The organism is Acinetobacter sp. BWR-L5 (assembly GCF_039655985.1).
Classification (GTDB): Bacteria; Pseudomonadota; Gammaproteobacteria; order Pseudomonadales; family Moraxellaceae; genus Acinetobacter; species Acinetobacter johnsonii.
This window is the reverse complement of the sequence record NZ_JAGFEV010000001.1, coordinates 347,474-405,144: the sequence shown is the minus strand read 5'-3', so window position 1 is coordinate 405,144 and position 57,671 is coordinate 347,474. Positions and strand designations below refer to the sequence as shown.

Genomic DNA, 57,671 nt, shown 5'->3' with positions numbered 1-57,671 from the left:
TTTAAGATATTAGTATTAAAATCATATGCTTGCATTTATTTTGTGATTGAGATTTATTATTGATTAAATAAATGGTAGTCATTTGAATTTTACATAACAAAACTGTTAAGTGTTGAATATTTGGACAAAAATAGAGCAATTACTTCAAATTTAGGTGCAAAATGTCAGAACAACTCAAACCTTTATCACTTATTTATAATAAAAAATCAGGTTTTCATGCTGCAAATAAAGATGAAGTGTATGAACAGTTGGTAGCAGATTTGAGTACTGCGGGTTTTGAAATACAGTCATTTGAGTTAAGTGAGTGCATGAACTTTGATCAGATGATGCAAGATATTTTACTACGTCATCGTCAAGCGGAGAATGTAGGGGTCGTGGTTGCTGCAGGTGGTGATGGAACTTTAAATGCAGTTGCATCTAAATTGATGGGAACGGATATTCCTATGGGGATCTTGCCTCTAGGTACATTTAACTATGTTGCACGAGTGTTGAATATTCCGCTGGATTTATTAGACGCGGCCAAAGCCATTGGTGAAGGGCAGCCACGTTCTGTACATGTGGCACAGCTCAATCAACATATCTATCTGAACAATGCCAGTTTAGGGCTGTATCCTTTATTTATTCAAAAAAGAGAACAGTTTAATAAGCATTTTGGGCGCTTTCCATTGCATGCGTATACCTCAGCATTGGATGTTCTCATCCGCGACCGTAAAGAGTTAAAACTTGAAGTAGAAGTCGATGGACAACGCTATCCAGTGAAAACGCCATTGATTTTCTTTGGCAATAACCAACTTCAACTGGCTGAAATGAAACTACGTATTGCCGAGGCGGCGGAAGCAGGCAAAGTGGCTGGCGTGGTAGTAGCAAAAAGTGATAAGCGGACTTTGTTCAAGACCTTATGGCAGCTGATTAAAGGCAATTTGGATCAGGCTTCCGATGTCTATAGCTTTGCAGCAGATGAAGTGATTGTTCATTCAAAGCGCAATAAGCTCACGGTTGCGGTAGATGGAGAAATTGTCACGATGACACCACCGCTGAAAATTACAGTACGTAAGCATGCGCTGAATGTCATGGTTCCCGCATGATTTTACATTTGTCGGATTTACATTTTGGAACCGAACGCGAAGTCTGTTTGCAGGCCATTCGTCAGTTATGTGAGGAACATCCTTTTGAAGCCGTAGTGGTCAGTGGGGACTTGACCCAACGTGCGCGGTTTATTCAGTTTTATGCTTGTCGGCAGTTTTTAGACAGTTTGAAGCTGCCGTATTTGGTGGTGCCAGGGAATCATGATATTCCGCTGTACCATGTGTGGAATCGTTTTTTTAGCCCCTTTGCACGTTATCAACTGTTTTTTGGGGGGATGGAAAACACGTTGGAAACTGAACACTTTTATGTCATTGGGGTGAATAGTATTCGTCGGCGCTACCATACACGAGGGCATATTTCACTGAGCCAAATTCAAGAGATTGACCTGAAATTACAGCAAGCACCAGCGCACAAAATTAAACTGATCGCCGCGCATCAGCCTTTTTATACTCCGCCAGACCATAGTCATGGTGTGAAAGACTGCCCAATGCTTGGTCGTATTGCGTTGGAGCAATGGAGCCAACATGGTTTAAATGGACTGTTACATGGGCATTTACACCACGCTGCCGTTTATGATTTAAATCAGATTTATCAACTTGGGGTATCGCATCCGGTGCTGGATATTCATGCAGGAACGGCAACGTCTTACCGTTTACATGCGGGCCTGCCCAATAGCTTGAATATTATTTTGCCGAATGCTGATGTACAACATTTGAGCTTTAACGCTGCAACCAATCGCTTCGAGTTGATGCAGCAAAATACCTCAGATTGAATCGAGTGTCTAAACTTTGATGAGGTTTGCTTAAAAAGAGCGCAAAAATATAAAAATATTTTGTGTTTGCCCTTGAAGCGTTTTATTCCATCCCCACAAAAGTGTCATATCAAAATTTTGTTGATGACCTAGGAATAAGAAGTCATCTTCACATCGTAAACAACGGCATTTTGAAAATGTCTATGGAGCAAGAAATGAGCAAAATTCGTCCTTTACATGACAACGTTGTGATTCGCCGCGTAGAAAAGGAAACTAAAACAGCAGGTGGTTTAATTTTGAGTACTTCTGCTGCTGAACAGCCAGCTCAAGGTGAAATTATTGCAGTAGGTAATGGCAAAATTACAGACAATGGCGTTCGTGCTTTAGACGTAAAAGTGGGCGACAATGTACTGTTTGGTGCATATGCAGGCACTAAAGTTAAAGTTGAAGGCGAAGAACTTCTTGTGATGAAAGAGTCTGATATTTTAGCAGTTCTTGAAGGTTAATTTAGAACGCTCATTTGCTGTTTAAGCAATACAATTGATTAAAATTTAAGAATATTTGGAGTTTAGCATGTCAGCTAAAGACGTAAAATTCGGTGATTCAGCTCGCTCAAAAATGATTGCAGGCGTAAACGTACTTGCAGATGCTGTAAAAGTAACTTTAGGCCCTAAAGGTCGTAACGTTGTGATCGACCGTTCTTTCGGTGCTCCGCACATCACAAAAGATGGTGTAACTGTTGCGAAAGAAATTTCTCTAAAAGACAAATTTGAGAACATGGGCGCTCAATTGGTTCGTGAAGTATCTTCTAAAACTAATGACATCGCTGGTGACGGTACAACAACAGCGACTGTACTTGCTCAAGCAATTTTAAATGAAGGCATCAAGTCTGTAACTGCGGGCATGAACCCAATGGACTTGAAACGTGGTATTGACCTTGCTGTTAAAGCATTGGTTGCTGAAATCAAAGCAACTGCTAAACCGGCATCAGATACTAAAGCGATTGAACAAGTGGGTTCAATCTCTGCAAACTCTGACGAAACTGTAGGTAAACTCATTGCACAAGCAATGGAACGCGTAGGTAAAGAAGGCGTGATTACCGTTGAAGAAGGTTCAGGCTTTGAAGATGCTTTGGACGTTGTTGAAGGTATGCAGTTTGACCGTGGTTATATCAGCCCGTATTTTGCAAACAAACAAGATACATTAACGGCTGAACTTGAAAATCCGTTTATCTTGCTTGTTGACAAAAAAATCAGCAACATCCGTGAATTGATCACTGTTTTAGAAGCTGTTGCTAAAACTGGCAAACCACTTCTTATCATTGCTGAAGATGTTGAAGGTGAAGCGTTAGCGACACTTGTTGTGAACAACATGCGCGGCATTATTAAAGTATGTGCGGTTAAAGCGCCAGGTTTTGGTGACCGTCGTAAAGCAATGCTTCAAGATATCGCAATCTTGACGGGCGCGACTGTGATTTCTGAAGAAGTCGGCATGACTTTAGAGCAAGCTTCTCTTCAAGACTTAGGTACTGCGCACAAAATTACTGTATCTAAAGAAAACACGGTGATTGTTGACGGTGCTGGTGATGCAGCTCAAATTGCTGAACGTGTGACTCAAATCCGCGCGCAAATTGAAGAATCATCTTCAGAATACGACAAAGAAAAACTTCAAGAACGTGTTGCTAAACTGGCAGGCGGTGTAGCTGTAATTAAAATTGGTGCAGCGACTGAAGTTGAAATGAAAGAGAAGAAAGACCGTGTAGACGATGCGCTTCATGCAACACGTGCTGCGGTTGAAGAAGGTGTGGTTGCTGGTGGTGGTGTTGCACTGGTACGTGCTGCAGCTGCACTTGACGGCGTAAACGGTGCGAATGACGATCAAAACGTAGGTATCAACATTTTACGTCGTGCAATTGAAGCACCACTTCGTCAAATCGTTGCGAATGCGGGTGATGAACCTTCAGTTGTGATTAACGCTGTGAAAAATGGCGAAGGTAACTTTGGTTATAACGCTGCAACTTCTGAGTATGGCGATATGCTAGAAATGGGTATCCTTGACCCAGCGAAAGTAACGCGTTCTGCACTTGAGCATGCTGCATCTGTAGCTGGTTTAATGTTGACAACTGAATGTATGATTACTGACATTCCAGAAGACAAGCCTGCAATGCCTGATATGGGCGGCATGGGTGGTATGGGCGGAATGATGTAATCTGCACCATATTATTTTAGATGTAAAAAGGCCGCTTAAATGCGGCCTTTTTATTATTTGTAAATGTTGGATTGATTTGATGCATAATGCTTAAAGTGGTTTAGTTAGGCTGTTTAATTAAAGTAATTGATTTTTTAGCTATTTTAGTCTGAATAGACTTTGTTGCACAAATCTATTCTTAAGGGCTTCTTCATCAATATAATTTCTAAATGAAGAAGGCTGCACCTAAAATTTATCGCACAACTAATTGGCCCTTGTATAACCGAGCACTAATAAATAGAGGAAACATCTTCATTTGGTTTGGCCCAACGACTCAATGGTATGCTCAACCACAAGGCAAGCAGGGTCGAAATCAAACTTATGCCGATGCCGAGATTCAGTGCTGTTTAATAATCAAATCGCTATTTCTACTCTCTTTACGCATAGTCACAGGATTTGTTCAGAGCCTCATTAAACTTAGTGGATTAGATTGGACAGCACCAGATTATTCCAAGCTGTGTAGAAGACAGAAGCATATTGATATTGCAATTCGCTATCAAAAAAGTAGTAATGGACTTCACTTGCCCGTGGACTCTACTGGCTTAAAGTTTTTAGGTGAAGGTGAATGGAAAAGGAAGAAACATCAGCCTGAATATCGTCGCCAATGGCGTAAGCTTCACATTGTTATAGATGCTGGAACGCTGCAAATACTTGCAGTTCAGCTCACAACGAACAATATCAGTGATTCCAGGTACTCGGTGATTTACTTGGTTAAATACCACTTGATGAGCGAATAGATTCTGTCTATACCGATGGAGCCTATGACACTAAATGCTGCAGACGAGTGATCTCAGATCGTCAAGCACATGCAGTGATTCTGCCAAGAAAAAATGCAAAACCATGGAAAGACAAAAAATTAGAATCTTTAGAAAGAAATGAATTATTGAAAATAGTTAAACGCCTAGGAAAACTGATTTGGAAAAATGGTCAGGCTATCATCGTCGTAGTTTGGTCGAAACCAAGATGCATTGCATCAAATTACTAGGCGATAAACTCAGTGCTAGGAACCTTCAAAGCTAGGTCAACGAGGTACATGCCCGTATAGCCATTTTAAGACCGATCTCATACCCAAGTTGTCACTTAAATTTGAGTTGCTTAGGGGTATTTTTTTAAATCTTTGTGCAACAAAATCCTTTTTCAGCAAAAATTCCAGACGACGATAGGTCTGTATTCGCAAGTATAGGAAAAGGCATTTTTTCAAATACACACTAAAGAATAATAAGTTTTAGAACATGATCTGAATCCGAAGAATGCTTTAATAAAAAGAGAGCATAAAAATGCAATTACCATTCTTTTGAGTGGTTTTTCTATTTTCAAAGTTTGATAACGTGCTCTACCAAGCGATGCAACTATGTGAGATGGGTCAGTATTTTTCAGTATGCCAAAATTGGAATTGGCTGTTGATTTTTACTCTTACACAGTAGCTTTGCTGATGAAAATTAAGCTTAGGGACAAGAAGAGAATGAATTATAAAACATTGGAATTATCAAAATATCCGCAAGGTCATCTTATAGCAGCCTTCCTGTTGCATGTGTAGCGGCAACAGTCACTTGGGTTAATCCATTCAAAATACCAAAGGCTTGGGTCTTTAGCAGACTACATGCAGTGAATGGAATGAAACTCGCTAATATCTTTTCACAGAATGACTTGTGCACATGGTTTTGTACAGTTGCGAATTAGTGCCTGAACGCTGAAAAAATGAGGACTCTAAAAAATGCGAATGATACCTATACAAGCTGAATCGCCGCCTTTAAAAAGCCTGCAAGTGCAGGGACAAACATATCGCTATCACGTGATGGTCAAGCCCTCTGGCGCACAGTGTAACTTGGACTGTAGTTATTGCTTCTATTTGCATAAGCAAGATATGTTGCATCAACCGAAAACTCCGCGCATGACGGAGTCAATGCTAGAGCTTCATATTAAGCAATATATTGAAGCACAAACTGGGGATGAAATTGTCTTTAGTTGGCAGGGCGGTGAGCCGACCTTGATGGGGTTGGATTTTTTCAAACGCGTGACGGCACTACAACATAAATATAAGAAACCCAATCAACGCATTGAAAATGACTTACAAACCAACGGTATTTTACTCGATGAACACTGGTGTGCCTTTTTAAAAAAGCATGATTATCTTGTTGGCTTATCCATTGATGGTCCAGCCGATTTGCACGACATCCATCGTTATAACAAAGGTGGTAAACCTACCCATGCCAAAGTGATGCATGCTGCGCAACTACTGCATCAATACCAAATACGCTTTAACGCATTATGTGTGGTCAATCGCGATAACAGCAAACGACCGCTCGATGTGTACCGCTTCCTGCGTGATCAGGTTAAACCTTACATGATTCAGTTTATTCCAGGCATGGAAAGTGCGCAGTTCCAACAAACAGCGCCAGGACACTGGAATCCAGCCGATTTACCGAAACTAGGCAGTACAGCAGCACAACCCGGAACTACTGATTCCGTAGTAACCGACTGGTCGATTGCAGCGGATGATTGGGGGAGCTTCTTATCTACTGTATGGAAGGAGTGGTTTGCTCAAGACTTTGGACAAGTGTTTATCGATCAATTTGAGAATGTGATTTCGATGATGTTTGGATATGGCGCACAAAAATGTGTATCTGGCCAGATTTGCGGGAAGTCACTCGCAGTGGAGCACAATGGTGATTTATTTTCCTGTGATCACTTTGTCTATCCAGAATATAAGCTCGGCAATATTCATGACATTCATCAAGGGGATTTAGTTTTTTCAGAACGACAGAAAAAATTCGCCTACGCCAAATCCAGCACTCTCCCCGAATATTGCAAGCAATGTCCTTATCTTCAATTGTGTTGGGGAGATTGTCCGAAAGATCGCTTTTTAAAGACGCCAGATGGAGAGGTGGGCTTGCATTATCTTTGCTCAGGGTTAAAGAAATTTTTTCATACCGCAACTTCATCCAAGCATGAAATCGCGAGACGTTTACAACCACATTAAAAGAATTGTTGTAATGCCGGGCAGGATTGACCCGCAAATAATGAATAATCAAACAGTTGCTTAAATGTGGCTGTTTGCAGATAGGTTTTAAGTTTCAATAATCTGTTAAGGAAAACACATGCGTAAAAAAACTATTTCACGTTCTATCGCGTTGGCTGCTGGAGCGTTACTATCAACGGCTGTTATGGCAAAGCCTCCAAATATCTTGGTGATTATGTCTGATGATGTTGGGTGGGAAAACGTGAGTGCTTACAGTCATGGCACGATGGGCTATAACACCCCAAATATTGATCGAATTGCCAAAGAAGGCATTATGTTTACCGATCATTATGCACAGCCAAGTTCAACTGCAGGCCGTGCAGCCTTTATTACAGGACAATATCCAATTCGTTCAGGTCTCACCACGGTAGGGCGTCCTGGTTCACCTTTAGGTATTCAAGCTGCAACACCAACGCTTGCTGAGGTTCTTAAGCCTTTAGGTTATATGAATGGTCAGTTTGGTAAAAACCACTTGGGTGACCGTAACGAACATTTACCGACAGTGCATGGCTTTGATGAGTTCTACGGTAATTTATATCACCTCAATACTGAAGATACTTTTGAACAAGTAGATTATCCAAAAGACCCTGAATTCCGTAAAAAATTTGGTACACGTGGTGTTCTGCATTGTTATGCAACAAGCACAGAGGATGAAACCACAGATCCACGGTTTGGGAAAATGGGTAAGCAAAAATGTGAAGATACTGGGGCACTTTCCAGTAAGCGAATGGAAACGGTGGATGATGAGTTCATCGCAGCCAGTACTGACTTTATGAAGCGCAGTAAAAATGCCGATAAACCATTTTTCGTGTGGTTAAATCCAAGCCGTATGCACATGTATACACGCTTACGAGAGTCGCATCGTTATCTAGCAGCTAAGGCAACTTCAGAAGAAGATATGTATGGTAGCGGCATGATTGAACATGACATGCAAGTAGGTAAGCTATTAGATGATATGAAAAAGATGGGTGTATTAGATAACACCATCATTATTTATACTTCTGATAATGGGCCTGAGCACAGTGCCAAAAATCATGGTGGAACCACGCCGTTCCGTGGTGAGAAAATGACCACCTATGAGGGTGGTGTTCGTGTGCCAACAATGATCCGTTGGCCGGGGCATATACCTGCTGGGCAAGTGAAAACTGGTATTCAAGCCAATATGGATCTTTTCACTACTTTGGCGACCATTGCGGGTGATCCAAATGTTGTAGAGGAAATGAAAAATGACCGTAAACAATATATTGATGGGATTAATAACCTAGATTACTGGACTGGAAAATCAGCAGAAAGTAAGCGTAATAATTTCCTGTATTACCATGAGTCAACACTACGTGCCGTTCGAATGAACCAATGGAAGTTGCATTTTGAAACCAGCGAAAACTATTATGACACTTATAAAAAGTTAAAATTTCCTATCATTTTTAACCTTCGTCAAGATCCGTTTGAATCGTTTGATAGCACAACAGATCGCTCTGACATTATGCAAAAGAAACTCTGGTTGGGTGAGCCTTTAGAGGCACTACTGGCAGAACATATTAAGTCATTGATGGACTATCCACCGGTGCAAAAAGCCACAACGCTTGATTTTAGTAAATTGATTGAAAACTTACAGTCGAAAAAGCAGTAAATGGTGTTTAAAAGTAGCCGAGGAAATTCGGCTACTTTTTTGATGTTTGGGTAATTCATACACTGACACACAAATACGTAATTTAAATCATGCTTGATGTTAGGTGTACTCTCATTCTAAGGATTTGGTGAGTTTAAAGTTGAACTCGGGTTGATCTAGCACTTGACCTTTATCGCCACGCATTTCCATAAATTGCGCACCAATATAATAAATACGGCTATCACCTGATGAGTCGAGCTGTATCAGTTGATCAGAGCCATTCAAAAATTGAAATGAACCTTTCACTTCATTGACATAATTATTATTCGATTTGCCTAAAAATTTTTGTTTCAGCACAAAATGATGATCTAAGGTCAGTTCAAGTTCAGTGTCGATCCCAGAACAATCGTGACAGGGCAAAACCCCTTGATATGTGCCTACCCAATCTAAGGCATTTGCTGTGTCTGGTGTATCCATCACGGTTGCGCTAGCACTGTCGTCCAGAGATGCGGTGACATTGTGATCTGGTGGAGGATTGTTTTCATTTGGCTTTGAGCATGCAGTTAACATGGTGAAAGATAGGCATAGTGCTAAAACAGTCTTTTGCATATACAGCACCCGATATTATTCAGTGTTTAGTTCTACCTTACAGGAGTGCTGGAAATGAATCTGTGAAGATCTGTGAGTGCCTCTGTATCGTCAATAAAGAATACTATTCACGTATTTTTGCCTTTAATCTCAAAGACCCTGTTTTTTCTTGAAATATTTGGAATTAAATAAAATATACGTTTATAGATTAATTGTTGTTTTATTGAGCGTCTCGCCGTGTATTTGATCAGCAGCATTGCTAGAATCGGCGCGGATTTTCACTAATGTGGTATTTTTTTGTGTTCGAAAAGCTTGCAGAACAAAGTTTGGCCTTAATGGGGTGGCAGATTGATAATCATTGGGATTTGAATATCGATCAATGTGTAATGATTGCAGCGCCACATACCAGCAACTGGGATGCGTTGTACGCCCGTTTGGCATTAAAAGCCTTAGGTGTGCATGTCCGTATCACTATTAAAGACAGCTATATGAAACTACCATTTGGGCCATTTGTTCGTGCAATGGGTGGGATAGGTATTGACCGTCGTCCAAAGCATGAAGGTGAACCACGTCCAAGTATGGTGCAACTCATGAGTGATCTTTTTAAAGAACACCCTAAGTTGGTCATGTTGGTCACCCCTGAAGGGACACGTGCCAAGCAGGAACAATGGAAAACAGGTTTTTACCATGTTGCAGTTAGTGCAGGTGTTCCAATTGCGTTGGCCTATATGGACTATGCGAAGAAAAAAACTGGAGTGGGTAAAATTATTTATCCTACTGGTGACTATGAAAAAGATATGGCTGAAATTATGGCATTTTATGCGCAAATTTCTGCTAAATTTCCTCAAGATTTCAGTGTCGATACTCGCTATCACAACGACTCAACTGTGTCTTAACTTCAAATTTAAGTCATATGGAATTAAAAAAGATAGCTTTCGAGCTGTCTTTTTTATTGCTAACTGTATTCAAGGGTTTTGCTGGGGATTGGGTAAAACCCCACCTAGTGACTGGCATGCGGCCGTATAACTTTGTAGCTGTGTTTCAATCACTTCGGGCAGGGGAAGGTCAAAAATTTGATCACCGTGTTGATAGCTTTCTACATAGGATTGGGCTTTTTGTTTGCTGCTGGCCAGCACTTGTTCATGATAACTGGTCATGCTGCTGTGGTCTGCCTGATCGCGCTCTATATTTTGACAGTCAAAAGATTGGAGAAGTTTTTCGGCTTGTTTTATTTCTTTGGATGAGCTTATGGAGCAAGCACTGATAAAGCAAATACTCAGTAGTGCAAGAGGCAGTTTCATATATGGTGAGCGGTGGGTTTAAAGGTGCGCTTATTGTATAAAGATTTGTGAAGTTGGAGAAAGCCCAGTAGAGCTAAGTTGTTTAAAGATGAGCCTATTTTGACACAAAATACACAATTGCTGACCCAAGCCATTGCAAAGTTCAGAGTCAGGTTCTATAGCACTACAGAAAGCGGTAGCTGATACATAGAAAACAACCTGAGCTAAACAATAAACCCAGTACAGTATGTTTGAACTGCCGCTCGGAAATTTTATAAAACAACTGCGCGCCGAGCATGGCCGGTAGACTCACACTCAAAAGTAAGATGCCCATATAGGGCAAGTGTTGCAAGTTTAAATTTCCGCGGAGCAGATAGGTGAGTAGGGTGAATAGCTGAATGGCGAAATTAAAATGCCTCAAAATTGAGCGCTGTTGCTCTTTAGGAAGGTTTTTTAACATGACCCAAGCTGAAGGCAGTGAGCCACAAAAGCCTCCCAACCCGCCCAATACACCCCCAAGAAAACCAATACTACTATCGGCGTATTTTCCAGAGTTTTGAATGAAGTGAATCTGGGGATTAAATAGCATCAATGGACACCAAAGAATCAAAAAAATTCCTAGAACCAGTTTAAAGGTCTGTGCTTGAATGATGTCTAGCAGATAGGTTCCCAATGGAACGCCAATCAGACCTGCAAGGATATAAGGTGCAACGAGATTTTTATCAAGTTGAAAGGCTGATTCTGACTTTAAGGAAATCAGGTGACTCCAGACTGAGGCGAACACCACCAAGGGCGCTGCGAGCTGAGGTGTCAAGATCCAGACCCAAAATGACATGGCGATTAAGGCAAATGCAAAGCCCGTGAGCCCCTGTACAAAACCCGCCACCATTGCACCTAAGATAAAGATCAACCAAGTCATATGCGATATATTTAAAATTTTAGCGAGTGTACGGTTTTTTGATCGGTCTACATAGTTTTAGACATGAAAAATGACTGAAACCTTAGCTTGATTTTGAATATGTATATTTATCTTCATACATAGCATAGTTCAGAACCACACTAATATGTGCTAAGGCAGCCTGATAAAGTCAATCAAAAGGGCGTAAAGTCTTAATTATGGACAAACCGCCACTTTCTTTTGATATAAGCCCGCGCGAACAGTCCCAGCTTTAGTGTTCTTGATTTGCACCCACGACGTTGGAAGTTTTAATAGATTCAAATCCCGATCGGCTTCTACATAAATATAGCCATTATTTTGAATTATCGGATCCGCCAAGAGAGCTAATTGTTCCCATAGCTCTAGGCTATACGGCGGGTCTAAAAAGACCAAATCAAATTGCTCTTTTAAGGTGGGTAATGTTTGCTGTGCAGTCGCTACTTTTAACTGGGCACGAGACTTAGTTACTTTAAGGAGTTCCAAGTTTTGTGTTAAAAACTGTGCTTGACTGCGGTCAGGTTCAATCATCAATACTTTTGATGCACCACGTGATAAGGCTTCAAATGCCAATGCACCTGAACCTGCACAAATATCCAAAACATTGGTATTTTGTACATCCCACATGAGCCAATTAAACAAAGTCTCACGTACGCGATCAGGCGTAGGGCGTAAACCTTCAATATTGGCAAAAGGCAGTTGACGACGTTTCCAGTCCCCTCCAATGATGCGGAGTTGGTTTTTCATAATTAGTCTGACTCCACAGGTGCAGAAGGTGGTGTAGCTGAACGGCTTGTATTTGCCGTTGTTGAAGCGGGTGCTGTATTGGAAGTACTGGTTGGCGTAGCTGCACTTGTCCCAGTTGTGGTCGCTGGTGGAGTGCTACCACTTGGTAATTCACCCGGTTTAATCCCCGCCGTCATCAAGCCGCCACTAATTTGATGGTTTTGTGGACGAATTGGGTTTTTATGACGTGTGAGCAGCCAGTAGTCTAAGATCGGACGAGCCAGCTGTGCCGCAGAACCACCATGACGACCATTTTCCCACACTACTGCAATCGCAATTTCAGGGTTTTCCGCAGGTGCAAAGCCTACGAATAAACCGTGATCTAACTGACGTTCAGTCAATAGGGCTTCATTATAGCGTTTACCTTGAGCAATACTTTTGACCTGTGCAGTACCGGTTTTACCTGCAATTTTATACATTGGCGTGCGAATGCCACGTCCAGTCCCTGTTTCAATGACATCGACCATGGCATCACGCATTTGTATCCAGTCTTGATCGGTGCCATTGAACTGGATTCTGCCATCAGGTGCATTTAAGTCTTTATGTGGTTTTGCGCCTTTACTGGTTTGTAAAACATGCGGAATCACATGTGAACCATGGTTGGCGGTAATGGCTGTTGCCATGGCCAATTGCAGCGGTGTTGCTGTAAAAGCACCTTGTCCAATACTTACTGAAATGGTTTCCCCTTTGAGCCACTTGGCATCTCGGGTACGCATTTTCCATTCGGGGTTTGGGTAAAGGCCTGTACTTTCACTTGGTAAATCCACACCAGTTTTTTCACCAAAGCCAAACTGGTGCATCCATGTGTTCATTTTTTCAATGCCCATACGGAACGACAGAATGTAGAAGAAGGTATCGCAAGAGACCACTTGCGATTTATGCAAGTTGACTACGCCGTGTCCTGACTTTTTCCAGTCGCGGAATTTATGCGAATCGCCCGGAAGTGTGAAATAGCCATGATCGGAAATGGCCGTGCCCCAATCAATTAAGCCATAATGAATACCACCTAAACCAAACATCGGTTTAATGGTCGAGCCAGGTGGATAAGCGCCTTGCACAGCACGATTATATAGCGGTTGATCGAGGTTATCACGTAAACCACTATAGTCGGTATGACTAATGCCTGTGACAAACAGGTTAGGGTTAAAACTTGGACTTGAGACCAAGGCCAGGATTTCACCTGTACGTGGATCCATCGCCACGATTGCACCACGACGACCTGCAAGCTGCTCTGAGGCAACCGTCTGCAAACCATAATCGAGTGAAAGATATAAGTCATTACCACGAACGGGTTCTTTGCGGCCTAAATGGCGCAGCACGTTACCATGTGCATCGGCTTCGACAGACTCATTTCCTGGTACACCATGTAACAAATCTTCATAGGACTTTTCTACCCCAATTTTACCAATCAGGTTAGTGCCCGCATACAAATCTTTATTGATGCTTTTTAATTCTTTATCGTTAATTCGACCCACATAACCAATCACATGGGCAAACAGCTCACCATGTGGATAGTAGCGCGTCATCTGAGTTTCGATATTAACCCCAGGGAATTGATATTTAACTTCGCTAAAGCGAGCAATATCGTTTTCATTGAGATTAAGTTTAATGGAAACGCGTTCAGTTTTACGTGAGGCTTTAATACGACTGTTAAAGCGCTCAATATCATCAGTGGTGAGTTCTAAGATTGGCGTTAAACGTTCAATCGTAGCATCAATATCCGTCACATCGGCTCGACTCATCGTCGCGGTAAAGACAGGATAGTTGTCTGCCAACAGCACACCATTGCGGTCATAAATATAACCACGTGCAGGGGCTAAAGGTTGTAGACGGATACGGTTTTGATCGGATGCAGTTGAAAACTCGTCAAATTGAACCAGCTGCAAATAGGCATAGCGAGTGACTAAAATCAGCAAGAAGAAAACCACAATACCCATGGAGATAAAGGTACGATTTCGAAAAATGCGCTTTTCTTGTTGGACATTTTTTAAAGGAAAGTGCTGTTTCATACCAAATCGACTTAAACACATGGATAAAGAGGAAAATACCTGCGCGCTATTCTAACGCATGTCACACTGTTTTGATATTTGTTATCGCTGCTTCTGCTTTTCATTTTTGCCTAAATTTTGACTTTATAGACATCAAAAATATAAATTGCTGTATATAAGTGTTTTATAAATTCTGCTACAGTCAAAATCCTGTAAAAAGGGACCAATTACTAAAATAACATTACGGATAATGGTGACAATAATGACAAGAATTTATCCAGTGTTGGCACTTGTTGCCTGTGCAAACGTAGCCTACGCTCAAGATAATTCCTTTTTGCCAGATGCAAAAATTCCTGCTGGCAGTGCTCAAACGTGGAATGTAGGGGTTGGTGTAACGCAGAAATTACTGCACACCAATCTAGAATGGGTGAATCCTTATGGCATTGCATATGCAAAAGCTGGGGTATTTATCAATGATGATTACCCTGTAGGTGGTCAGCTGGGTTTTAGATTTCCAGTTCATTTTACTGGTAAAGATAAAAATGGCTATTATCTCGGTGTTTACGCAGGGCATATTGACAGCAAGAAAGTAGATGGCGAGTACGAATCTCGCCTTGGTGGTGGTGTAGATCTTGCTTATGTGTTACTGAGTCCTGAACGAATCAGCACTTTCAGTGTAGGGATTGGTGCAGGGGAAAAACTCGAAGCCAAATCGGGCTATGTGGTTGCAGAAACTGAACCGAGACTACAATTTTCCTATACTCTAAGTTTCGGTTTATAGACACAATATCTTTTTTAAAACGCTATATAATTCAGTTAATAAAATTAAATATGGAAGTTATGCATGCTTGAGTACGTCAATCAGTTGTGGCAAACCTTTTTGAATCGACCCGATTTTTGGGCTGTACTCAGCATTATTCCTGTGACTGCTTTTGTGACTTGGGCGCACGTTTGGATGGCCCTGAAAATGGTCTTTTACCCGATTACATTTTGGGGCTTTCATATTGGACCTTTGCCTGTGGGTTGGCAGGGCATTGTGCCTAGAAAAGCGGGACGTATTTCAGGCATCATCACGGATAATACCTTATCTAAGCTTGGTTCTTTGCGTGAATTTTTAGATGCCATGGATCCTGAGGATATGGCACGGATCATTGGTGAGCAAGTTGGTTTTGAACTTGAGCACCTGATTGATGAAGTCATGATTGACCGTAATGCCGTACTTTGGGAAAACTTACCTTATTCGATTAAGCGTCGAATTTATGCGCAGGCACACAAACAGCTTCCGGCTGTGCTCAGAGAATTAGTGACCGAACTGACCATGAACGTCGAGTCACTTGTAGATATGCGCGATATGGTGGTCAGCCAAATGGAAGGTGACCGCAGACTAATGGTGCGTATGTTCTTGAAAGTGGGTCAGAAAGAAATCAACTTTATTTGGCATATTAGTGCACTCATCGGGATGTTCTTTGGTATCTTCCAAATGATTGTTTGGTTTGTGGTGCCATGGCATTGGACGGTCCCATTTTGGGCGGCAGTATGGGGCTTCTTAACCAACTGGATTGCGATTTGGATGGTGTTTAATCCAATTGAGCCACACTATGTTCGATACTTGCAACTGACTGAATTAACAAAAGATCGTAAGTTTCCATGGATTAAACCTGTGATTCCGCGCATTGGGACTTATAATGTACAAGGCGCTTTCATGAAGCGCCAAGAAGAAGTGTCTGATGTGTTTGCAAGTGTAGTCACAGAAGACCTGATTACGTTAAAATCTATCATGACTGAAATGATGTATGGCAATAAAAAAGACAAGACCCGTCGTATTGTCAAGCGTCATATTAATGAAATCATGGAAACACCATTAGTGAGAACATCTTTGCAGCTGTCTTTGGGGCCACGTGAATACGCAAAACTCAAGACGGACTTGATTGATCGTTCAATTGAAATTACGATGGTGCCTGTATGCGACCCAGCGTTCAATGCGAGCCGTGCACAGAAAATCTATCAAATGTTTAGAGACCGTATTCGGGAGCTAACGCCGAAAGAATTTCAAAACTTATTACGTCCTGCATTTCAGGAAGACGAATGGATTTTGATTTTATTGGGTGGGGTAACTGGCTTCATTGCGGGTACCATACATTTGTTTGTAGCTTTCTTATAATTAGATGCTAAAAATATGTCGAATTTTTCGACATGTACAAAGTGTCAAATACATTGTTTAAATGAGGATGTTTTTTTATGCGCATTATCTTACTCGGACCACCTGGAGCAGGTAAAGGTACACAAGCTCAGTTGATCTGTAAGCGCTACAATGTCCCACAAATTTCAACCGGTGATATGCTCCGTGCTGCAATTCGTGAAGGAACTGAACTCGGTCTACAAGCTAAAAGCGTGATGGACAATGGTGGTCTTGTATCTGATGAACTGATCATTGGTTTAGTGAAAGAACGTATTGCGCAACCTGACTGTGTAAATGGCTGTATCTTTGATGGTTTCCCACGTACCATTCCTCAAGCAGAAGCGCTTGAAAATGAAGGCATCAACATTGATCACGTGATTGAAATTGATGTTCCTGACGAAGAAATCGTACAACGTCTTTCTGGTCGCCGTCAGCACCCTGCATCAGGCCGTGTTTATCACATCGTTTACAACCCACCTAAAGTGGAAGGTAAGGACGATGAAACTGGTGAAGAACTGGTACAACGTCCAGATGACCAAGAAGCAACGATTCGTAAGCGTTTAGGTTCATACCACACTGAAACTGAACAGTTGGTTGGTTTCTACCAAGGTCGCGCAGCGTCTGGTGAAAATGCACCAACCTACGACAAGCTGAATGGCTTACGTCCAATTGACGAAGTACAAGCAGATTTGTTCGCGATTCTTGATCAAGACAAATAATTGCATGTTTTAAACATGGCAATGTTTTGACATTGAAAGAGCTCTAAGTCATATTAGGGCTCTTTTTCTTGATCCTGTTAAAATGGAGTCGCGTGTGGCACAATTTGGAATCATTGTTTTAATTATTGTTGCTGCGGTGGTATTAGTAGGTTTGTTTTACATTAGCGTGAAAATGCTACGCGATGTCAGTAAACAAGAAAAAATGTCGAAGAAGCAACCAGAACGTCAGTTACATCCGAAGTTGCAGCAAGACTTAAAAGATAAATCAAATCAACAATAAAAAAACTGAACTTTAATGTTCAGCTTCTATCGTCGTTGTGGCAATACGTGCTGCACCAAATTCAAAACGATCTGGCCAGTTACACACATCTGAAACGATGCATTCATGACATTTCGGTTTGCGTGCGATACAGCAGTATCGACCATGTAAAATGAGCCAATGATGTGAGTCGACAATAAATTCTTTCGGAATGACTTTTACCAAACGGTGTTCGACTTCAAGCACATTTTTGCCGACCGCTAATCCCGTACGATTGCCTAAACGAAAAATATGCGTATCGACCGCCATGGTCGGTTGTCCAAAAGCAGTATTTAACACCACATTGGCTGTTTTTCTTCCTACACCGGGCAAGGCTTCTAAATCGGCACGGTTGTTTGGCACGATGCTGTTATGTTTTTCAATCAGCATCTTACAGGCTTTAATGACATTTTCGGCCTTCGCATTATATAAACCTATGGTTTTAATGTAGGTTTTTAAACCATCGACCCCTAAGGCATAAATCGTTTCAGGTGTATTGGCAACAGGAAAGAGTTTATCGGTGGCTTTGTTGACACTCACATCTGTCGCCTGAGCAGACAAGGTCACAGCCACCAACAGCTCAAAAGGACTCGAATAATTCAATTCAGTTTTGGGGTTTGGACGTTGTGCACGTAAACGTTCAAAAAAGATTTGGATTTGCTTTTTGGTCATGTTTTTTACAGGTTTTCCGCTTGTCGTTAGCATGTTTTAAACTCCCTGTAACTGATGAAGCTGTTGGGTTAAGTCATCTAACAACAGACGTTTTTTCGCATCTTCACGAACACTAAGCTGCTTTTCTAATTTTTTAATTTGTACGCGTAATTTCGCCAGCTCAATGGTGGATTTTGCATCGAGCTTTGCTGCCATTTCTGGTTCTTTTTCAATGATCTGAATATCAGGTACAGCATCGTTCTGTGCTGAAAACTGGGCAAATAAAGCCGTATCAATTTCCGCGCGAACCACTGGGCCTTTACGGTGTAGGCGCTGTTTTTCTTCACGTTGAATATGTGCGTAATAGCGTTGTCTTAAATCATCTTGCTCAGCTTTGCGCAAGATTTCCGTTGGTATGCCGTCTACATCTGGAATAAGGTCAATACAGTCAACAGGACAAGGCGGGATACACAGTTCACAGCCTGTACACAGGTCAGTCAAAATACTGTGCATGAGTTTACCTGAGCCAATAATGGCATCTACAGGACAGGCACTAATACATTTGGTACAACCAATGCATTCATCTTCACGAATGATTGCTTTCATTCTCTGTGGGCGGCCATCGGCTTGAATAGGCCAAATACTTTCTTCTGCAATTAATGCTGGCCTGTTTAGCAACTGAGCCAATGCATCGGCTACAGGCTGCCCGCCGGGTACACATTTATTGGCTGCTTCACCTTCGCTGATGGCTTGGGCATAAGGCAGACATCCATCACGATGTCCGCAGAGTCCACATTGGGTTTGGGGAAGGAGGGCATCGATATTTTGGATCAGGGAAATGTGCGAATTCATGCGTAAACCAATCCTGCAACTGAATTTGCAGAGATATTAGGAGAAATGGGTAGATCACTGAATTTTACCATGTTTTTTTTGAATAATCCTGTGTTCTAAAATGGTTCATTAACTGCATCATTTTTGAGCAAAAAATGATTTTAAACCTGTGTTTTCATTGGTGTTTTTTTATAACCAGTTTTGAGGTATGTTTATATAAATAATTGTTATATAAATGATAAATATGTTTTTTTATAGAAATGTGTTGTGAATTGTTGGTAAAAGATATTTAATTGTTTGCGCCAAAATTTAACATTGTTTATAAAATTTGACCAATTTTGATCCATTTTCTGCTGAGGATTAAGCGTTGAAATATAACAGCCTTAATGAGTTTTTAGATTACGTGAAAACACGTGATGAACATCAACCCGAATTTCTACAAGCGGTAGAGGAAGTCATGACCAGCCTTTGGCCGTTCATTGAAAAAAATCCTCGTTATGCAGACCACGGTTTGCTGGAGCGTTTGGTTGAGCCAGAGCGTGCGATTCAATTCCGCGTTTCATGGGTGGATGATCAAGGTCAAACGCATGTAAATCGTGCTTTCCGTGTTCAATACAACTCGGCGATTGGTCCATTTAAAGGCGGTATGCGTTTTCACCCATCGGTAAATCTCTCGATCCTAAAATTTTTAGGCTTTGAGCAAACCTTTAAAAATGCGTTAACGACACTACCAATGGGTGGTGGTAAAGGCGGTTCAGACTTCGATCCTAAGGGGAAGTCTGAAGGCGAAATTATGCGTTTCTGCCAAGCGCTAATGATTGAGCTATACCGTCACCTAGGTTCAAATACGGATATCCCTGCGGGTGATATTGGTGTGGGTGGCCGTGAAGTGGGCTATATGGCTGGCATGATGAAGAAGCTGAGCAATGACACTTCATCTGTGTTTACGGGTAAAGGTTTAACCTTTGGTGGTTCTTTGGCGCGTCCTGAAGCAACGGGCTACGGCACAGTGTATTTTGCTGAAGAAATGCTGAAAACCCGTGGCGACTGCTTCCAAGGCAAAACAGTCACGATTTCTGGTTCTGGTAACGTAGCACAATACGCTGCTGAAAAAGCAATGTACCTAGGTGCAAAAGTCGTTTCATTGTCTGACTCTGCGGGTACGGTATATGTGAAAGCAGGGTTTACCGATGCTTTACTTGCTGAAGTGATGGAACTGAAAAATGTGAAGCGCGGTCGTATTTCTGAGTTTGCGTCTAAGCATGGCTTTGAATACTTAGAAGGGCAGCGTCCATGGTCTATTCCATGTGATATCGCATTGCCATGTGCAACTCAAAATGAGTTAGATCAGGCGGATGCTGAAGTACTCCTTGCAAATGGAGTGATTTGTGTCGCTGAAGGGGCAAACATGCCTTCTACCTTAGATGCAGTCGAAAAATTCGTTGAAGCGAAAATTTTATACGCACCAGGTAAAGCATCGAACGCGGGTGGTGTTGCGACCTCTGGCCTAGAAATGTCACAAAATGCTTTGCGTTTGGGTTGGACTTTTGAAGAAGTCGATGAGCGCTTACATGCGATCATGAAAGAAATTCACCGTAACTGTGTGAAATACGGTACACAAGCAGATGGTACTGTGAACTATGTAAATGGTGCCAACATTGCAGGCTTTGTAAAAGTTGCAGATGCAATGCTTGCTCAAGGCGTATTCTAAGTCTACATCCACTTAGAAAAATCCCTATAAAAAACCGAGGCGATAGCCTCGGTTTTTTTACAGGTCATTGAACGATTACAATGAACCTTTGACCGCTTCACGTTCAATAATCATGTCTTGAACATAAGCATATTTTGATTGGTCAGCCGCAGGGTTGGCAATTTCAAAACGTTTAACACGCACGATTTGACGCTCTTTAGGGTTATGAGTGAAGCCATCGATATGGTTATAGAATAACGTCCAGTCTTTATCGACCTGTGTTTTTACGCCATTTTCAGCATATTTAATTTCACGAACTTGTAGGCATTCCATACGGGCAACACCTGCAGAACATGTTTTTGTTTCTGGTGAAATTTCTAAGAAAACAGTTTCACCTTGGCTTTGATATTTCGATTCAGCAGTTTGCTTACCTGTGAATACAATTTTTTCACCCTTTGCCGATACCACGGTCAGTGTTGGTGCATCAGGATCATTTAGGTTTAAAACAAACGGTGCTTTACGGTTGTCAAATAAATCTGCTGCAACACCTTCTTGAGCCATGGCTTTTGGTTCACATGCCATTTGAGTCGCCATCAGGTTACCCGTCACAATTTGATTATTTTCAACTTTCCAACTGGTACCCATACCGTTACAACTGGTTGCAATGCCTAAGCGACCTGCTTTTTTGTCAAAGTTTAAAACCAATGGTTTAGGCGCATCTGCGGTGTTCGCACTCCAATGGTAGTTTGCGAGTGTTTGATCTGCATTTTGTTGTTGTAGTACAGACACAGCCAAATCTCCTACTTTTTGAATATCAGATGATTGGCAAGCAGCCAGTGCGAGTGGGAAAAGGGCAATCGCTAAATATTTTAATTTCATGGGTTACAAGTTCTTGATTTAAAATAACAAGATACATGATATCCGATGTTCTTTTTAAAAGAATGGATACATTCGGTTCTTTTGGGTTTCAAAATGTATCCATAAATATTTTTTTGTTAATATATAAGTAAAATTTATAAATTAATCAAAACGGTAAATGTCCATGCCCAGTGCACCCATGGTAAAACTACTATGCACAATATTGAAACGATGACCTGTACCCATCGCAAAGAATATTGGGGCAAAGTGTTCCAACGTTGGGTGGTTACGACGGACAAAAGGAATCGATTCCCAGTCTAAAATAGCGTCAAAGTCCTGATGGCTAAGTTTCGCGACCACATGATTACGAAACGTCGACGCCCACTCAGGTACCGCTTGTGACTGACCATGCCAAGATAACTCGGCTAAGTTATGGGTAATACTCCCTGAGCCAATGAGCAAGACCTGCTGCTCGCGTAGTGGCGCAAGGGTTTGTCCAATTTTATAAATCTCCTCTGCCGACAGATTCATCGGGAGTGAAATTTCCACCACAGGGATGTCTGCATCTGGATACATATGCAGTAAAGGCATCCAAACGCCATGATCACGCGGACGAGTACTGTTTGCATGAGCTGAAAAATCTGCTTCTGCTAATAAATGTAGAATTTCTTCAGCTAGAACAGGTTGACCGGGTGCTGGGTAGCGAATGTCATAAAGCTCAGCAGGAAAGCCTCGAAAGTCATGCCATGTCTCAGGGCGGACTCCAGTACTTACTTCAAGTGAGTTACTTTCCCAGTGTGCGGACATAATCACAATTGCTTGTGGTGTCGGTAAGTTTAGACCCAAACGATGTAACGCTGGCCCAACTTGCTCTGGATTCAACGCAAGCATGGGTGAGCCATGAGAAATGAATAAGCCGGGTAGCGTTTGTAAGTTCATTGTGAAAGCCTAATAAGGGAAGATGAAAAGAATTTTGTCAGATTCTTATCATCTGTGTAATGGGGGAAATATCAACGTATTGTTCCAAAAATGGAACATTGCTTGAGCTTAACCTGCACGATGATAAGGGTGATTATGGTTAATACTCATCGCACGATAAAGCTGTTCAATCAGCATCACGCGAACCATCGGGTGAGGTAAGGTCAGTTTGGATAAAGACCAATGCCAAGCAGCTGCTTTACGTACTGCTTCAGAGTGACCGTCAGGCCCACCAATTGCCAGTACAATATCATTGCCCTCAAGCATCCATCCTTTCATGGTTTCTGCCAGTTTTTCGGTGCTAAACTCACGACCACCGACTTCTAAAGCAATCAGCACTTCGTTGCCTTTCATTGCATTTAAAATGCTCTCACCTTCAATTTGACGGTATTTTAAAATATCTGCTTCTGAATCATTTTTACCGCGCTTTGCCATTGGCAGTTCAATAATCTGCGTTTGCACAAAGGGTTGAATACGCTTGAAATAATCTTCAAAACCAGTCAGTACCCATGCAGGCATTTTTTGACCAATGGTCAGAATACGGATTTTCATAATGGGGCATGTATAAGGAGACGATTCATTATAACGGTGAAAGCAATGCTTTGCAGTGAGACGAAACAAAATGCAATTGAATTCACTGAACTAATGTTGCTTAATTCAACAGATGAAAGGAATAAGAAATACTTGGAATAATAACAATGTGGCTCAAAACTTTACAAAAACAGGCTTTTTTGTTGATTGTTGTACTGGGTACTTTCACAGGGCAGGTATTTGCAAGCAACGCCAAAATGGCTGATGAACAAAATCTACAAGTTTATTTGGAGCAAGTGATTGGTCAGGGCAAAGCACGGAACTATAAAAACCTTGATGAACTGAACCGTGTCTCTGCATGGATCAAAGAACAAATGCGCTTATTGGGCGTTCCATGTCACTATCAAAATTTTACTGCCAATCAGCAAATCTACCGAAATGTAGTGTGTAGTTTAAACGTCGGACGGACAGAGCGCGTGATTGTTGGGGCACATTATGACGTCTTTGGCGATCAAGATGGTGCAGATGACAATGCCTCTGGTGTTGCAGGCGTTATTGAAACGGCGCGTATTTTGGCAGAGCAGAAGTCTAAACTGCCTAACAATGTGGACTTTGTGTTCTATAGTTTAGAAGAACCACCGTTTTCTAAAACTGAACAAATGGGAAGTTATGTGCATGCGAAATCGGTTCAGGCACAAAAAGATAAGATTAAAGGTGTGTATATTTTAGAAATGATCGGGTTCTTTAGCGAACAACCCATCCAAAGCTATCCTGTGGGCTTAAAGTGGATTTATCCAAGCCATGGTAATTTTATTGCGACAGTGAGTAATGTCAGTTCACGTGATTTAGGCGCAGGCTATTGTGCAGCGATGCAGCAACTTGATCAGTTAGAATGTCAGCGTTTGGTTGCTCCGAGCTTTGCCAATGCTTTTGATTTTTCAGATCATTTGAATTATTGGGAGTTTGATATTCCCGCAGTGATGATTACCGATACCGCATTTTATCGAAATGGTCACTACCATACCAAAGCAGACCGCTTAGCAACGTTGAATTTGACCAAAATGGCGAATGTGATCGATGGGTTGGTACAGCATTTATTGAAACCTTAATGTATTTTGAGCCATAAAAAACGCAGTTCCCAAGTAGCGAGAACTGCGATAAAAGGTCATCCGTCTGGAGAATCAGATGACCATGCAATTTCAAATCATCAATAAAAAGAAACATACAGCGCGTATCTGTTCTTATTATTTATATCGGGCTTTTTATCGATTTTTCAAGTCTGATTGATGATAGAGGAAAAGGTTTAATACAAAAAATCAAACAACCTAAGTGAAAATTTGGGGCTTCATCCGTTTCACGTCATGGAATGTAGGCCAATCATATTTCCTTCGCTATCAAAGGCCAACACAATAAAACCATATTCACCAATAGCCGTTTTTGCTTCATGAATTTTCCCACCAGACTCAACAAGTCGGTTCGCTTCATTCGCACAATCGTCACATGAAAAATAGATTAAGGTACTGTTTCCTCCTGCTGATAAGCCTGGCATTTTCACCAGTGCACCTGAAGCGCCATAGGCTTGCATGTCTGAGGGGAAAGCCCACATTTGCAGTGAATTATCATCCGCTGGTGGGGTTAATTCAGTTAATTGAATATTAAAAACAGATTCATAAAATTGTTTGGCACGAGATAAGTCATCCACATAAATTTCAAACCAGCCAATCGGGTTTTTCATTTTAGTTGTCCTACATCTATCCCTTGATCAAATTATTGTAGGAAATAAAAGCATAAAGATGTGTGGTGTTATCTACAGTAAATTGTAATAAAAAGAGAGCCGAAGCTCTCTCTTTTTACGATGCGGAATTAGTGGCGTGCAGCTTTTTTGCCTTCATCGACCGCTTTCACAATTGGTGCTTTGACCAAAGGCTCAGGCATAGATGTCAACGCCAGTGGTAAAATCTCATCAATCGACTTCACCGCTTTAATCTCTAAACCTTCTTTAACATTGTCAGGGATTTCAGATAAATCACGGACGTTGTCTTGAGGAATGAAGACCAGCTTAATTCCACCACGGTGTGCAGCCAGTAGTTTCTCTTTCAAGCCACCAATGCGCATTGCACGACCACCAAGACTGGTTTCACCTGTCATGGCAATATCTGGGCGAATTGGGATACCTGTGAAAGCAGAAACCAATGCAGTTGTTAACGCTAAACCTGCAGATGGACCATCTTTCGGTGTTGCACCTTCTGGTAAGTGGACGTGAACATCGGTTTCTTCAAAACGTGTCGACTCGATACCCAATTCATCTGCACGGGTACGCACGACAGTCATAGCAGCGGTAATCGATTCTTTCATTACATCACCGAGTGAACCCGTGGTAATGAATTTACCTTTACCTTTGACCGCAGCAACTTCAATGGTCAACAACTCACCACCGACTGAAGTCCACGCTAAACCGTTAACACGACCGACTTGAGCTTCATCTTCCGCCATACCAAAGTCAAATTTATGTGGACCTAAGTAGTCTGGAAGGTTAGCCGAAGTCACGTCGACTTGTAGGTTTTTTGCCTTCTTGCTGACCGCTTCTTTTACAACTTTACGGGCAATTTTAGAGACTTCACGCTCTAAGCTACGCACACCGGCTTCACGTGTATAACGTTGTACGATGTCACGAATCGCTTCTTCATGCACAGTCAATTCTTTCGCACGTAGACCATTATTTTTCATGGCTTTCGGAACAAGGTAACGCTCAGCAATATTGACTTTTTCATCTTCGGTATAACCCGGTAGACGAATCACTTCCATACGATCCAGCAATGCTTCTGGAATATTCATGCTGTTCGCAGTACAGATGAACATCACTTCAGACAAGTCCAGATCAAGATCTAAATAGTGATCGTTAAACTTGCTGTTCTGTGATGGATCGAGTACTTCAAGCAATGCAGAAGCAGGGTCGCCGCGGTAGTCTTGTGCCATCTTGTCGATTTCGTCGAGCAAGAACAAAGGGTTCTTCACACCAACTTTCGTTAACGACTGCACAATTTTACCCGGCATCGCACCGATATAGGTACGACGGTGACCACGGATTTCCGCTTCGTCACGTACGCCACCGAGTGCCATACGTACAAACTCACGACCTGTTGCTTTGGCAACCGATTCACCTAGTGAAGTTTTACCTACACCTGGAGGGCCAACCAAACAAAGGATGGGGCCTTTGAGTTTTTTCACGCGAGATTGAACTGCGAGATATTCCACGATACGATCTTTCACGTCATCTAAGCCGTAATGATCGGTATCCAAAATTTCTTGCGCTTTGCTTAAGTTAATGCTGACTTTGCTGGCTTTATTCCAAGGCGTGTCTAATATAGCCTCGATATAATTGCGCACCACAGCCGCCTCACTAGACGCAGGTTGCATTGCTTTGAGTTTACGGAATTCGCTTTCCGCTTTTTTACGCACATGTTCAGGCAAATCAGCTTCGGCAAGACGTTTTTCAATTTCAGCCACGTCATCTTCCGCGCCGCCATTCATGTCAGAAAGCTCACGCTGAATGACCTTCATCTTTTCATTGAGGAAGTATTCGCGTTGATTTTTCTCCATTTGACGCTTCACTGAGTCATGTAAAGTTTGCTCAATCTGCTGTTCTTCAGATTGCTGCAATAAATACGTCATCAGTTCTTGTAGATGGGCTTCAAACTCATCGTGTTCGAGGAATTTTTGCTTTACATCAATATTCAGTGGAACACGGGTCGCTACGAAGAATAACAATTGCAGTAAATCGTCAATCTTGTTCGCAGCAGCAATCAGTTCACGTGCATTGCGCAGCTTTGCTTCAGCATATTGAGCAAACAGGGCACGTAATTCTTGGACACGTGTTTCTTGCGTGGTTTCGTCAATGTGGACTGACATTGGGCTAAGCGCATGTTCTGCGGTTAGATAATCATTTTCATCAATGATTTTTTCTAGCTTTGAACGATGCAAGCCTTCAATTAATACTTTTATACAGTTTTCATCATTTTCATGATTCACAACTTGCACAATCTTCGCGACAGTACCGTATTGATATAAGTTGTCGTGATCAATTTCTTCTGAAAGAGAATCTTTTTGAGCAACTACAAATACTAGATTGTCACTGTTACGAGCCACATCAACTGCATTGATCGATTTTTCACGACCTACAAATAGCGCAATTTGCATGTGTGGATACACCACCACATCACGTAACGCTAAAAGTGGTAATACACTTGGAACCTGAGGCTCTAAGGTTTCTTGATTCATAATAATTTCAGACATGGGCACTCCTAATGAGTGACAACGGTGTTGCCATGTTTTTTATAGTGATGGGTATTTTAAAAAATACAAGGGCAGGTCAAAATAAATTGTATAAAAAATGACTAAACATGTGATTTTTAAGTATTCTCAACAGTCAAAAATGTCAATTTTAGCGCTTGAAGCGTAAATGGTGTTGAGGGGTCAGCAGACCATCTAAAGGCTGATCCCATGTTTCTCGAATCAAGCGCTGTGGTAATAACTGGAAGTGATGCGCTAAACCAAGACGAAATGGACGGTGATAGGGTGCAGAAGCCAAGGTTTTGTCGTAAAAACCTCCGCCCATGCCAATGCGTGTGCCATAAGGATCACACGCCAATAAGGGCATGAGTAGCAGATCTAAATGTGAAACGTGCTGTCCACGTGTTGCCATAGGCTCTTGCATACCGAGCGGATGATGAGAAAAACGCTTATTTTGAAATTGATGACGTGAAACTTTGACCCACACCAAGCGTTGATTCATATTGCAAATCATCGGTAAATACACTTGTTTTTTTTGATGAAAACAATATTCAATGATTTTACGGGTCTGAATTTCCCCAAAAGCATGTAGGTAGATCCCGACACGGGTGGCATGTTTGAATTCAGGCACACGTCTTAGGCGCTGTAAAATTTGCAATTCGGACTGCTGCTGTTGATAGGCGGAAACTTGTCTGCGTTGTTTGCGAAGCTGTTTTCTGAGTTGGGCAAGTTCAATCGACATGGTGAACGCAGTCCTGAGAATCGAAAAGGTGTGTGTGAAAATGATCGTCAAATTTCAAAGATGGTATCTGTTTATGGTGCAATCGTTGAACCTTTTTTCAGTTCTTGCAAAATTGGGCAGCAACTGTCGGTAGTGGTTTTACATTCATCCACCCAGCTTGAAAGGCGTTGTTTCAAAGCATTCAGCTCTTGAATCCGTTGATCAATTTTTTCCAGTCGTTGCTGAATCACATCACGGACTTTTTCGCGATCATCCAGTTGCAAATGCAATAGATCTTGAATTTCACTAAGCTGCAAGCCCGCATCTTTGCCTTTTTGTATAAAGCTCAACGTTTCAATGTCTTGCTGACTATAGTAGCGATAGTTTTGTGTGGTTTCAGGAATACGCATCAGACCAATCCGTTGATAATAACGAATCGTTTCCACATTCACCTGACAGTGTTTTGCCAGCTTGCCGATAGTGAGCATAAAATAATCTCCAAAAGGCTTGACTCAGTACCTAGGTACAGACTTTATGCTAACACAATCAAAAAATAAAAGGTAAGTCAGAATGAGTGAGCAACACAAAACGTCTTGCTGTGCTAAACAGAAATTAGCACCGATGGTGGTGAATATCGATCCTGTCTGTGGGATGACGGTGGCAGAGGACTCTCCTCATGTGTATGAGCATCAATCAGTTCGTTATTTGTTTTGTTGCTCAGGCTGTTTAAAGAAATTTTCGGCCAATCCAGAGGCTTACTTAACATCAGAAAGAGCGCCCAGTGTTTGTTGTAGTCAATCCAAAACAGATATAAGCGATGCTTCATCTCAGGGGAAAGAGGAAAGTGCTGTAGTTACTTCCAAAGGTTGTGGTTGCGGATCAAAACCTGTGTCAGATGCAGAGAAGACCACATTTATTGACCCTGTGTGTGGTATGACCGTAACAGATTTAACTAAACCGCATACCGAGTGGCAGGGACAGGACTACTATTTTTGTAGTGAAAAATGTTTGCAAAAGTTTATTGCAACCCCAGAGGCTTATGTAAAGGCTGAAGATGCAGTATCGGTGTCTACTTCTACTGCGGGCTGTTGTGGTTCAACTCCGAAAGAGGCAGAGAAAAAAGCATCCTGTTGTGAGCCTAAGCCTCAAACAGAACCAGACACCAAAGCCAGTTGCTGTGTACCCAAGCCGAAAGTAGAAGCTGCAAAAAGTAGCTGCTGTGGTGGAGGAAAACATGAACATCATGCTCCATCTGGATCAGCTGAGTTTATTGACCCAGTTTGTGGCATGTCGGTTGACCCAAATACAGAGTTAAAAACGGATTATCAGCAACAGATTTATTATTTCTGTAATCCTTCCTGCTTAGATAAGTTTAAAGGGGATCCTGAGTTTTATCTGATTCCGCCCAATCAGCGTCCTGTGCCTGAAGGGGCTGCGGATATGGACTATACCTGTCCGATGGACCCTGAAATTGTACAAAAAGGGCCGGGGACGTGTCCGATTTGTGGTATGGCACTCGAGCCGATGCAACCGACTTTAGATGATGCACCGAACCCTGAGTTGGTCGATTTTAGCCATCGCTTTTGGATGACCTTACCACTGACGTTGATCGTGTTTGTACTGGCAATGGGTTCACATATTCACAGTTTCATTTCACCGCATATTCAGCCGTGGATTGAGCTAGTGCTGGCGACCCCAGTGGTGCTGTGGGCAGGTAAACCCTTTATTGAACGTTGCTGGACTTCGTATAAAACCCGTAACTTAAATATGTGGAGCTTGATTGGTGTTGGAGTGTTAGCCGCCTATATCTATAGTGTGGTGGCAACGATTTTTCCAAGTGTGATTCCAATGGAAGCCAAAACTGGGCACGGCGTTGCAGTGTACTTTGAAGCCGCGTGTATGATCGTATCTTTAAGTTTGCTTGGTCAAATCATGGAGCTGAAAGCACGTGCCAAGACAGCAGACTCACTCAAAGCCTTACTCAAACTGCAAGCCAACACAGCCAAGTTGGTTCAAAATGATCAAGTGGTTGAAGTTGATATTGGTATGGTCAAACAAGGCGATATTTTACAAATTTCCTCGGGTGAGCAGATTCCACTGGATGGTGTGGTGGTTGAAGGCAAAACCTATGTCGATGAAGCCATGATGACCGGTGAACCTGTGCCTGTGAAAAAGCAAGTGCATGACACGGTGATCGGCGGGACGGTCAATCAACAAGGCAGTATTCGTATTCAAACCACGGCGGTTGGGGCAAATACCACTTTGGCGAAAATGATTCAGACGGTGGCAGAAGCACAGCGTTCTAAAGCACCGTTACAACGTTTGGCAGATGTGTTTGCCAAGTATTTTGTGATTGTGGTGTTACTGATTAGTGTATTGACCTTTGCCACTTGGATGGTGTTCGGTGGTGCACAATTTGACTTGGCACTGATGTGTGCGGTGGCGGTCCTGATTATTGCCTGCCCATGTGCGCTGGGTTTGGCAACACCAATGTCTGTGATGGCAACCACAGGTCGTGCGGCACAAAAAGGGGTACTGTTTAAGGATGCAGAGGCGATTGAAGCTTTAAGTAAAGTGAATACGCTGATTGTCGATAAAACAGGGACTCTGACGGAAGGTAAACCAAGCCTTAAAGAAATTCAGTTGCTCAGCCCAAATGTGAACCAAGCGCAAGCGGAACAGTGGATTGCTTCGATTGAGCAATATTCAAGTCATCCGATTGCACAGACTTTGACTCAGTTGGTGCCTGCACAGCAATTGCTTAAAGTGGCAGACTTTGAGGACGTGACGGGTTTTGGCGTAAAAGGGCAGATTGGCGAGCAAACTCTCTATATTGGTAGCCAAAAGCTGCTTGAGCAACTCGGCATCACTTTAGATGATACTTTGCAAAGTCAGTTGAACCAGCAGCGTGCGACAGGCAATGTGATCAGTTTCTTAAGTAATAGCCAAGAAGTACTGGCTTATATTGCTATTCACGATGCGATTAAGGCCAATGCGCAGCAAGTCATTCAGCAGTTGATTGATGATGGCATTGAAGTGGTGATGGCCACAGGTGACCATGAACAAAATGCCCAGTTGGTGGCTAAGGAATTGGGTATTCAACAGGTCTATGGCAACTGTACGCCAACTGAAAAACTGGACATCGTGAAGAAATATCAGGCTCAAGGTAAAATTGTGGCGATGGCAGGAGATGGCATTAACGATGCACCAGCCTTAGCTCAAGCCAATGTCGGAATTGCCATGGGGAACGGAACCGATATTGCTAAACAAACCGCACAAGTGACTTTGGTTAAAGGTGATATTCGTGGTGCAGCTGATGCGCTACATATGGCGAAACTGGGTGTGCGGAATATGAAACAAAACCTTGCTTTTTCCTTTGTGTATAACGGTTTAGGTGTTCCTGTCGCAGCAGGAATTTTCTATCCATTAACAGGGTTATTACTCACCCCAATGTTCGCTGCGGTGGCGATGTCACTCAGCTCACTGTCCGTGGTTTTAAACGCTTTACGTCTACAAAAGAGTAAATAAGCGCTTTTAGATTTTTACGGTCTCTTTTTAAGTTGAGTTTTAAAAAAAGCATCTTTTCAACAAAGGTGCTTTTTTTATGATGATTCGTACTGGAATGAAGCGCAGCGCGAATAAATATTGCTTTTTACAAGCGTCTTTTTTGATTCAACTTGATTTAAAGAGCATTGATCGGGTTAGACCGAGTAAGGTTGTAAAAGACGCAAAATAGATGTATTTGGGCAAGGCATAGCGCTTGAATGATCATCATCCCGTGAGTCATTTTGACATTATATAAAACAGGAACTTAAAAAATAGTGGCAACTGCCGTACTATAAGCGGGATGGAGTAAAGGCAGGGTTCAGGGTGAATTTAAAAAATCTAGAAGCATTTTATTGGGTTGTGACTTTAAATAGTTTCAATAAGGCTGCCACAAAATTACAAACGACTCAGCCTGCCGTATCACAAAAAATCACCTCTCTTGAAAATGATTTAGGTTTTAAAGTTCTCGATCGCAGCTTTCGACAGCTTAAACCCACCCATAAAGGCATGACACTGTTTAAATATGCTGAAAAGTTTATGCGTTTAGAAACTGATTTGGTGGCTGAGCTGACTGAAAACCAGCATCTAACAGGAACAATTCGTTTAGGTGTTTCCGAGACCATCGTTTATACGTGGTTGGTTGAATATATCGAAAAAGTACAAAAAGAGTTTCCTAAAGTTTCTGTGGAAATTGTGGTGGATTTAACCCCAAATTTGCAAGAAGGTGTACGTACCGGGGATTTGGACATGGCTTTTTTGCTGGGGCCGACTTTGGCTTTCGAGTGTGTAGAGCAGGCGCTGTGTGACTTTGAACTGAGCTTCTTGGCAGCTCCATCTTTTAAAGGTGGTGTGGGTCAAATGTCGTTTAAGGCATTGATGTCTCACACCATTTTAACCTATCCGAAAATTACCTATCCCTATAAAGAGCTCAAGGCCAAAATGAAAGAGCAGGCACTAGACGAGCCGCTTTCAATTACCAGTTATTCGCTTGCGACCTTATTGCGTCTTGCGGAGCAAGGTTTGGGGATCGCCGTTGTGCCGACCTTAACGGCCTTAAAGGAAATTACCGATGGTCGCTTGGAAATTTTAAATACCCCGATCCAACTCAAAACCTTTCATTTCACCTCGATTTATATGCAAGGAAATGATGCAGCCTTGAAAGAGAAATTAACCGATGTCGCAGTCACTGTTTCTGAAAGCGCAATGAAAAGATTGCTTGAGAAAATTAAAAAATAATTGAGGCGTATGTAGCTTTTTGACAAGCGTTGTTTTTTTATCTCAAAACGTAATTTGTTTGAAAAACTATAAAAGCAGCTTATCGTGCGTGATAAGTAAAATTTATCATTAGACTTTTAATAAATAAAAAATAATAAAATACAGTTATTTAGTTTTAATAATGGATGTAAAAAGTCGTATTGTTCATCGCGCTTGCCTATGTTCTTATTTCAAATAGAAGATTTGATCCACCATGGCTTTGGTTGGGTAACAGGGAATCTTTGTCAGTTAAAGGGATTTAAGAACAGAATTTGCAAACAAAATGATGTTCTTGGTTCAACTTGAAAATAGCGTTATTAAGCTCAAATGGACGAGGAACGCATTAAATATGTCTTTATTAAAATCTTCTTTTTTATCAGATCGCCAATGGGCCATTGTTGCTTCAATCTTCATGATGGCAACCTCCGCCATGGGACCTGGTTTTCTAACTCAAACCGCGGTCTTTACTGTGAAATTGGGTGCGGCGTTTGGCTTTGCCATTCTCATATCTATTTTGATTGATTATGTGGTTCAACAAAACATTTGGCGTGTCGTAACACTGACGCAAATGCGTGCCTCGGATATTGCCAATAAAGCTTTGCCGGGCAGTGGTTACTTACTGGCTTTTCTGGTCATTTTGGGTGGCTTCTTCTTCAGTATTGGTAATATTGCAGGCGCGGCTTTAGGTCTCAATGCATTATTTGGTTTGGACACTAAATGGGGCGGCATTTTAAGTGGTGCTTTAGCCATTTTAATTTTTGCTTCAAGAAAAGCCACGCTGGCGATGGATAAAAGCATGATCGTTTTGGGGTTGCTCAAAATCATCTTGATTATCATTGTTGCTGTCATTGTGATGCCACCTGTGGGCCAAGCAGTTCATCAAACGTTTGCACCCGACCAGATTGATTTTGCCATCATCACCACAATTGTTGGTGGAACGGTCGGCGGCTATATCTGCTATGCAGGCGCCCATCGTTTACTGGATAAAGGTGCGGTTGGCCCTGAAAATATTGATGAAGTCGCAAGAGCTGCAACCAAAGGTATTGTGGTTGTAGGCATCATGCGTTATGTGCTGTTTTTAGCTTTCTTGGGTGTAGTGGTGAGTGGTGCAAGTATTGATTTAGCCAGCCATGATGCCAATCCAGCAGCGCAAGCTTTTCAATATGCCGCAGGGACTTTCGGTTATAAATTATTTGGTCTGATTTTCTGGGCAGCAGGGATCAGTAGTACCATTGGCGCTGCTTATACTTCGGTTTCATTCTTTACTGCATTTAAGAAAAACCTCAGTCCAAAACAAACCAACTACACCACCATTACATTTATCTCTTTAGCTTTATTGCTGTATGTCGTACTGGGCGCAACTCCTGCTGGATTATTGATCTTCGTTGGTGGTTTTAATGGTTTGGTATTGCCAATCGGTTTAACGATTTTTGTTTATGTAGCTGCTTGCCGTAAAGATATGATGGGGAATTATAACTATCCAAAATGGTTACTTATTTTGGGTGTACTCACATGTATGTTGACATGGTGGATGGGCTATATGTCCTTTACCACAGTCTTTAATTATTTAACCAAACTTTAAGCCAGACGACGGTGAAGTGATAAAGGAATTAAGCCATGTTTGTAGATTTAAATAGTGACTTAGGTGAAAGTTTTGGTTCGTGGAAAATGGGCAATGATGACCAAATTCTACCTGTTGTAACCAGTGCCAACATTGCATGTGGTTTTCATGCAGGAGATCCGCTGGGGATTTTAAAGACACTGCGTAAAGCTGTTGAATTAAACGTCGCGATTGGCGCGCATGTATCTTATCCAGACCTCGTTGGTTTTGGTCGCCGCAATATGGATGTGTCACGTGATGAGCTGATTGCCGATGTGCTGTATCAAATTTCTGCACTAGATGGTTTAGCCAAAGTGGCTGGTTCTCACGTGCAATATGTGAAACCACATGGTGCACTGTATAACACCATTGCACATGATCACGCTCAGGCCGCTGCGGTGATTGATGCCATTAAAATGTATAACCCAGAACTGGTTTTGGTGGCACTGGCAGGTTCCAACTTGGTTGATCAAGCACGTGCAGCAGGCTTAAAGGTTGTATCTGAGGCTTTTGCAGACCGTGCTTATAACAGTGATGGTTCATTGGTTTCACGACGTTTGGACGGGGCTGTTTTACATGACTCAGCCTTTGTGGCACGCCGTGTGGTGTCTATGTTGAAAAATGGCGGCGTTGAGTCGATTGATGGTGTATTTACCCCTATTCAAGCGGACACGATTTGCTTACATGGTGACACTGCGGGTGCTTTAGAGATGTCGGCTGCGATTAAAGCTGAACTGTTAAATCATCATATTGAAATTCGTCCCTTTGTCTTAAAGCATGAGGAACTACGCAATGTATAAGGATATCCGAGTCGATTCAGCGCAGCTTGAAGCCGCTTTAGCCGCACGTTTAAAAATCCGTGCAGGCTTTGACAAACCAACGGCGGGTATGGCTGCGGGCATGACGCAGGTCAATATGATTTCGGTGCCTAAAGATTGGGCTTATGATTTTCTACTGTATGCACATCGCAATCCGCAAAGCTGTCCTGTTTTAGACGTGTTAGAAGAAGGTGTTTATGCTACAAGACTGGCAGAAAACTCAGATATACGCACCGACTTTCCACGTTATCGCATCTGGAAAGAGGGTGAAATGGTCGATGAAGTCACGGATGCGAGTGACATTTATCATGCGCATCCTGACTTGGTAACGTTTCTAATTGGCTGTAGTTTTTCTTTTGAAACTGCATTGCAAGAAGCCGGTATTGAAGTTCGTCATATCCATGATCAGACCAATGTACCGATGTATTTGAGTAATATTCAGTGTCAGCCTGCGGGGCGTATTTCGGGCAACATGGTGGTTTCTATGCGTCCAATTCCATCCCATCAAATCGCGGATGCCGTCAAAATTACAGCACGGATGCCAAGTGTGCATGGTGCGCCTGTACATATTGGACATCCTGAAAGTTTAGGCATTCGTGATGTGAATCAGCCAGACTTTGGTGATGCTTCACGTATTGAGGCTGGGGAAATTCCTGTGTTTTGGGCTTGTGGTGTAACCCCACAAGCGGCGGTGATGAACTCAAAAATTCCTTTTGCCATTAGCCATGCACCCGGTCATATGTTCATTACCGACATTCCTGATCGTGCATGGATAGGTTAAGCGGGACGAAAGAACAATTAAAAAGGATAGGCACATGCGTTTTTTATCGGTAAACGCGGATTGTTTTCTCATAGAGCTTGCCAGCCTAGAGGAAACATTGGCGTTGTACAATAAATTGCACACGATGCAATTGAATGGAATTAAAGACTTAGTCCCTGCTGCAAAAACAATTTTAGTGTTTTTTAATGAAATCGAAACCACCTTTAAAACACTGGTTGCTTCGATTCAGACTATAAAAATTGGTTCAGGCGTTGAGCGTAATGTCCAAGAGCTGATTATTCCTATCTGCTATACGGGCGAAGATCTTGCTCAGGTTGCAGAGTTACAAGGGCTTTCAATTGCTGATGTGATTTTGAAGCATCGTCAAAGTGTTTGGAATGTGGCTTTTATCGGTTTTGCACCGGGCTTTGCTTATATGAGCAGTCCCGATCGACCTTTTACAGATATTCCGCGTTTAGCTGTGCCACGTAAAAAAATACCGTCGGGTTCTTTGGGACTGGCAGGACAATATTCAGGGATTTACCCGAAAGACAGTCCGGGGGGCTGGCAGTTGATCGGTACGACTGCTAAAAAAATGTGGGATCTAGAGCGTAAAAATCCAGCGCTACTTTTACCAGGGATGACAGTACATTTTGAAGACGTTACACATCAACCGACCACGGTTAGCGTAGCACAGCAAGTCACTGGTACAGTTGAACCTAAACAATCCATGCCTTTGTTTACGGTAACAGCACCGAGTTTACAGATGCTGATCCAAGATGAAGGGCGTTTTAACCAGACCAAGATTGGGGTTGGTGTTGCAGGGGCGATGGATGTATCGGCGATGCACAGTGCAAATCGAATTGTCGGTAACCCAACTCCGACGCCTGTGATTGAAATTTTAAATGGTGGTTTGAAAGCCAAAATGCATCAGTCCGCAGTCATTGCGGTTACGGGAGCAATTTCAAACATCCACGTGAAATTTAGTGATGGCCAAAAGGCTGACTTTGAGAGTTATCAAGCGATTGCCCTTGATGAAGGTGATGAATTTCAGATTCAAGCACCGACGGCAGGGCTAAGAAATTATCTGGCGATTCGTGGTGGTATCGACGTACAGCCTGTGCTGAATAGCGCCTCATTTGATAGTTTGGCTGTATTAGGACCAGAACCTCTAAAAATGGGGGATACGGTTAATCAAGGACAGGTTGAAGTTTCAAATATCAGTAATACCGAAATTGCGAAGTTACACTTGCCCAAAGTCGGCGATGTGGTTGAGCTCGACATTGTAATGGGACCGCGAACGGATTGGTTCGAAGTAGAGAGCATTGAGCGCTTATGTCAGCAAGCTTGGCTTGTGACCAATGAAAGTAATCGGGTTGGACTGAGGCTTTCAGGTGAGCAGCCGTTGCAGCGCAAAATTACTCATGAGTTGGAAAGTGAAGGCACTTGTATTGGTGCCTTACAGATTCCACCGAGTGGTCAGCCTGTACTGTTTATGAATGACCATCCTTTAACTGGTGGCTACCCCGTCATTGCAGCTGTGGCAAAGCACCATTGGGATTTGGTGGCACAGATTCCAGCAGGATGCCAAATCAAATTTAAAAAAATGACCGAATTTACAGATTTTGAGAATGAATGATGACTACTGAAAAATTATTAATTGCAAACCGTGGTGAAATTGCTGTTCGTATTATTCATGCTTGCCGCGATATGGGTATTAGCTCAGTTGCGTTATATGCCGATGACGATATGAACAGTATGCATGTCGAACTGGCGGATGAAGCATGGGGTTTGGCTGGTGCAACGGCACGTGAAACTTATTTGAATATTCCAGCCATTCTTGAGGTTGCTAAAAAATCCAAGGCGACCATGGTGCATCCAGGTTATGGTTTTTTATCTGAACGTGCAGAATTTGCTCAGGCCGTAATTGATGCAGGCTTAAAGTGGGTCGGGCCGCCACCGAATGCTATTGAAAAGTTGGGTGATAAAATTGAAGCACGTAAGATAGCGGCTTCAGTGGGTGCACCTTTAGTTCAAGGCACACAAGACCCCTTAAATAATGCTGATGAAGCTTTCGAATTTGCAAAGCAGTTTGGTTTACCTATTGCGATTAAGGCCGCTTTTGGCGGTGGTGGTCGCGGTTTAAAAGTTGTTTGGAAACTGGAAGATGTAAAAGAGCTGTATGATTCGGCTGTACGTGAAGCACAAGCCGCTTTTGGCCGCGGTGAGTGTTTTGTTGAGCAATACTTAGATCAGCCTCGCCATGTCGAAGCGCAAGTGATTGCCGATCAACATGGCAATGTAGTGGTTTTAGGTACACGTGATTGTTCGCTACAGCGTCGTAATCAGAAGTTGGTTGAAGAAGCCCCAGCGCCTTTTATCAGCGATGCAATTTATGAAGAAATTTTAACTTCAGCCAAAAATATCTGTCAGGCAGCCAACTATGTCGGTGCGGGTACCGTTGAATATTTGCTAAGCCGTGATGGAAAGCTTTCATTTTTAGAAGTAAATGCCCGCTTGCAGGTGGAACATCCTGTCACGGAAGAAACGGCCAAAGTCGATTTGGTGGTTGAGCAAATTCGCGTGGCTCAAGGCCATGAACTTTCAATCAAAGAAACCCCGAAAGCGCAGGGGCATGCCATTGAGTTTCGTATCAATGCTGAAGACCCTGCTCGTGGCTTTATTCCTGCATTTGGTGTATTGAGTTTATTTGAAGCACCATTTGGCCAGGGCGTACGCGTAGACACAGGTGTTCGTACTGGTTCTTTGGTGTCGAGTCATTTTGATTCGCTTATGGCAAAACTGATTATCACAGGCCCAACCCGTGAAATTGCGATCGCTCGCGCTAAACGTGCGCTGAAGCAATTTAAAATTGAAGGTGTTGCTTCGGTTTTAGACTTTCATCGTGCTGTATTAAATGAAGCTGATTTTACCGACACATTTAATGTCCATACTCGTTGGATTGAAAATGATTTTAAACAGGACTTAAAGCCAACGAAACGCAGTATTCCGAATCATCAACAGCCGATGTTACTCAGTTATATTGAAATTGATGGGAAATTACATCGTTTAGGCTTACCTGCGGGTATGTTTGCACAAAACCCTACAATGACGTCTCAAGACCAACCAGCTACAGAAACAGCAGTGAGTGCTGAACACTTACTCGCTCCAATCAATGGCGTAATTAGCGCTTGGAAGGTAGAAAACGGGGAGCAGGTCGCAGAGGGGCAAGTGGTGGCGATTATGGAAGCCATGAAAATGGAAGTCCCTGTACTTGCGCATCAAAGCGGAGTGATTCAATTGACGGTTCAGCAAGGGGAGACCTGTCACGCAGAGCATATTATTGGATCGATTTGCTAAAAAATTTAATCATGTGAATGAACCTGATGCAGCATTCAGCTAAGTCGGGTTTTTCATTTGGAAATGCTTAAAAGTTGAGGGCTAGTTAGCTTTGTCTTATGGACAAATGAAGTAGAAAAATGGTTCGATAAAGATTGAATAGTCCAATAAAACGTTATTTAACGAGATAGAGATATTCAATAATCATTTTGTTCTGTAGCTCGGAGACAAGATGAAAACGATAAACTTGAAAAATAAAAATTAAAGAATATTAGCGATGTATGTAATTATTATTTTTAACTAAATAAAGTACTCCGAAGATGCCGCTGCATGTGTCGTTACCCTGAACCCGATGAGTTCTGAGGGAAATATTGTTTTTGGCTATCTGAGACAATATTAAATAAAGTTTAAATATATGGAAAAGTAAAATAAATATTTGTATTTAAAAAATAAAATACTAAATCCTATGAAACAATACGACATTGTTCAGAAGTATAAATAATTTGCCTACCATATGCCTACTTCTTCATTTTTGCCTACTTTTTAACGTTTTCAGCCTACCATTTGCCTACTAAATTTATTTATAAAATTTAATAAAAAAGGTGCATTAAACTGTTTTTTGAGATGTAGAGTTTACTGGTTTCTGATTCATTTAAGCAAAAGCATCTGCTTTCTTATAAATCGTTTTCGATATTTGAAATTGAAGAAAGTAAATCAGGGTAGTTACTTCAATATTAGAAATTACTAATCAAAACAGCTGAATAGTTTTTTCTTTAAATAATTTAAAGTTATTTGATAAAAAACAATTGACTGGAAAGTAGACAAGAATTATTTTGATAACAATTCTTATTACTGTTTGCGAATTATGAAAAAGCCCCCTTCAATATCTATGTCTAAAAAACTTTTCCCAATATTGGCAACAACAGGGGTAATTTTCATTTCTAATTCGAGTTTTGCAGAGAACTCAGAAAAGGTTTCTCCATCAGAAAATACTGTACAACAGTTAGAAACAATAACATTCACTGCCTCACGTGCTGATGAAGTCCAAGAAAAATCAAAACAAGTGACAAAGTTAGATGAAAAACAAATTGAGCTTTTAAAAAATGGTTCTTCAGGGAATATTGCAACTGTTTTAGCAAAAGCTGTGCCTGGCTTATCTGATTCAAGTCGTACAATTACAGATTATGGGCAAACATTACGCGGACGAAATGCACTTATCTTAGTTGATGGTGTTCCGATGAATTTAACGCGTGATACTTCTAGAGGTCTTTCTTCTATTGATCAGGAAAGTATTCAAAATATTGAAGTTATTCGAGGAAGCAACGCCATTTACGGTAGTGGTGCAGCAGGCGGGATTATATCTATAACAACTAAAGCTGCTGGTGGAGAACCTACAGCTAAAACTGTTATTGGCTTACAAAGCCCTTTAACTAATTTCCGTACAGATGCATTAAGTGGGGATATTCACCAATATTTTACGGGAAGCTTGGATAATTTGGACTATGCATTGGACTTTGGCTATCAACGTATTGGTAGTCCATATGATGCCAGTGGTGATAGAGTTGCTCCAGAACCCAGTCAAGGTGATCTTTATGATGCTGATGCCTATAGCATAGGGGGTAAAATTGGCTATCATATTGATGACAATCAATACCTACAGCTCGCGGCGAATTACTATAATGCAGAACAAGATTCTGATTATGCAGCTGATACGAGCACAAAAAAATATCCTCTTGGTAGTGTACCTGCTCAAGCAATTAAAGGTTTAAAATTAAAAGATCAAAATAAAAATGAAAATCAAATCTATAATTTGACCTATATCAATAAAGATCTATTAGGAAATAAAGTTGATGCACAACTTTACTATCGAGACTTCTTTACTCGCTTCTCACCATTTGATGCTCGCGGTAATGCCAATCGTGGAAAACAAGTAGATCAAATTTACCAAGAAAATAATGTCTTAGGTAGTCGCTTAACAGTCTCGACTCCACTTGAATTCTTGGGTGATACAACTGTAGTTTGGGGCGGTGACTTTAGTCGTGAAAAGAGCGAGATGCCCTTGGATATTTTTGATCCTCAAATTTATGATCAGTCTGGTGGTCTCGAATTTGTTAAAATTGGGAATCTTATTTATTTGCCTGAGCTCACAACTCAAAGTCTTGGCGGATTTGTTCAATTTAAGCATCAATTTAATGACCAATGGGCTGCTGAGATTGGAACTCGTTATGAAGATAGTTACGCTGAAATCGATAGTTTCATCCCATTATCTCAGTTAGGTAAACCAAACCCTTATACAGTCCAAGGGGGTAAAGTTAAAGCTGATGCATGGTTATATAATGCAAATCTTACTTTCTCTCCAACTGATCAACATTCGATATACGGCTCTTTTAATCAAGGCTTTCAACTTCCTGATGTTGGTTTAGTTATACGTAATGCTGGAGTCGGTTTTAACCTTGCTTCATCATTTTTAGAACCTGTAAAAGTTGATAATTATGAGCTTGGTTGGAAGGGTGATTTTAAAAATATCTCATCTAGTTTTGCCGTATTCCATTCAACCTCTGACCTTGGAGGTGTCCAATCTTTTAACAATGGATTGGTTCTTGCTAGAACAAAAGAGAAAGTTTCTGGTGTTGAAGCAACTATTGACTACATTGATGATGTTAATGTTTGGGGGACTGGGGGGAGTGTAACGTGGATGAAAGGTCGTGAAACTCCACAAAACACGAATAAAGAACAAGATATGACGGGCTTCAGAATCCCACCATTAAAATTGACTGGTTACATCTCTTATAGTCCAACTGATACTTGGACGAATAGACTACAGGCAACTTACTTTGGTGCGAAGGACTACAGGTTGAATGGCGTAAACGGTTTTGGTCGTTATGATGTGAAATCTTATACAACGGCCGACTTAATCAGTAGTTTTGCGCTTAACAAAAAAGATACTGTAACTATTGGTTTAGAAAATATGTTTAATCGAAAATATTACCCACTTTATAGCCAATTGCTAAGATCTGGTGACAACACAAGTCACTTAGTAGCGAATGGAGCAACGTTAAAAGTTTCTTATAGTCATAAGTGGTAGTACCTATCTTTATTTGTGGTTAAAAAAACATGGGCCATTAAAAGAATGGCCCATGTTTTAACGTATAGCATCCGTTAGCTTTTAAGGCCCTCTACAGAGGACTTTTTTACTTTATAGCTATTTACGGATTTGCTTTTGGCAATGCAGAAATTAATTTAGACTCATAATCATCAAGCACCCCATCAATGTTTTCCACCCATTTCGTACCATTGGCAATTTGAGCTGATTTTGTCACCTTGCTATAAATGTGGAGAGGGGCTGTATTCAAGTCTTTCGCATTCACGACATTTGTATCTATTTCTGAGTGAATTTTGATTGACGCAAATCCAGGCTGGAACCATGACCAAAATTTATTAATTTTAATGGTGAGGATTAGATCTGCATTTGCTCGATTGGGTTCATTGTCTGCAATGACTTCATAACCTGATTGTTTAAGTGCATGAGCTGTACGTTTTTGTAATAACTCAGACACGGTCTCTTTTTCTAAAAGAATATCGCCTAACGCTTTTCCGTAGCCATTTCTTTTACGCGCAACAGCTTTTGCCTTTTCTTCAGTAGTTGCTTTGGCTAAACCATCCTTTAAAGACGGAATATCAGGTGTGGTGGGTTTGTCTTGGAATGTTCTATTATCTTCGACCAGCGCGATAATTGCTTTCTTAGAACTCGGCACTTCTTGAGAGGATGCTGAAGTATTAGGCGCAGGAACTTGAATCAATCCGCGTGATGTAGCACAGCCTGAAAGAGTGGTTATCAAGAGCCCCATAGCAAGTAACATGGAAGAGCGTTTCATTTAAGATCCCCGAGATTGGTGGTTATTGTAAAAAAGTGCATAAAGTTAATAAGATACGTTATAAAAAAGCTTAACTATTTCATTTTTAGCAGTAATTCAAAAGATTGGTTTGTAGAAGGCTGGGGGATTTTGATTGAATTTTACCAAAAAGTAAATAATAACCATTGTCAAATGAGAATAAAGACGTTGGATTGCGTTACAAATTTGATGGTTAATATTGATAATTGTAAAAAATGAAAAAGCGTTTCGAAAGTGAGTAAATTTATATTGATGCTTAAATGTCATCGGATTTAAATATCCGAAGTGTATGGTTCAGCCATCTTTAGATGGGTTGATGCAATGCTCGGTTCTCTTGAAAAATTCCAATTAAAAACAATCAGTGTGGCATATATAAGTTTGAGTGCTTTATTTCTCTCCGCTTGTCAAAGTAGTGATTTAATGCAAGCTCAACCAACTCATGCAGTACAACTACTCAAACAACAAAAAGTCCAACAACCGAAACGTGTAGTGTTTTTCTTGGGGGATGGTATGGGCATCACCACACTTACTGCTTCTCGCATTTATGCTGTTGGTGAAGATGGCCAGTTAGCAATTGATCGGTTACCTGAGTCCGCTTTTGTTCGTACCTTTTCTGAGGATGCACAAGTCACGGACAGCGCACCTTCGATGGGCGCGTACATGACGGGTGTAAAGATGAAAAACGAGGTGATCTCGATGCAGACAGGGACAATTGCAGTTGAACCTGATTCAGTAGGGAATAACCAGTGCACGACTAACCCACAAAACAAAAATAAGCAAAACACACAGACTTTACTCGAATTAGCCAAAGCAAAGGGTTGGGGGACTGGGGTTGTGACCACGACGCGGATCACGCATGCCACACCAGCATCGACTTATGCGCATATTTGCCACCGTGATGCTGAAAATGACATTGCATCACAGCTGGTGCCGAGTTCAAAAGGGGATGCTTATCAAAGATATAACCTCAAACTCAAAGATGGGGTCGATGTGGTTTTAGGTGGGGGGAAGCGTCAATTTTTGCCTAAAGATGCAGGTGGAGAACGTACTGATGGGCGCAATCTAATTACCGAGATGCAAAAGGCAGGCTACCGCGTGGTTTTTGATGAAAACCAACTCTCCCAAGTGCAGCTGGTGAAAAATGAAAAATTATTGGGTTTATTTAATCACAGCCATTTAAATTATGACTTAGATCGCACCAAGAAAAACTTGGCAGAGCCGAGTCTCAAGCAAATGACGCTGTCTGCTTTAGACATTCTGACGCAGAATAAAAAAGGCTTTTTCCTGATGGTGGAGGGTGGGCGTATAGATCATGCACTACATGACACCAATGCTAAACGTGCTTTACAAGACACGATAGCTTTAAATGATGCTTTAGAAGCAACTATTCAAAAACTTAAACAAAGTGATCCTGAACTTAAAAATACACTGATTGTAATCACGGCCGACCATGATCACACCTTGGTTTTAAATGGTTATGCCAAGCGCACAGGAAAATATATCGAAGGTAAGGAAACCAGTGTCCTCGGTCTGGTGAAAAACTATGACCAAGCGGGCTTTGCTCAAGATATTCATGGTCAACCTTATCCGATTATCGGTTTTGGTACTGGCAAAAAACGCCCTACTCAAAACCGTATGGATGACTTGGTACTGAACTTAAAAGACAGTGATGTCTGTCATCCAGTACAAGGGCCAAAGGCACCACAAGGCGAAAAATATAGCTTCACTTATCCTTTGGCTGAAACGGGTTGGTGTACAGGCACTGCTGCGGATGATTTCCAACAAGAAGCTGTGATTCAAACGGGCTATAAAGATAAAGAAACGCATGGCGGTGCAGATGTGTTTTTAGGTGCAATTGGTCAGGGAGCCGATCAGTTCTCAGGTAGCCTTGAAAATATTGAGGTCAATCACCTCATTCGTAAGATCACAGGCTTATAGCAGAGGGATATCACATGAAACATACTTTAAAAACCATCCCATACATGATGCTTCTGCTTACAGCGTCGATTTCTTCAAGTGCTTTGTATGCTGCTGACACCACACTTACACCGACGAAAAGCGTTATATTCTTTTTAGGCGATGGCATGGGACCAACCACAGTGACGGCAAGTCGTATTTATGCTGTGGGGGAAAATGGCAAACTGGCCATGGACAGAATGAAGTACGCAGCACGAATTAAAACCTATTCTGAGGATGGTCAAACCACAGATAGCGCTCCTTCTATGGGCGCCTATATGACTGGGCAGAAAAATAAAAATGAAGTGATTGCGATGACAACAGGAACGGTTGCAGTCGAACCTGAAGAGGGAAAATTGCCGAATGGCAAAAGCTTAGCAAAAGCCATCAACCGATGTCCAGAACAGGGCAGTAGTATGGTCGCAGGGATGCCTGCGTTAAGTATTTTAGAACTGGCAAAAAAGCAGGGAAAAGCGGTTGGCGTAGTGACGACGACTGAACTCACCCATGCCACACCTGCGGCAACCTATGCACATATTTGTCATCGTGATGCGCAATACGATATTGCGCTTCAAGCTGTTCCAAAAGGTAAAGCTTATAATCCAAACTTATTGGATGGCATTAATGTCCTTATGGGAGGCGGCTTAAATCACTGGACGCCTTATGATGCAGTCTCTAACCCCAAAGGGCGCTTGGATGGCCGTGATTTATTGGCAGAGTTTAAACAGCAGGGTTATCAAACCGTTTTAAGCCAAAGTGATTTGGCACAGACGGTCAATACTCGGAAAATTTTCGGCGTATTCTCCACACAGTCGCATTTAAATTTTGATTTGGATCGACTCAAGAAGAATATAAAGACTGAACCGAGTCTGGCGGTGATGACCAGTAAAGCGATTGATGCACTGCAAGCACAGAGTCATGGACAAGGCTATTTCTTGATGGTTGAGGGTGGGCGTATTGACCATGCGCTACATGCCAATAATGCCAAACGGGCATTGCAGGAAACCAAGGCATTTAATGATGCAATTCAAACTGCACTGGATAAAGTGGATTTGAACAATACCTTGATAGTAGTGACGGCAGACCATGACCATGTGATGACCTTTAATGGTTATGCCGCACGAACGGGCCAAACGACGGAAACTAATCCAGGTATTTTGGGACTGAGCTATGATTATAATATTGCAAAAGAGCAAAATGCTTACAGCAAAGTGCTGGCTGATGGCCAAGTACATAATCCATACCGCGATATAAATGGGGCAACAGGAACGACGCTCGTTTTTGGAAATGGTACGGGCAAGCGTTTAGATATACGTGACAGTATTAGCAACGAGCAAGCCTTTGCTGACGACTATAAGCAAGAAGTCGGGGTACAACTGGCGAAAAGCGAAACGCATGGCGGCGGAGATGTAATGCTGTTTGCTGAAGGAAAGAATTCAAATCTCTTCAAAGGCACACAAGAAAATACATGGGTGTTTGAGCAATTGAAAAAGGCGTTTGGATTCTAATGGATACAATATTAATACGGCCGTTCAAATTCAAAATGAAGCTCTTAGTATTGTCTTTCAGTCTGCTCAGTCCATGGGTATGGTCGGCCGATGAATATCGTATTGATTATCAGATTGAACGGTTGGATGCCAATGGGGTCACGACCATTCAAAAATACAGTGAGAAAATAATTCGAGATGCGCAAAATATTTGGATTGAACGTTTAAACACTCAAACTCATGCCGACAAAGCCCATACACATAGCAACACTCAAGTGTCTGCCAAAACAGACGCCCATGAGCATGCAAGTTTTGACCATGCAATTCAGTGGATGCAGCGTAAAGATGTAGTCGGGCAAGTAAATGTAGCGAGTCCTTTTCAGCGTTTTTATATTTTGCCAGATGAAAAAATGCGGGTGCAATTGCAGGATGTTGATCAAGAAATGCTAGGTCTGAAAAACTGTTGGCGCTGTGAATATAGTTTGATTCATCCTGACATTTTAAAGCAAGCACAATTGATTCAACATGATCCGAAGCTAGTGCATTATCAAATACGCAGTGCTGGGCAAACGTTGAATATTATATGGAATGAACAGGATCAACTGGTTCAAAAATATGAATTGCTCAAACCAACTTCGGGCTACGCCAAAACCTTTACCGTGCGCAAAATTGGCCAACATGTTGCTACACCTTGGACGCAAACAGAAAAATACAGCGAACGTGACTATGCGGACTTTAGTGATTAGTCGATGAGTTTTTGACTTTTAATTCCGACGTTACAACAGGAATATCCGTGATTTTTTGGGGAAATAGGTGGTTAGGACTGTGCCGCTTGTACTGTTAAACCACTCCAACGTTTAAATGCACGTCGAAAATTAGTGGCATCGTTAATTTGTAAATACTGAGAAATCTGTTCAGTTTTAAAACCATGCACACGATATAAAATGATGGCGGTATGCAAACGACTTTGATCGAGTTGCGCCTGAAAATGGGTCTGATGCTTTTTCAGTTTACGTTTTAAGGTGGCAGAACTCATTTGAAAATAATCAGCAGTTTGTTCAAGTTGAATATTATTTTGAATATTCTGCATGAAGTATTGATGCAAACTGAGCAAAAAACTCTGTTGAATATTTTGAGCTGTCATTTCTTTCAGCGCATGTTGATAACTGATTGCAGCTAAGGTCGAAGAGGCATTGGGAAGTTTTTCATGGACCAAGTCACGAGGCAGGCTCATCATGTTGATCGGGCGATTAAATTCTAAAGCACTGCCTAAATGTGTCCAATATTGTTCAATATAATCCGGTTCAGAAAAATTAAATTCGAATTTCCACGCTAACTTGGTTTGATACAGTTGACGGCTAAATGCTTGTATTGCGCTCATTGCGCTTTCGATTACAAAGCGATTTTCAAGCTTGTTTTCATCTAACCAATAAATATGAATATGGCTTTGACTATACATGAGTCGAGGGCATAACCACGGTGAAACAGATGCGGAAAATGTTAAATAACGGCTAAGCGCCTCATCGAAGGTCGATGCATACAGCATGGATTTAATGGCGTCATTAAAGGGGGTGGTTAGGCTGCGTTGACCGAATAAAAAACTGATGTCCTGATTGCGAAAACACTGCTCAGCATTTGTTAAAACCTGTTGTAACTGTTGCTGGCTAATTAGCTTTTGCCCTGAAAAGATATCTTCCAAGAAAATACCGCTACCACTGAGTAGGACGTGATGATCGACCTCATGGCTGACTGCTAAATCAATTAAAATAGACAATTGATGATGCGCAGGAATGTAGCTGTAGTCGCATTCAAAGCTCATACCGTGACTCGCTTTGGTGAGTAGTATTGCTTCACTTGGAGCAATTGCTGATTTAAGGCACTCAAAAGTTGCTGAGCAGTTTGGTATTGCCCGACAGTGCAGCAGGTCGTGAGTGCTTTTAAAGGAATGTGCACGGACAGATCACGTTGATAATAAGCACTGACCATAAGCATGCGCTCAAGTTGAGCTGCCATTTTTTCAGCCTGTTGTAGCTTCGTCTTTGGTAACAGCATAATAAAACGATCTCCTGCGAAGCGGCAGAGCAGGTCTTGTGGTCGTAAGTTTAAGCTAATCAATTGTGAAACATGCTGTAAAATAGATGTGCCTTCATCAAAACCATGTGTTTGATTAATCTGATTAAAATTATGCATATCTAGCAGTATGACGGACATGTCGCTGGGTTCATGCAAGTTTTGCTCGATTGCGGCTTTGAGCTGTGTTTTAAAATAATGAGCATCGGCCAAAGGGGTGAGTGCATCGAATAAACGGTGATCCCGATAAATACGTTCTCGTTTTTGCATGTGTTTAGAAATCGCCAGTTCTTCTTGATGCCAAAAATAAATCCCGATGGTAAATAGGCACAGTCCAATTGGAAAAGGAATGGACTCAAGCCAGGCATCCCACATGATTTCTTTAGGCAGGCGAATAAACTCATCTAAGCTGTCCATCCACATGTGGAAAAAAATAAAACACAGTCCATAAAAGATATAGTTGGTTACACGGCCCAAAGGACGGCTTTTAATAATAAAGAAAATCCAAATACCAATAAAAACAGTTGCGCCGCCTTCACCTAAAATATCGACCCAGTTCCATTCAGCAAACGACTTCCTCTGCCCAAGTAGGATAAATAACCAAAGAGATAAGCTACAGGCAGTCGCTACACATAATAAAGGCCAGCGGTAGTAAGCAAAGTATTTAGGCATAGCATTTTTTGAAATGATTTATTTTCACCCAAGCTAAACAGATTTAGATGACAGTTTGATGGCAAAGGCTAGAGTCAAAATAGATCAGTGTATTTTTGATTTTTGAGAATTAAAATGCTGAAAAACCCTATCTTTGAGGTGAATATGCATCATTCTGTATGCTCAGTATTTTCTCTATACAGATCAAATTAGCTCACTTTTTGCTGAAAATGGCCAAAAACAAATAAAAAGGGCAGGCAGAAAAAGAGACTGTCACATCATGTTCACATTCAATTTCTATTGTGCGTTCAAACCATGCCACTTTGGCTTGAGGGGAAGAACATAATGCAAAATAATCAGAGCCGTTTCATGAAACATAAGCGTGCGGGTTTTCAGCTCAGCACACTGGTCCTGTCAATGCTGAGCATGACGCATCTACATGCCGAAGATAACACGGTGGAATATGTACAGGTCATTGGCCAAGCTGCAAGTATGGATAAAGCACTCAAAGAACAAAAGCGTGCCGACCAAATCAGCAGTGTGGTACATGCCGATGGCATCGGACAATTACCCGATGACAATGCCGCAGAAGCTTTGCAACGGATACCGGGTGTATCTACAGAGCGTGACCAAGGCGAAGGACGTTTTGTTTCGGTTCGTGGTTTAGGTGCTGACTTAAATGCAGTGACCATCAATGGTACTTTGGTTCCCGCGCCTGAAAGCGATCGCCGTGGCGTGGCATTGGATGTCTTACCATCAGAGCTAGTGCAGTCTTTGGCTGTGGTGAAAACGCTGACACCTGATATGGATGCCAACTCATTAGGTGGTACGGTGCAAGTCGAAAGTTTATCGGCCTTTGACCATGACGGTTTGTTTTATACGGGAACGGTTGAAGGTGGTTATGATGAAAAACGGGAAAAATATAGCCCTAAAGCATCGGGTGCCATCAGTAACCGTTTCAGTGTTGGTGAGGGGCAAGACAACTTTGGGGTGGCACTGGCACTGAGTTATCAAAACCGAAAATTTGGCTCGGACAATGTTGAAACGGGTGGGGCTTGGGATGGTGACGCACTTGAAGAAACCGCAATGCGCCAATATGACATCGAGCGTGAGCGTATTGGTGCGGGACTGAATTTTGATTACCGCCCCAATGACACAGGCGAATACTATTTAAGAACTTTATATAGTCGCTTTAAAGACACTGAATCACGTCAGGAAGTGGCGGCGGAATTTGCCGATCCACAACTTGCAGGCCAGCGTGGTGATGCCGAAGTCACTCGTTCACTAAAGAGCCGTGAAGAAACACAAGAAATACAGTCTTTTGTCCTCGGTGGTAAGCAAGGTTTTGGCACGTGGACAGTGGAAGGTCAGCTCGGTTATAGCGAAGCATCAGAGGAAAACCCAGGGGGTATTTCGGGGGCAAAATACCAAGGTGATTTTAGTAACGTTGGATTTAATAGTACTCAAAAACCTGTAATTACGGCAGACCAAGATTTCTATGATGCGGCCAACTATGAGTTAGATTCGGTTTCTTGGGAAAAATCTAAAACCACCGATAAAGAATACAACGGTAAATTAGACTTTTTGAAAGACTATATGCTGGGGAATTATGCTGCTGCATTGAAGTTCGGCGGAAAAATCAGTCAACGTGAAAAAACCAACAATACCGATGAATGGAAATATGAAGATCTCAGTACGTCAAGTTCAGATTTCAATTCAAACAGCCATTATGAATTGGGACAGTTTGGTCCAACCATTAATGAAAACGCTATTAAAGATAAAATCAGTGGATTAAATCCAAATGATTATGTGGTTGCTGACGGTTCAATCATTAATGATTTTAAGTCGAATGAAGACATACAAGCGGTTTATGTCATGAATACGATAGATATTGATCAACTGCGTGTGATTGCAGGATTACGTTATGAAAATACCAACTTTGAAGCACGTGGTTTTGAGTTCAATGATGATGTGATTACTGCGACCAAATATGAAAATGACTATGATCATTGGTTGCCGAGTTTACATTTGCGTTATCAATTGGCTGATAACGCATACCTCCGTGCCGCTTGGACCAATAGTGTGGTACGTCCAAACTTTGCGCAAAGTGCACCAGGTGTTTATATCGATGGTGATGAAGCTGAGTTTGGTAACTCAATGTTAAAGCCTTTAGAGTCTTCTAACTTTGACTTAGGCGTAGAAAAGTATTTTGGCAAAGCCAGTATGGTGGGCTTCTACGCATTTTATAAAAATATCGATAACTTTATTTATAACACCAATATTGCAGGAACAGGGCAATGGGCTGACTTTGATGAAGCTATTACCTATAAAAATGGTAATGAAGCAAAACTGTACGGGATGGAGTTTGCCTACTCACAAAAGTTTGACCATCTAGGAGCACCTTGGAATGGTTTCTTGCTGGGCTTTAATACGACCTTTAGTAAGTCAGAAGCAGATATTGATTCGATGAAAGATGGCGAACTTATGAGCCGTCGTATTCATTTACCAAACCAGTCGGATGTGGTCGGTAATGCCATGATTGGTTGGGAAAATGAGCGCTTTGGTGTACGACTTTCAGCAAATTATAAATCGAGTTATCTGTATGAACTTGGTGACATTGATACACCTGAAAAAGACATTTATACCGATGACCAAATCTTCCTTGATTTTAGTAGTCATGTGAACTTATCTAAAAACTTACAGCTGAAGTTTGATGTACAAAACATCACCGATGAAACTTATTACAACTATGCAGGTTCTAAGGCTTATAACGCGCAATATGAAGAATATGGCCCAGCTTACAAACTGGCACTGACCTATACCCATTTTTAAGTCGAATTAAATTTAGTACTCAGGTTTGCTCAACAGAAGCAGACCTGAGGTTCCTTGCCTAATTTTGAGTGTCTCTATGAAATTTTCATCTTTTAAATTGTCTGCTTTAAGCAGTTGCTTGCTGTTATTGAGCGCATGCAGTCAGCACAGTGTGCCCCAAGCTACGCAAAGTAGCCAATCGTTAAGTCCAGTTGAAATGCCAATAGATCAGCCCATGGCAGCGAAGTTGCAACTACGTGAAGTTGACATGAATGGGGCGAAAACTGAGGATGTACAATGGTTAAGATTGAGTGCATGGCCTGAAGTCGCAGCACTGTTGAGCAGTAAAAATAAAGGGCTACAAATTTTAGATGATCAACAAAATGTACTACATCAAATTCAAGGTCAGTTTGGGCGTTTTGATTATCGGATTGGTTCGGAGCGTTTATTGGTTGCTGCGTCGAATTTGCAACAACAGCAAATTCAACTGATGAGCATGAACTTAAAAAATAAAGCATGGGACAAACCTAGTTTTATTCCAAAGCGTTCATTTAAGTCTGAAGATGTTTGCCTATATACCGATGCTCAAGGGCTGAGTTTTGCTTTTTTAGTAGGTGAAGAGGGGCTTGGTGAACAATGGTTGGTGGCTCAGCATGAGAAGGCTTTGGTTCAACCACAGTTGGTACGCCGTCTCAGTTTTCCACCTGCTAGTAGTGTATGCAAAGTGAATGATAGCACCGCAGAGCTGTTTATTAATGAAGAGAATGTTGGGGTTTGGGCATATCCAGCTCATTCTGAAGCAGACATGGTGCGTCAGGCGGTGGATCTTGTGCAACCCTTTGGTTCGATGCAAGGTTCACCCTCTGCAATTGCGATTGTAGATGATCATGTCGCTATACTCGATGCAGAAAAACCTTTGCTTTATCTTTATCAAAAGCAAGATAAGCAATGGAAAGCACAGCCGCCTTTACAACTAGACACGGTGAAAGAAGCAGAGACTCTGAGTGTTCAAGGTAATTTAACCGATAAATCCTTGCTGATTTTAGATGATAAAACCGTGAAAGTGACAGATGTGGAATGGGAAACGCAGACTCTGACCAAAGCTCAAAATATCATCACTATTCCAGCAGAAGTGCAGACGGATGGTGTGTCAAGTACAGGTGACGCGGCTGATGATCCTGCGATTTGGCATAACGCTGCACAGCCGAGTCAATCCCGCATTTTAGCGACAGATAAACAAGGTGGCTTACAGGTTAACGACTTACAGGGCAAAACCGTGCAGTACTTGTCAGTAGGGCGATTGAATAATGTCGATGTACGCCACGGTTTTAAATGGGGCAATCAGACAGTCGACTTGGCTGTGGCATCGAACCGAGATCATAACAGCCTGCATCTCTTTGCGATTCAACCCAAAACGGGCAAGGTTTCTGTGCTTGGCGAGTTAGCAACCACATTAGATGATATCTATGGTATTTGCATGTACCGCGATGCTCAAGGGGAAATCTATGCCATTCCTAACGATAAAAACGGGACTTTTGTTCAATACCATATTACGGCTGCACAGCAAAAATTACGGGCTGAAGAAGTACAACGTTTTTCAGTTCAAACCCAACCTGAAGGCTGTGTCGTAGACGACGCCACAGGACGTATTTTCTTGGGAGAAGAAGATGTCGCGGTGTGGGTAAAAGATCTCAACCCAAAAACTCAGCTCCCTATGCAGCAGGTGATTGGCGTAGGAGAGGTGATGCATGATGACATTGAGGGGATGGGACTTTATCACGGCAAAAAGCAAAGTTATTTGGTGGTTTCAAGCCAAGGCAATGACAGCTTTGTGGTGCTTGATGCCGCTGAACCTTACACGGTTCGTGGCGCATTTCGTATCGGCATCAATACCGACAAAGGCATTGACGCTGTGTCTGAAACAGATGGACTAGATGTGAGTTCCCTAAATTTTGGTGGCAAATGGAAGCAAGGCATGTTGGTGGTGCAAGACGGACGTAAGCGTATGCCTGAAACCAATCAGAACTTTAAATATGTGCCGTGGGAAAAAATCGCCCAAGCCCTGCATTTGGACTAAATAGCGCTTTAGTACATAGGCTGGGACAAAGAGTCACAGCCTATTTTAAAAATATATATGTACTGCACCATGCAGTAAAAAAATTGGAGTGCGTTATGCAAGCAACGATGGATCAAATGTCAGTTTGGATATTGATTAGCCATGCCAGTGTGTTGGTAAAAGTAGTGATGTTGATTTTGGTTTTATCCTCAGTCGTCAGTTGGTATTTAATCGTGCGTCACGGCATGTTACTTCGTGGACAAGAGCAGCTTTGGAACCGCTTTTTAAAGAATTTTAGACAGCAAAAAGATCTCAATCTTTTACAGCAAGACTACCAACAGCCTGAACAACAAAAAGGCGTTGTCAGCATTTTTCAACATGGGGTGGATGAATACCATCAATTGATCAAAGATGAGCAACTCACCACAAGTGATGTGATTGATGGGGTAGAACGTCGTTTACTCAGCAGCATCAGTGAAGAAGAAGAAAAACTTCAACAAAATCTGACCTTTCTCGCAACAGTCGGTTCAGTCAGTCCTTATATAGGCTTATTTGGAACGGTCTGGGGCATTATGAATGCGTTTATTGGACTGTCTGCCGTTGAACAGGCAACCCTCAATACAGTTGCGCCTGGGATTGCAGAAGCGCTGATTGCAACAGCCATTGGTTTATTTGCCGCTATTCCTGCGGTCGTGGCGTATAACCGCTTTTCGGCACGCGCTGACAAGCTTTCCAGTCGTTATTACGGTTTTGCCAATGAGTTGCAAACGCGTATTTATCGTTTGTTAGGGCACACTGAGCGTACTTCGCGTTAAGGAGCAAGAACCATGATTAAGCGTCCTCAAAAATTAAAACCCAATGCTGAAATGAATGTGGTTCCTTATATTGATGTCATGTTGGTGTTGTTGGTAATTTTTATGGTGACTGCACCAATGTTGACGCAAGGCATTCAAATTGATTTGCCTAAAGTGGATGCCAATGTCATGCCCGCGTCACAACAGCAGCGTATTGTAACCTTATCTATTCAAACCAATGGCCAGTATTACTGGAATATTGGATCAGAAGTGAATACCGAAAAAGTTACGGATCAGGCCATTGATTTAGCCACTATGCAACAAAAGCTCGTTCCGATTATTCAAAAAGATAAAAGCCTACAGTTTTATGTACGTGCCGATCAGGATGCTGATTATCAACTGGTTGCACAGGCCATAGCATCCTTGCAAAAAAGTGGGGTAACGAACTTGGGGCTAGTGACAGAGGAACCACAATCATGATGGCAACCGTTTCCAAAATTAGGTTTCGTGATCAAGGCCTAGCACTTTCGGTCACGGCTGGATTGCATATTGCGCTAATTGCATGGTTATGTACGGTTGAGATGCATGAAACATTGGCGGAACCCAAGCCGAAAACCATTCAATTACAATTTGTGCAAATACCCCCTCTAGCCAAACAACAACCTGAACCTAAAAAGCCCGAACCGATCGTCGAAGAAAAACCGTTACATGAACCTGTCAAAAAACAGCTTGAGAAACCTACTGAAGTCCAACCGAAAACCACCAAGAAGTTTGTAGAGTCACAGAGCAACAAAATTGTACCTACAGTGACTAAACCGACACAGCAAGTCGTGACGGAAAAGAAAATGGAAGCTGCGGAATCTCAGAAAACAGTAGATACGCAGTCTAAAGCGGATATACCAACTCAGACGAAGACACAGAAATCAGTAGAACCTAAAGCACAAACTCATCCTGAATCATTTGATGTTAAAAATTATCAACCTGTTACAAAAATAGCACCAGCTTACCCTGAACAAGCTTTGGATCGTAAGTTGGAGGGGGATTGTACGGTGGTGTATAGCGTGAACGAAAAAGGACGGGTAGAAAATCCTAAAGCACAAGGTGACTGCCATCCGATGTTTGTACGACCTTCGATTCAGGCTGCACTCACATTTAAATATCAGCCTCGTCTGGTCGATGGCAAACCGACCAGCGTGTCAAATGTTAAAAATACTTTCCAATATCGTATCTCAGGTTAAACCGAATATTTTGGGACTTATATTTTTGTGAGAAATATGCCCATATATTAGTTTTTAGTCAACTACTGGTTTTAAATTATTGCTGAACTGCATAATCTTGATTTAGACGAACAGTATCATTTTTTACAGGTAGTTTGATTGATACCTCTATATTAGGAGCCATTATCCACAGGCAGTATTTTCTCGAAATAGCCGATGATAATTACTGGATACGAGTATTATTTAGTTAAGTTTGCCAATTATTCTTGTAGTTCTTTTCAATGGTGTAGGAGGGGTTTAAGGAGCCTTGGATATAATTTCACAGCAAGGACTTTTGGTAAGTAATTGGCTTCGGCATTTAGTTTATCAAAGTTATATTTTAGAAAATAAAGTGATCCTTGCTGAAATCAAACCTAATCAGTGCATAATTTATTTTCAGCATTCCAAAAACATGCATTGAAAATGCCTCAATTTATTTTAATATTTAATGAAAAGGCGGATTAAACCGCCACTTGTGATGTGGAGTGAATGCGCTGTGACCTGATATAGGCAAGCACATCTGATTTCTTATAAATAATTTTTCGGTAGTGGATCTTAGAAAAGGCAATACCACCACCTTCGCATCGCTTTTTTTGTAACCAGGACATTGATACATCTAATACAAGAGCAATAGTTTCTGGTGAAAATGATGCGTTCTCATCAGCTAAATTAAATTTATCAATTTCAGCTTGAATTTCAGCACTAGTTTTTCGATTTAGTAAGGTTGTAACATTCATCAAAAATCTCCTTTGAATTTAATTTGTGAGTGACTACTATTTCAGTTTTTTGTGGTTAAGAAGTTTTACTAAAATGAAAAAAGCTTGATATATGATTCCATGCCTTGCTTATTAAGCAATAATTAAATGTATCAAATAATTTAAAAAAAAGATGAGAAAAGTTTAAAAAAACAAAAAAAAAGGTTTATTTTTTAATTTATTATATCAGTAAAATAATCTTAAGTTTATTTAGGTTGGATTTTGTGAAATATGTATTTTAATTTTGTAAAGTGATTTTTAAAAAAATTTTATTATGAAGTAAGAGAATTTAAAATTTTAGAAACGCACACTGCTAAGCCGACATTAATAAGGTCGGCTATTAACGCATGCTGCTTTTTCTTTTAGTTTTTTGATTGTTTATTCATCATAAATTTTGAACGGATTATTTAAGTTGAGTAAAATTGCATTCTTTTTATTGCTAAGATCTCTACCAATGTCAGAGATATTAAACTCATTTATATCGATGTCAGAGAATGGTTCTTTTTTAAAGTAGTCTTGCATTAGATGAATCTTCATGATCTCAAATAATATCTCAAGTGGATCATCATCAATATTATTTAATTTAAGTAG

At 41.6% G+C, this 57,671-nt stretch carries 47 protein-coding genes and 2 pseudogenes (1 of these 49 cut by a window edge); 30 read left to right on the top strand and 19 right to left on the bottom strand.

Annotation, left to right across the window (positions count from 1 at the left end; all coding sequences use genetic code 11):
* Positions 1–161 precede the first annotated feature (161 nt).
* The 7 genes and pseudogenes from JZ787_RS02015 (at position 162) to JZ787_RS01985 (ending at position 8,733) form a co-directional block, all read left to right on the top strand.
* Positions 162–1,085, top strand: coding sequence for a diacylglycerol kinase family protein (locus JZ787_RS02015; RefSeq protein WP_058869224.1), 924 nt, complete (start codon positions 162–164; stop codon positions 1,083–1,085).
* Positions 1,082–1,858: a metallophosphoesterase gene (locus JZ787_RS02010; protein WP_346311508.1), complete on the top strand. Its 777-nt coding sequence runs from the start codon at positions 1,082–1,084 to the stop codon at positions 1,856–1,858. The genes JZ787_RS02015 and JZ787_RS02010 overlap by 4 nt, the downstream gene beginning before the upstream one ends.
* Before the next feature lie 194 nt (positions 1,859–2,052).
* Positions 2,053–2,343, top strand: a complete 291-nt coding sequence (locus tag JZ787_RS02005) for a co-chaperone GroES (RefSeq protein WP_010326285.1) — start codon at positions 2,053–2,055, stop codon at positions 2,341–2,343.
* A 67-nt stretch (positions 2,344–2,410) separates the two neighbouring features.
* On the top strand, positions 2,411–4,045 hold the full coding sequence (groL, locus tag JZ787_RS02000) for a chaperonin GroEL (RefSeq protein ID WP_131275967.1): 1,635 nt from the start codon (positions 2,411–2,413) through the stop codon (positions 4,043–4,045).
* A gap of 209 nt (positions 4,046–4,254) precedes the next feature.
* Positions 4,255–5,101 (top strand): annotated as a pseudogene (locus JZ787_RS01995) (IS5 family transposase); the annotation flags it as partial.
* 697 nt (positions 5,102–5,798) lie between these two features.
* Positions 5,799–7,064, top strand: coding sequence for an anaerobic sulfatase maturase (locus tag JZ787_RS01990; protein ID WP_346311507.1), 1,266 nt, complete (start codon positions 5,799–5,801; stop codon positions 7,062–7,064).
* Between the two features lie 118 nt (positions 7,065–7,182).
* On the top strand, positions 7,183–8,733 hold the full coding sequence (locus tag JZ787_RS01985; RefSeq protein WP_171527545.1) for an arylsulfatase: 1,551 nt from the start codon (positions 7,183–7,185) through the stop codon (positions 8,731–8,733).
* A 111-nt stretch (positions 8,734–8,844) separates the two neighbouring features.
* On the opposite strand, the gene JZ787_RS01980 is transcribed toward JZ787_RS01985, so the two are convergent.
* Positions 8,845–9,321 (bottom strand): copper resistance protein NlpE, encoded by a 477-nt coding sequence (locus tag JZ787_RS01980; RefSeq protein WP_168159172.1) that lies wholly within the window; start codon positions 9,319–9,321, stop codon positions 8,845–8,847.
* A 278-nt stretch (positions 9,322–9,599) separates the two neighbouring features.
* Between JZ787_RS01980 and JZ787_RS01975 the strand changes: the two genes are divergently transcribed.
* A complete protein-coding gene (locus JZ787_RS01975) occupies positions 9,600–10,196 on the top strand; it encodes a 1-acyl-sn-glycerol-3-phosphate acyltransferase (RefSeq protein ID WP_010326291.1) in 597 nt (198 codons plus the stop codon).
* A gap of 69 nt (positions 10,197–10,265) precedes the next feature.
* Here JZ787_RS01975 and JZ787_RS01970 read toward each other — a convergent pair whose 3' ends face one another.
* The 4 genes from JZ787_RS01970 to mrdA form a co-directional block, all read right to left on the bottom strand.
* A complete protein-coding gene (locus JZ787_RS01970; protein WP_234951455.1) occupies positions 10,266–10,601 on the bottom strand; it encodes a hypothetical protein in 336 nt (111 codons plus the stop codon).
* 163 nt (positions 10,602–10,764) lie between these two features.
* Complete coding sequence (locus JZ787_RS01965; protein ID WP_346311506.1) at positions 10,765–11,499, bottom strand: sulfite exporter TauE/SafE family protein; 735 nt, start codon at positions 11,497–11,499, stop codon at positions 10,765–10,767.
* Positions 11,500–11,694: 195 nt separating this feature from the next.
* Positions 11,695–12,261: a 16S rRNA (guanine(966)-N(2))-methyltransferase RsmD gene (rsmD, locus tag JZ787_RS01960; RefSeq protein WP_346311505.1), complete on the bottom strand. Its 567-nt coding sequence runs from the start codon at positions 12,259–12,261 to the stop codon at positions 11,695–11,697.
* A gap of 2 nt (positions 12,262–12,263) precedes the next feature.
* Positions 12,264–14,309 (bottom strand): penicillin-binding protein 2, encoded by a 2,046-nt coding sequence (gene mrdA, locus JZ787_RS01955; RefSeq protein ID WP_346311504.1) that lies wholly within the window; start codon positions 14,307–14,309, stop codon positions 12,264–12,266.
* Between the two features lie 241 nt (positions 14,310–14,550).
* Here mrdA and JZ787_RS01950 point away from each other — a divergent pair, with 241 nt between their 5' ends.
* The 4 genes from JZ787_RS01950 (at position 14,551) to JZ787_RS01935 (ending at position 17,466) form a co-directional block, all read left to right on the top strand.
* Positions 14,551–15,069 carry a hypothetical protein gene (locus tag JZ787_RS01950; protein WP_168159166.1) on the top strand — a complete coding sequence of 173 codons (519 nt, stop codon included), beginning with the start codon at positions 14,551–14,553 and terminating at the stop codon, positions 15,067–15,069.
* A gap of 63 nt (positions 15,070–15,132) precedes the next feature.
* The gene (locus tag JZ787_RS01945; protein WP_004694304.1) at positions 15,133–16,449 is read left to right on the top strand and encodes a hypothetical protein; all 1,317 of its coding nucleotides are present in this window, start codon (positions 15,133–15,135) and stop codon (positions 16,447–16,449) included.
* A 77-nt stretch (positions 16,450–16,526) separates the two neighbouring features.
* Complete coding sequence (adk, locus tag JZ787_RS01940; protein WP_004980915.1) at positions 16,527–17,186, top strand: adenylate kinase; 660 nt, start codon at positions 16,527–16,529, stop codon at positions 17,184–17,186.
* Between the two features lie 82 nt (positions 17,187–17,268).
* Positions 17,269–17,466 carry a hypothetical protein gene (locus tag JZ787_RS01935; RefSeq protein ID WP_346311503.1) on the top strand — a complete coding sequence of 66 codons (198 nt, stop codon included), beginning with the start codon at positions 17,269–17,271 and terminating at the stop codon, positions 17,464–17,466.
* Between the two features lie 12 nt (positions 17,467–17,478).
* Here JZ787_RS01935 and nth read toward each other — a convergent pair whose 3' ends face one another.
* Positions 17,479–18,189, bottom strand: coding sequence for an endonuclease III (gene nth / locus JZ787_RS01930; RefSeq protein WP_010326297.1), 711 nt, complete (start codon positions 18,187–18,189; stop codon positions 17,479–17,481).
* 3 nt (positions 18,190–18,192) lie between these two features.
* Positions 18,193–18,987, bottom strand: a complete 795-nt coding sequence (locus JZ787_RS01925; RefSeq protein ID WP_218288008.1) for an RnfABCDGE type electron transport complex subunit B — start codon at positions 18,985–18,987, stop codon at positions 18,193–18,195.
* A gap of 346 nt (positions 18,988–19,333) precedes the next feature.
* Between JZ787_RS01925 and gdhA the strand changes: the two genes are divergently transcribed.
* A complete protein-coding gene (gene gdhA, locus JZ787_RS01920) occupies positions 19,334–20,677 on the top strand; it encodes an NADP-specific glutamate dehydrogenase (protein ID WP_004980905.1) in 1,344 nt (447 codons plus the stop codon).
* Positions 20,678–20,752: 75 nt separating this feature from the next.
* On the opposite strand, the gene JZ787_RS01915 is transcribed toward gdhA, so the two are convergent.
* The 3 genes from JZ787_RS01915 to rlmH all read right to left on the bottom strand — a co-directional run bounded on the left by JZ787_RS01915 (position 20,753) and on the right by rlmH (position 23,044).
* Positions 20,753–21,535: a DUF4377 domain-containing protein gene (locus JZ787_RS01915; protein ID WP_087010571.1), complete on the bottom strand. Its 783-nt coding sequence runs from the start codon at positions 21,533–21,535 to the stop codon at positions 20,753–20,755.
* 141 nt (positions 21,536–21,676) lie between these two features.
* Complete coding sequence (locus JZ787_RS01910) at positions 21,677–22,453, bottom strand: class III extradiol ring-cleavage dioxygenase (RefSeq protein ID WP_346311502.1); 777 nt, start codon at positions 22,451–22,453, stop codon at positions 21,677–21,679.
* Between the two features lie 108 nt (positions 22,454–22,561).
* Complete coding sequence (gene rlmH, locus JZ787_RS01905; protein ID WP_168159162.1) at positions 22,562–23,044, bottom strand: 23S rRNA (pseudouridine(1915)-N(3))-methyltransferase RlmH; 483 nt, start codon at positions 23,042–23,044, stop codon at positions 22,562–22,564.
* Positions 23,045–23,190: 146 nt separating this feature from the next.
* On the opposite strand from rlmH, the gene JZ787_RS01900 reads away from it, so the two are divergent.
* Entirely contained in the window at positions 23,191–24,132 is a 942-nt protein-coding gene (locus tag JZ787_RS01900; protein WP_346311501.1) for a M20/M25/M40 family metallo-hydrolase, read from the top strand.
* Positions 24,133–24,377: 245 nt separating this feature from the next.
* Here the strand turns inward: JZ787_RS01900 and JZ787_RS01895 are convergent, their stop codons facing one another.
* The 4 genes from JZ787_RS01895 to JZ787_RS01880 form a co-directional block, all read right to left on the bottom strand.
* Positions 24,378–24,758, bottom strand: coding sequence for a VOC family protein (locus tag JZ787_RS01895; protein WP_346311500.1), 381 nt, complete (start codon positions 24,756–24,758; stop codon positions 24,378–24,380).
* Between the two features lie 128 nt (positions 24,759–24,886).
* Positions 24,887–27,316: an endopeptidase La gene (gene lon / locus JZ787_RS01890; protein WP_010326303.1), complete on the bottom strand. Its 2,430-nt coding sequence runs from the start codon at positions 27,314–27,316 to the stop codon at positions 24,887–24,889.
* 148 nt (positions 27,317–27,464) lie between these two features.
* Positions 27,465–28,055: a 5-formyltetrahydrofolate cyclo-ligase gene (locus tag JZ787_RS01885; RefSeq protein ID WP_346311499.1), complete on the bottom strand. Its 591-nt coding sequence runs from the start codon at positions 28,053–28,055 to the stop codon at positions 27,465–27,467.
* Positions 28,056–28,126: 71 nt separating this feature from the next.
* A complete protein-coding gene (locus JZ787_RS01880) occupies positions 28,127–28,522 on the bottom strand; it encodes a MerR family transcriptional regulator (protein WP_010326305.1) in 396 nt (131 codons plus the stop codon).
* Between the two features lie 82 nt (positions 28,523–28,604).
* Between JZ787_RS01880 and JZ787_RS01875 the strand changes: the two genes are divergently transcribed.
* From JZ787_RS01875 to JZ787_RS01840, 8 genes and pseudogenes are all read left to right on the top strand, one after another.
* The gene (locus tag JZ787_RS01875) at positions 28,605–31,562 is read left to right on the top strand and encodes a heavy metal translocating P-type ATPase (RefSeq protein WP_346311498.1); all 2,958 of its coding nucleotides are present in this window, start codon (positions 28,605–28,607) and stop codon (positions 31,560–31,562) included.
* A 342-nt stretch (positions 31,563–31,904) separates the two neighbouring features.
* The gene (gene mumR / locus JZ787_RS01870; protein ID WP_004694273.1) at positions 31,905–32,816 is read left to right on the top strand and encodes a LysR family transcriptional regulator MumR; all 912 of its coding nucleotides are present in this window, start codon (positions 31,905–31,907) and stop codon (positions 32,814–32,816) included.
* Between the two features lie 345 nt (positions 32,817–33,161).
* Positions 33,162–34,416: pseudogene (locus JZ787_RS01865) on the top strand (NRAMP family divalent metal transporter).
* Between the two features lie 35 nt (positions 34,417–34,451).
* Complete coding sequence (locus JZ787_RS01860; RefSeq protein WP_159127822.1) at positions 34,452–35,234, top strand: 5-oxoprolinase subunit PxpA; 783 nt, start codon at positions 34,452–34,454, stop codon at positions 35,232–35,234.
* Positions 35,227–36,033, top strand: a complete 807-nt coding sequence (locus JZ787_RS01855; RefSeq protein WP_346311497.1) for a putative hydro-lyase — start codon at positions 35,227–35,229, stop codon at positions 36,031–36,033. The genes JZ787_RS01860 and JZ787_RS01855 overlap by 8 nt, the downstream gene beginning before the upstream one ends.
* A gap of 34 nt (positions 36,034–36,067) precedes the next feature.
* Positions 36,068–37,651, top strand: a complete 1,584-nt coding sequence (locus JZ787_RS01850) for an urea amidolyase family protein (RefSeq protein WP_346311496.1) — start codon at positions 36,068–36,070, stop codon at positions 37,649–37,651.
* Entirely contained in the window at positions 37,651–39,372 is a 1,722-nt protein-coding gene (locus JZ787_RS01845) for a biotin carboxylase N-terminal domain-containing protein (RefSeq protein WP_346311683.1), read from the top strand. Before JZ787_RS01850 ends, JZ787_RS01845 begins: the two co-directional genes overlap by 1 nt.
* A gap of 844 nt (positions 39,373–40,216) precedes the next feature.
* Positions 40,217–42,436: a TonB-dependent receptor gene (locus tag JZ787_RS01840; RefSeq protein WP_234965571.1), complete on the top strand. Its 2,220-nt coding sequence runs from the start codon at positions 40,217–40,219 to the stop codon at positions 42,434–42,436.
* A gap of 121 nt (positions 42,437–42,557) precedes the next feature.
* Here the strand turns inward: JZ787_RS01840 and JZ787_RS01835 are convergent, their stop codons facing one another.
* Entirely contained in the window at positions 42,558–43,226 is a 669-nt protein-coding gene (locus JZ787_RS01835; RefSeq protein WP_346311495.1) for a flagellar biosynthesis protein, read from the bottom strand.
* 339 nt (positions 43,227–43,565) lie between these two features.
* Here JZ787_RS01835 and JZ787_RS01830 point away from each other — a divergent pair, with 339 nt between their 5' ends.
* From JZ787_RS01830 to JZ787_RS01820, 3 genes are read left to right on the top strand one after another with little or no spacing between them, the layout of a single operon-like run.
* Positions 43,566–45,182 carry an alkaline phosphatase gene (locus tag JZ787_RS01830; protein ID WP_234965573.1) on the top strand — a complete coding sequence of 539 codons (1,617 nt, stop codon included), beginning with the start codon at positions 43,566–43,568 and terminating at the stop codon, positions 45,180–45,182.
* A 14-nt stretch (positions 45,183–45,196) separates the two neighbouring features.
* Positions 45,197–46,708: an alkaline phosphatase gene (locus JZ787_RS01825; protein ID WP_346311494.1), complete on the top strand. Its 1,512-nt coding sequence runs from the start codon at positions 45,197–45,199 to the stop codon at positions 46,706–46,708.
* 35 nt (positions 46,709–46,743) lie between these two features.
* Positions 46,744–47,433 (top strand): hypothetical protein, encoded by a 690-nt coding sequence (locus JZ787_RS01820; RefSeq protein ID WP_234965575.1) that lies wholly within the window; start codon positions 46,744–46,746, stop codon positions 47,431–47,433.
* Positions 47,434–47,504: 71 nt separating this feature from the next.
* Here the strand turns inward: JZ787_RS01820 and JZ787_RS01815 are convergent, their stop codons facing one another.
* Positions 47,505–48,506 carry an AraC family transcriptional regulator ligand-binding domain-containing protein gene (locus tag JZ787_RS01815; RefSeq protein WP_234965576.1) on the bottom strand — a complete coding sequence of 334 codons (1,002 nt, stop codon included), beginning with the start codon at positions 48,504–48,506 and terminating at the stop codon, positions 47,505–47,507.
* Positions 48,503–49,429, bottom strand: coding sequence for a diguanylate cyclase (locus JZ787_RS01810; protein ID WP_234965577.1), 927 nt, complete (start codon positions 49,427–49,429; stop codon positions 48,503–48,505). Before JZ787_RS01810 ends, JZ787_RS01815 begins: the two co-directional genes overlap by 4 nt.
* A 324-nt stretch (positions 49,430–49,753) precedes the next feature.
* Here JZ787_RS01810 and JZ787_RS01805 point away from each other — a divergent pair, with 324 nt between their 5' ends.
* From JZ787_RS01805 to JZ787_RS01785, 5 genes are all read left to right on the top strand, one after another.
* Positions 49,754–52,240, top strand: a complete 2,487-nt coding sequence (locus tag JZ787_RS01805; RefSeq protein ID WP_234965578.1) for a TonB-dependent receptor — start codon at positions 49,754–49,756, stop codon at positions 52,238–52,240.
* A 76-nt stretch (positions 52,241–52,316) separates the two neighbouring features.
* Entirely contained in the window at positions 52,317–54,296 is a 1,980-nt protein-coding gene (locus JZ787_RS01800) for a phytase (RefSeq protein ID WP_234965579.1), read from the top strand.
* 95 nt (positions 54,297–54,391) lie between these two features.
* Positions 54,392–55,090, top strand: coding sequence for a protein TolQ (gene tolQ / locus JZ787_RS01795; RefSeq protein ID WP_234965580.1), 699 nt, complete (start codon positions 54,392–54,394; stop codon positions 55,088–55,090).
* 12 nt (positions 55,091–55,102) lie between these two features.
* Positions 55,103–55,549, top strand: a complete 447-nt coding sequence (tolR, locus tag JZ787_RS01790; protein WP_234965581.1) for a protein TolR — start codon at positions 55,103–55,105, stop codon at positions 55,547–55,549.
* Positions 55,546–56,307 carry an energy transducer TonB gene (locus JZ787_RS01785; RefSeq protein ID WP_234965582.1) on the top strand — a complete coding sequence of 254 codons (762 nt, stop codon included), beginning with the start codon at positions 55,546–55,548 and terminating at the stop codon, positions 56,305–56,307. Before tolR ends, JZ787_RS01785 begins: the two co-directional genes overlap by 4 nt.
* Before the next feature lie 479 nt (positions 56,308–56,786).
* Here the strand turns inward: JZ787_RS01785 and JZ787_RS01780 are convergent, their stop codons facing one another.
* Both JZ787_RS01780 and JZ787_RS01775 read right to left on the bottom strand, forming a co-directional pair.
* Positions 56,787–57,062, bottom strand: coding sequence for a helix-turn-helix domain-containing protein (locus JZ787_RS01780; RefSeq protein ID WP_234965583.1), 276 nt, complete (start codon positions 57,060–57,062; stop codon positions 56,787–56,789).
* A 396-nt stretch (positions 57,063–57,458) separates the two neighbouring features.
* Positions 57,459–57,671: the 3' portion of a hypothetical protein gene (locus JZ787_RS01775; protein WP_346311493.1), read on the bottom strand. The gene runs 144 nt beyond the window's last position; only the last 213 of its 357 coding nucleotides appear in the window; the start codon falls outside the window, past its right edge; it ends in the stop codon at positions 57,459–57,461.

Coding starts and splice junctions, on each gene's coding strand:
- JZ787_RS01800 (WP_234965579.1), top strand. CDS start 52,317: ATGAAATTTTCATCTTTTAAATTGTCTGCTTTAAGCAGTTGCTTGCTG.
- JZ787_RS01985 (WP_171527545.1), top strand. CDS start 7,183: ATGCGTAAAAAAACTATTTCACGTTCTATCGCGTTGGCTGCTGGAGCG.
- JZ787_RS01850 (WP_346311496.1), top strand. CDS start 36,068: ATGCGTTTTTTATCGGTAAACGCGGATTGTTTTCTCATAGAGCTTGCC.
- JZ787_RS01965 (WP_346311506.1), bottom strand. CDS start 11,499: ATGACTTGGTTGATCTTTATCTTAGGTGCAATGGTGGCGGGTTTTGTA.
- JZ787_RS01815 (WP_234965576.1), bottom strand. CDS start 48,506: ATGAGCTTTGAATGCGACTACAGCTACATTCCTGCGCATCATCAATTG.
- JZ787_RS01990 (WP_346311507.1), top strand. CDS start 5,799: ATGCGAATGATACCTATACAAGCTGAATCGCCGCCTTTAAAAAGCCTG.
- JZ787_RS01835 (WP_346311495.1), bottom strand. CDS start 43,226: ATGAAACGCTCTTCCATGTTACTTGCTATGGGGCTCTTGATAACCACT.
- JZ787_RS01880 (WP_010326305.1), bottom strand. CDS start 28,522: ATGCTCACTATCGGCAAGCTGGCAAAACACTGTCAGGTGAATGTGGAA.
- rsmD (WP_346311505.1), bottom strand. CDS start 12,261: ATGAAAAACCAACTCCGCATCATTGGAGGGGACTGGAAACGTCGTCAA.
- JZ787_RS01885 (WP_346311499.1), bottom strand. CDS start 28,055: ATGTCGATTGAACTTGCCCAACTCAGAAAACAGCTTCGCAAACAACGC.
- JZ787_RS01855 (WP_346311497.1), top strand. CDS start 35,227: ATGTATAAGGATATCCGAGTCGATTCAGCGCAGCTTGAAGCCGCTTTA.
- tolR (WP_234965581.1), top strand. CDS start 55,103: ATGATTAAGCGTCCTCAAAAATTAAAACCCAATGCTGAAATGAATGTG.
- JZ787_RS01980 (WP_168159172.1), bottom strand. CDS start 9,321: ATGCAAAAGACTGTTTTAGCACTATGCCTATCTTTCACCATGTTAACT.
- JZ787_RS01970 (WP_234951455.1), bottom strand. CDS start 10,601: ATGAAACTGCCTCTTGCACTACTGAGTATTTGCTTTATCAGTGCTTGC.
- JZ787_RS01875 (WP_346311498.1), top strand. CDS start 28,605: ATGAGTGAGCAACACAAAACGTCTTGCTGTGCTAAACAGAAATTAGCA.
- JZ787_RS01895 (WP_346311500.1), bottom strand. CDS start 24,758: ATGAAAAACCCGATTGGCTGGTTTGAAATTTATGTGGATGACTTATCT.
- JZ787_RS02005 (WP_010326285.1), top strand. CDS start 2,053: ATGAGCAAAATTCGTCCTTTACATGACAACGTTGTGATTCGCCGCGTA.
- JZ787_RS01840 (WP_234965571.1), top strand. CDS start 40,217: ATGAAAAAGCCCCCTTCAATATCTATGTCTAAAAAACTTTTCCCAATA.
- JZ787_RS01830 (WP_234965573.1), top strand. CDS start 43,566: ATGCTCGGTTCTCTTGAAAAATTCCAATTAAAAACAATCAGTGTGGCA.
- JZ787_RS01820 (WP_234965575.1), top strand. CDS start 46,744: ATGAAGCTCTTAGTATTGTCTTTCAGTCTGCTCAGTCCATGGGTATGG.
- JZ787_RS01810 (WP_234965577.1), bottom strand. CDS start 49,429: ATGCCTAAATACTTTGCTTACTACCGCTGGCCTTTATTATGTGTAGCG.
- JZ787_RS02015 (WP_058869224.1), top strand. CDS start 162: ATGTCAGAACAACTCAAACCTTTATCACTTATTTATAATAAAAAATCA.
- JZ787_RS01925 (WP_218288008.1), bottom strand. CDS start 18,987: ATGAATTCGCACATTTCCCTGATCCAAAATATCGATGCCCTCCTTCCC.
- mrdA (WP_346311504.1), bottom strand. CDS start 14,309: ATGAAACAGCACTTTCCTTTAAAAAATGTCCAACAAGAAAAGCGCATT.
- groL (WP_131275967.1), top strand. CDS start 2,411: ATGTCAGCTAAAGACGTAAAATTCGGTGATTCAGCTCGCTCAAAAATG.
- JZ787_RS01935 (WP_346311503.1), top strand. CDS start 17,269: ATGGAGTCGCGTGTGGCACAATTTGGAATCATTGTTTTAATTATTGTT.
- JZ787_RS01785 (WP_234965582.1), top strand. CDS start 55,546: ATGATGGCAACCGTTTCCAAAATTAGGTTTCGTGATCAAGGCCTAGCA.
- adk (WP_004980915.1), top strand. CDS start 16,527: ATGCGCATTATCTTACTCGGACCACCTGGAGCAGGTAAAGGTACACAA.
- JZ787_RS01780 (WP_234965583.1), bottom strand. CDS start 57,062: ATGAATGTTACAACCTTACTAAATCGAAAAACTAGTGCTGAAATTCAA.
- nth (WP_010326297.1), bottom strand. CDS start 18,189: ATGCTAACGACAAGCGGAAAACCTGTAAAAAACATGACCAAAAAGCAA.
- JZ787_RS01825 (WP_346311494.1), top strand. CDS start 45,197: ATGAAACATACTTTAAAAACCATCCCATACATGATGCTTCTGCTTACA.
- rlmH (WP_168159162.1), bottom strand. CDS start 23,044: ATGAAAATCCGTATTCTGACCATTGGTCAAAAAATGCCTGCATGGGTA.
- tolQ (WP_234965580.1), top strand. CDS start 54,392: ATGCAAGCAACGATGGATCAAATGTCAGTTTGGATATTGATTAGCCAT.
- lon (WP_010326303.1), bottom strand. CDS start 27,316: ATGTCTGAAATTATTATGAATCAAGAAACCTTAGAGCCTCAGGTTCCA.
- JZ787_RS01915 (WP_087010571.1), bottom strand. CDS start 21,535: ATGAAATTAAAATATTTAGCGATTGCCCTTTTCCCACTCGCACTGGCT.
- JZ787_RS01845 (WP_346311683.1), top strand. CDS start 37,651: ATGACTACTGAAAAATTATTAATTGCAAACCGTGGTGAAATTGCTGTT.
- JZ787_RS01860 (WP_159127822.1), top strand. CDS start 34,452: ATGTTTGTAGATTTAAATAGTGACTTAGGTGAAAGTTTTGGTTCGTGG.
- JZ787_RS01805 (WP_234965578.1), top strand. CDS start 49,754: ATGCAAAATAATCAGAGCCGTTTCATGAAACATAAGCGTGCGGGTTTT.
- JZ787_RS01950 (WP_168159166.1), top strand. CDS start 14,551: ATGACAAGAATTTATCCAGTGTTGGCACTTGTTGCCTGTGCAAACGTA.
- JZ787_RS01900 (WP_346311501.1), top strand. CDS start 23,191: ATGTGGCTCAAAACTTTACAAAAACAGGCTTTTTTGTTGATTGTTGTA.
- JZ787_RS02010 (WP_346311508.1), top strand. CDS start 1,082: ATGATTTTACATTTGTCGGATTTACATTTTGGAACCGAACGCGAAGTC.
- JZ787_RS01945 (WP_004694304.1), top strand. CDS start 15,133: ATGCTTGAGTACGTCAATCAGTTGTGGCAAACCTTTTTGAATCGACCC.
- JZ787_RS01910 (WP_346311502.1), bottom strand. CDS start 22,453: ATGAACTTACAAACGCTACCCGGCTTATTCATTTCTCATGGCTCACCC.